This window comes from Alexandriicola marinus, assembly GCF_004000435.1.
GTDB lineage: Bacteria > Pseudomonadota > Alphaproteobacteria > Rhodobacterales > Rhodobacteraceae > Alexandriicola > Alexandriicola marinus.
The window spans coordinates 1-56,743 of sequence record NZ_RBVZ01000004.1 but is presented as its reverse complement, the minus strand read 5'-3'; the positions used below and the strand labels follow the sequence as shown (position 1 = coordinate 56,743).

The 56,743-nt window shown below is 64.3% G+C and carries 51 protein-coding genes (1 of these 51 cut by a window edge); 34 read left to right on the top strand and 17 right to left on the bottom strand.

Features of this window, described 5'->3' with window-relative positions; genetic code table 11:
* The 14 genes from kynU to EP376_RS14325 all read left to right on the top strand — a co-directional run.
* Positions 1-856, top strand: the 3' portion of a protein-coding gene (gene kynU / locus EP376_RS14390; protein WP_127656313.1) for a kynureninase. Its footprint begins 335 nt before the window's first position; only the last 856 of its 1,191 coding nucleotides appear in the window; the start codon falls outside the window, past its left edge; it ends in the stop codon at positions 854-856.
* Between the two features lie 108 nt (positions 857-964).
* Positions 965-1,621, top strand: coding sequence for a helix-turn-helix domain-containing protein (locus EP376_RS14385; RefSeq protein WP_127656459.1), 657 nt, complete (start codon positions 965-967; stop codon positions 1,619-1,621).
* Positions 1,618-3,183, top strand: a complete 1,566-nt coding sequence (locus tag EP376_RS14380) for an ABC transporter substrate-binding protein (RefSeq protein WP_127656312.1) — start codon at positions 1,618-1,620, stop codon at positions 3,181-3,183. Before EP376_RS14385 ends, EP376_RS14380 begins: the two co-directional genes overlap by 4 nt.
* A 64-nt stretch (positions 3,184-3,247) precedes the next feature.
* On the top strand, positions 3,248-4,276 hold the full coding sequence (locus tag EP376_RS14375; RefSeq protein ID WP_127656311.1) for an ABC transporter permease: 1,029 nt from the start codon (positions 3,248-3,250) through the stop codon (positions 4,274-4,276).
* Complete coding sequence (locus EP376_RS14370; protein WP_127656310.1) at positions 4,273-5,106, top strand: ABC transporter permease; 834 nt, start codon at positions 4,273-4,275, stop codon at positions 5,104-5,106. Before EP376_RS14375 ends, EP376_RS14370 begins: the two co-directional genes overlap by 4 nt.
* On the top strand, positions 5,103-5,975 hold the full coding sequence (locus EP376_RS14365) for an ABC transporter ATP-binding protein (protein ID WP_127656309.1): 873 nt from the start codon (positions 5,103-5,105) through the stop codon (positions 5,973-5,975). The genes EP376_RS14370 and EP376_RS14365 overlap by 4 nt, the downstream gene beginning before the upstream one ends.
* On the top strand, positions 5,972-6,769 hold the full coding sequence (locus tag EP376_RS14360) for an ABC transporter ATP-binding protein (RefSeq protein ID WP_127656308.1): 798 nt from the start codon (positions 5,972-5,974) through the stop codon (positions 6,767-6,769). Before EP376_RS14365 ends, EP376_RS14360 begins: the two co-directional genes overlap by 4 nt.
* On the top strand, positions 6,766-7,248 hold the full coding sequence (locus EP376_RS14355) for a GAF domain-containing protein (RefSeq protein WP_127656307.1): 483 nt from the start codon (positions 6,766-6,768) through the stop codon (positions 7,246-7,248). The genes EP376_RS14360 and EP376_RS14355 overlap by 4 nt, the downstream gene beginning before the upstream one ends.
* A 1-nt stretch (position 7,249) precedes the next feature.
* Positions 7,250-9,328 carry a hydantoinase/oxoprolinase family protein gene (locus tag EP376_RS14350; protein ID WP_127656306.1) on the top strand — a complete coding sequence of 693 codons (2,079 nt, stop codon included), beginning with the start codon at positions 7,250-7,252 and terminating at the stop codon, positions 9,326-9,328.
* Entirely contained in the window at positions 9,325-10,971 is a 1,647-nt protein-coding gene (locus tag EP376_RS14345; protein WP_127656305.1) for a hydantoinase B/oxoprolinase family protein, read from the top strand. Before EP376_RS14350 ends, EP376_RS14345 begins: the two co-directional genes overlap by 4 nt.
* A 3-nt stretch (positions 10,972-10,974) precedes the next feature.
* On the top strand, positions 10,975-11,778 hold the full coding sequence (locus tag EP376_RS14340; RefSeq protein ID WP_127656304.1) for an aspartate/glutamate racemase family protein: 804 nt from the start codon (positions 10,975-10,977) through the stop codon (positions 11,776-11,778).
* A gap of 1 nt (position 11,779) precedes the next feature.
* A complete protein-coding gene (locus tag EP376_RS14335) occupies positions 11,780-12,784 on the top strand; it encodes a zinc-binding dehydrogenase (protein WP_127656303.1) in 1,005 nt (334 codons plus the stop codon).
* A gap of 14 nt (positions 12,785-12,798) precedes the next feature.
* On the top strand, positions 12,799-13,896 hold the full coding sequence (locus EP376_RS14330) for a M24 family metallopeptidase (RefSeq protein ID WP_127656302.1): 1,098 nt from the start codon (positions 12,799-12,801) through the stop codon (positions 13,894-13,896).
* On the top strand, positions 13,889-15,445 hold the full coding sequence (locus tag EP376_RS14325; RefSeq protein WP_127656301.1) for a hydantoinase B/oxoprolinase family protein: 1,557 nt from the start codon (positions 13,889-13,891) through the stop codon (positions 15,443-15,445). The genes EP376_RS14330 and EP376_RS14325 overlap by 8 nt, the downstream gene beginning before the upstream one ends.
* Here the strand turns inward: EP376_RS14325 and EP376_RS14320 are convergent.
* A complete protein-coding gene (locus tag EP376_RS14320) occupies positions 15,442-15,843 on the bottom strand; it encodes a rhodanese-like domain-containing protein (protein ID WP_127656300.1) in 402 nt (133 codons plus the stop codon). The genes EP376_RS14325 and EP376_RS14320 overlap by 4 nt on opposite strands.
* Before the next feature lie 25 nt (positions 15,844-15,868).
* Entirely contained in the window at positions 15,869-17,095 is a 1,227-nt protein-coding gene (locus EP376_RS14315) for a urate hydroxylase PuuD (RefSeq protein WP_127656299.1), read from the bottom strand.
* Between the two features lie 98 nt (positions 17,096-17,193).
* Between EP376_RS14315 and EP376_RS14310 the strand changes: the two genes are divergently transcribed.
* Positions 17,194-18,126, top strand: a complete 933-nt coding sequence (locus tag EP376_RS14310; RefSeq protein ID WP_127656298.1) for a LysR family transcriptional regulator — start codon at positions 17,194-17,196, stop codon at positions 18,124-18,126.
* Here the strand turns inward: EP376_RS14310 and uraH are convergent.
* Positions 18,111-18,467 (bottom strand): hydroxyisourate hydrolase, encoded by a 357-nt coding sequence (gene uraH, locus EP376_RS14305; protein ID WP_127656297.1) that lies wholly within the window; start codon positions 18,465-18,467, stop codon positions 18,111-18,113. The two genes, EP376_RS14310 and uraH, sit on opposite strands and share 16 nt — an antisense overlap.
* Before the next feature lie 146 nt (positions 18,468-18,613).
* Here uraH and puuE point away from each other — a divergent pair, with 146 nt between their 5' ends.
* Positions 18,614-20,023 (top strand): allantoinase PuuE, encoded by a 1,410-nt coding sequence (gene puuE / locus EP376_RS14300; RefSeq protein ID WP_127656296.1) that lies wholly within the window; start codon positions 18,614-18,616, stop codon positions 20,021-20,023.
* Entirely contained in the window at positions 20,020-20,508 is a 489-nt protein-coding gene (locus EP376_RS14295; protein ID WP_127656295.1) for an ureidoglycolate lyase, read from the top strand. Before puuE ends, EP376_RS14295 begins: the two co-directional genes overlap by 4 nt.
* Here the strand turns inward: EP376_RS14295 and EP376_RS14290 are convergent.
* Both EP376_RS14290 and EP376_RS14285 read right to left on the bottom strand, forming a co-directional pair.
* Positions 20,505-21,329, bottom strand: a complete 825-nt coding sequence (locus EP376_RS14290; protein ID WP_127656294.1) for a bifunctional allantoicase/(S)-ureidoglycine aminohydrolase — start codon at positions 21,327-21,329, stop codon at positions 20,505-20,507. The two genes, EP376_RS14295 and EP376_RS14290, sit on opposite strands and share 4 nt — an antisense overlap.
* Before the next feature lie 125 nt (positions 21,330-21,454).
* Positions 21,455-22,375 (bottom strand): helix-turn-helix domain-containing protein, encoded by a 921-nt coding sequence (locus tag EP376_RS14285; RefSeq protein WP_127656293.1) that lies wholly within the window; start codon positions 22,373-22,375, stop codon positions 21,455-21,457.
* A gap of 156 nt (positions 22,376-22,531) precedes the next feature.
* On the opposite strand from EP376_RS14285, the gene EP376_RS14280 reads away from it, so the two are divergent.
* The 6 genes from EP376_RS14280 to melA (EP376_RS14255) all read left to right on the top strand — a co-directional run bounded on the left by EP376_RS14280 (position 22,532) and on the right by melA (EP376_RS14255) (position 31,424).
* On the top strand, positions 22,532-24,607 hold the full coding sequence (locus EP376_RS14280; RefSeq protein ID WP_127656292.1) for an ABC transporter substrate-binding protein: 2,076 nt from the start codon (positions 22,532-22,534) through the stop codon (positions 24,605-24,607).
* Positions 24,608-24,691: 84 nt separating this feature from the next.
* Positions 24,692-25,717 (top strand): ABC transporter permease, encoded by a 1,026-nt coding sequence (locus tag EP376_RS14275; RefSeq protein ID WP_127656291.1) that lies wholly within the window; start codon positions 24,692-24,694, stop codon positions 25,715-25,717.
* Complete coding sequence (locus EP376_RS14270; RefSeq protein WP_127656290.1) at positions 25,717-26,913, top strand: ABC transporter permease; 1,197 nt, start codon at positions 25,717-25,719, stop codon at positions 26,911-26,913. Before EP376_RS14275 ends, EP376_RS14270 begins: the two co-directional genes overlap by 1 nt.
* Before the next feature lie 10 nt (positions 26,914-26,923).
* Positions 26,924-28,540 (top strand): ABC transporter ATP-binding protein, encoded by a 1,617-nt coding sequence (locus tag EP376_RS14265; RefSeq protein WP_127656289.1) that lies wholly within the window; start codon positions 26,924-26,926, stop codon positions 28,538-28,540.
* The gene (gene melA, locus EP376_RS14260; protein WP_127656288.1) at positions 28,537-29,898 is read left to right on the top strand and encodes an alpha-glucosidase/alpha-galactosidase; all 1,362 of its coding nucleotides are present in this window, start codon (positions 28,537-28,539) and stop codon (positions 29,896-29,898) included. Before EP376_RS14265 ends, melA (EP376_RS14260) begins: the two co-directional genes overlap by 4 nt.
* A gap of 26 nt (positions 29,899-29,924) precedes the next feature.
* Positions 29,925-31,424, top strand: coding sequence for an alpha-glucosidase/alpha-galactosidase (melA, locus tag EP376_RS14255; RefSeq protein WP_127656287.1), 1,500 nt, complete (start codon positions 29,925-29,927; stop codon positions 31,422-31,424).
* A gap of 73 nt (positions 31,425-31,497) precedes the next feature.
* Here the strand turns inward: melA (EP376_RS14255) and EP376_RS14250 are convergent, their stop codons facing one another.
* Entirely contained in the window at positions 31,498-31,833 is a 336-nt protein-coding gene (locus tag EP376_RS14250) for a hypothetical protein (protein ID WP_127656286.1), read from the bottom strand.
* Between the two features lie 431 nt (positions 31,834-32,264).
* Between EP376_RS14250 and hpaE the strand changes: the two genes are divergently transcribed.
* The 5 genes from hpaE to EP376_RS14225 all read left to right on the top strand — a co-directional run bounded on the left by hpaE (position 32,265) and on the right by EP376_RS14225 (position 37,046).
* Positions 32,265-33,776, top strand: a complete 1,512-nt coding sequence (hpaE, locus tag EP376_RS14245) for a 5-carboxymethyl-2-hydroxymuconate semialdehyde dehydrogenase (RefSeq protein WP_127656285.1) — start codon at positions 32,265-32,267, stop codon at positions 33,774-33,776.
* Between the two features lie 12 nt (positions 33,777-33,788).
* Positions 33,789-34,769: a 3,4-dihydroxyphenylacetate 2,3-dioxygenase gene (gene hpaD / locus EP376_RS14240; RefSeq protein ID WP_127656284.1), complete on the top strand. Its 981-nt coding sequence runs from the start codon at positions 33,789-33,791 to the stop codon at positions 34,767-34,769.
* A gap of 16 nt (positions 34,770-34,785) precedes the next feature.
* Entirely contained in the window at positions 34,786-35,664 is an 879-nt protein-coding gene (locus tag EP376_RS14235) for a fumarylacetoacetate hydrolase family protein (RefSeq protein ID WP_127656283.1), read from the top strand.
* On the top strand, positions 35,658-36,458 hold the full coding sequence (hpaH, locus tag EP376_RS14230; protein WP_127656282.1) for a 2-oxo-hept-4-ene-1,7-dioate hydratase: 801 nt from the start codon (positions 35,658-35,660) through the stop codon (positions 36,456-36,458). The genes EP376_RS14235 and hpaH overlap by 7 nt, the downstream gene beginning before the upstream one ends.
* Before the next feature lie 165 nt (positions 36,459-36,623).
* Positions 36,624-37,046: a hypothetical protein gene (locus EP376_RS14225; RefSeq protein WP_127656281.1), complete on the top strand. Its 423-nt coding sequence runs from the start codon at positions 36,624-36,626 to the stop codon at positions 37,044-37,046.
* Here the strand turns inward: EP376_RS14225 and EP376_RS14220 are convergent.
* Both EP376_RS14220 and uxaC read right to left on the bottom strand, forming a co-directional pair.
* Positions 37,043-38,488: a mannitol dehydrogenase family protein gene (locus EP376_RS14220; protein ID WP_127656280.1), complete on the bottom strand. Its 1,446-nt coding sequence runs from the start codon at positions 38,486-38,488 to the stop codon at positions 37,043-37,045. The two genes, EP376_RS14225 and EP376_RS14220, sit on opposite strands and share 4 nt — an antisense overlap.
* A 17-nt stretch (positions 38,489-38,505) precedes the next feature.
* Complete coding sequence (gene uxaC / locus EP376_RS14215; protein ID WP_127656279.1) at positions 38,506-39,912, bottom strand: glucuronate isomerase; 1,407 nt, start codon at positions 39,910-39,912, stop codon at positions 38,506-38,508.
* A gap of 142 nt (positions 39,913-40,054) precedes the next feature.
* Here uxaC and EP376_RS14210 point away from each other — a divergent pair, with 142 nt between their 5' ends.
* Positions 40,055-40,948, top strand: a complete 894-nt coding sequence (locus tag EP376_RS14210; RefSeq protein WP_127656278.1) for a sugar kinase — start codon at positions 40,055-40,057, stop codon at positions 40,946-40,948.
* Between the two features lie 18 nt (positions 40,949-40,966).
* On the opposite strand, the gene EP376_RS14205 is transcribed toward EP376_RS14210, so the two are convergent.
* Entirely contained in the window at positions 40,967-41,443 is a 477-nt protein-coding gene (locus tag EP376_RS14205) for a MarR family winged helix-turn-helix transcriptional regulator (RefSeq protein WP_127656277.1), read from the bottom strand.
* A 232-nt stretch (positions 41,444-41,675) separates the two neighbouring features.
* Between EP376_RS14205 and ectA the strand changes: the two genes are divergently transcribed.
* From ectA to EP376_RS14185, 4 genes are read left to right on the top strand one after another with little or no spacing between them, the layout of a single operon-like run.
* Positions 41,676-42,206: a diaminobutyrate acetyltransferase gene (gene ectA, locus EP376_RS14200; RefSeq protein WP_127656276.1), complete on the top strand. Its 531-nt coding sequence runs from the start codon at positions 41,676-41,678 to the stop codon at positions 42,204-42,206.
* Positions 42,207-42,261: 55 nt separating this feature from the next.
* Positions 42,262-43,551, top strand: coding sequence for a diaminobutyrate--2-oxoglutarate transaminase (gene ectB, locus EP376_RS14195; RefSeq protein WP_127656275.1), 1,290 nt, complete (start codon positions 42,262-42,264; stop codon positions 43,549-43,551).
* A 4-nt stretch (positions 43,552-43,555) separates the two neighbouring features.
* On the top strand, positions 43,556-43,957 hold the full coding sequence (locus EP376_RS14190; protein ID WP_127656274.1) for an ectoine synthase: 402 nt from the start codon (positions 43,556-43,558) through the stop codon (positions 43,955-43,957).
* A 16-nt stretch (positions 43,958-43,973) separates the two neighbouring features.
* Positions 43,974-45,410: an aspartate kinase gene (locus EP376_RS14185; protein WP_127656273.1), complete on the top strand. Its 1,437-nt coding sequence runs from the start codon at positions 43,974-43,976 to the stop codon at positions 45,408-45,410.
* A 103-nt stretch (positions 45,411-45,513) separates the two neighbouring features.
* Here EP376_RS14185 and EP376_RS14180 read toward each other — a convergent pair whose 3' ends face one another.
* The 7 genes from EP376_RS14180 to EP376_RS14150 all read right to left on the bottom strand — a co-directional run bounded on the left by EP376_RS14180 (position 45,514) and on the right by EP376_RS14150 (position 54,301).
* On the bottom strand, positions 45,514-47,607 hold the full coding sequence (locus tag EP376_RS14180; protein ID WP_127656272.1) for a molybdopterin cofactor-binding domain-containing protein: 2,094 nt from the start codon (positions 47,605-47,607) through the stop codon (positions 45,514-45,516).
* Entirely contained in the window at positions 47,604-48,080 is a 477-nt protein-coding gene (locus tag EP376_RS14175) for a (2Fe-2S)-binding protein (protein ID WP_127656271.1), read from the bottom strand. Before EP376_RS14175 ends, EP376_RS14180 begins: the two co-directional genes overlap by 4 nt.
* Before the next feature lie 16 nt (positions 48,081-48,096).
* Positions 48,097-49,374, bottom strand: a complete 1,278-nt coding sequence (locus EP376_RS14170) for an ABC transporter ATP-binding protein (protein WP_203330942.1) — start codon at positions 49,372-49,374, stop codon at positions 48,097-48,099.
* Positions 49,371-50,618, bottom strand: coding sequence for an ABC transporter ATP-binding protein (locus EP376_RS14165; protein WP_127656270.1), 1,248 nt, complete (start codon positions 50,616-50,618; stop codon positions 49,371-49,373). The genes EP376_RS14170 and EP376_RS14165 overlap by 4 nt, the downstream gene beginning before the upstream one ends.
* Positions 50,615-51,526, bottom strand: a complete 912-nt coding sequence (locus tag EP376_RS14160) for an ABC transporter permease (RefSeq protein WP_127656269.1) — start codon at positions 51,524-51,526, stop codon at positions 50,615-50,617. The genes EP376_RS14165 and EP376_RS14160 overlap by 4 nt, the downstream gene beginning before the upstream one ends.
* A 3-nt stretch (positions 51,527-51,529) precedes the next feature.
* Positions 51,530-52,543 (bottom strand): ABC transporter permease, encoded by a 1,014-nt coding sequence (locus EP376_RS14155; RefSeq protein ID WP_127656268.1) that lies wholly within the window; start codon positions 52,541-52,543, stop codon positions 51,530-51,532.
* Between the two features lie 105 nt (positions 52,544-52,648).
* Positions 52,649-54,301, bottom strand: a complete 1,653-nt coding sequence (locus EP376_RS14150) for an ABC transporter substrate-binding protein (protein WP_164744940.1) — start codon at positions 54,299-54,301, stop codon at positions 52,649-52,651.
* A 264-nt stretch (positions 54,302-54,565) separates the two neighbouring features.
* Here EP376_RS14150 and EP376_RS14145 point away from each other — a divergent pair, with 264 nt between their 5' ends.
* Positions 54,566-55,522 (top strand): amidohydrolase family protein, encoded by a 957-nt coding sequence (locus EP376_RS14145; RefSeq protein ID WP_127656266.1) that lies wholly within the window; start codon positions 54,566-54,568, stop codon positions 55,520-55,522.
* On the opposite strand, the gene EP376_RS14140 is transcribed toward EP376_RS14145, so the two are convergent.
* Positions 55,490-56,548 carry a LacI family DNA-binding transcriptional regulator gene (locus EP376_RS14140; RefSeq protein ID WP_127656265.1) on the bottom strand — a complete coding sequence of 353 codons (1,059 nt, stop codon included), beginning with the start codon at positions 56,546-56,548 and terminating at the stop codon, positions 55,490-55,492. The genes EP376_RS14145 and EP376_RS14140 overlap by 33 nt on opposite strands.
* Positions 56,549-56,743: the final 195 nt, after the last annotated feature.

The following is a 56,743-nucleotide window of genomic DNA, read 5'->3' as shown; positions in this document are numbered from 1 at the left end:
CCCGTCGGATCTGTATATGGCACAGGGTCTGATCAGCACGATCGGCAAGGATCACGAATTGCGCCTGCCCACCCCCGAAGAGGTGATCGACGCGATCACCGACGAGGTGGCGGTGGTGATGCTGACCCATGTGGATTACCGCTCTGGTCGTATCCATGACATGGCGGCGATCACCCGCGCTGCCCATGCGGCGGGCGCGGTGATGATCTGGGATCTGGCGCATTCGGCGGGCGCGGTGCCGGTGGATATCGCGGGCTCCGGCGCGGAATTCGCGGTGGGCTGCACCTACAAATACCTCAATGGCGGGCCCGGCGCGCCCGCCTTTATCTATGCCCGGCCCGATATCGTGCTCGATGTGGAGCCTGCGCTGGCCGGCTGGCTGGGCCATGAGGCCCCCTTCGAGATGGACCCGGCCTACCGCCCCGCCATGTCGACCGAGCGTCTGCGCGTGGGCACGCCGCCGGTGGTGCAGCTTGCGATCCTCGACGCGGCGCTCGATGCATGGGAGGGGATCGACATGGCCGATCTGCGCGCGGCCTCCATCGCGCTGTCGGAACGCTTCATTGCCGAGGTTGAAGGGCGCTGTCCCGATCTGACGCTCGCCTCGCCTCGTGATCCGGAACGGCGCGGCAGTCAGGTCTCGTTTGCCTTCGATCATGGCTATGCCGCGATGCGCGCGCTGATCGATCGCGGTGTGATCGGCGATTTCCGGGCGCCCAACCTGATGCGGTTCGGTTTCACGCCGCTTTACCTCGATGAGGGCGATGTCGTGGCGGCGGTCGATATCCTCGAGGATATCCTGACAAGCGGGGTCTATCGCGAACCGGCCTATCAGACCAAATCGCGGGTTACCTGACCAATCCTTGAGCATCGGCCCGGGTCGGGCGACGGCTTGTGCCGGGTGACTTTAGTATTGCTAAAGAAATTGCTTGACGGAATCAGTTCCCGGCATCAATTTTTACCTATGTTAAAAAATGCTGCCCGTGTCGGTGACGAAACCGCCCCATCACTCGGTGAGGCCCTCAGGGCGCGCCGGAAGGAACTTGGTCTGACAATGCAGGCCGTAGCGGACGGGGCCGGCTTGTCCGTTGGCTTCATCTCTCAGGTTGAACGCGATCTGACGGCGCCCTCGCTCGGATCGCTTGTGTCGATTTCCGAAGTTCTTCAGACCTCCGTCAGCCAGTTCCTCGAACAACCTCGCGGCACCGAGGATCTGACCCGCGAAGCCGGGCGCCGGCAATATGCCGTCCCGGGCGCGAAACCCGTCTACGAACGGCTGTCGACCAAGTTCGAAGGCAGCCAGCTGCACTCCGTGATCGTGCACGAACCGCCGGGCCGCCGGTCGGAGCCGATCAGCCACCGCGGAGAAGAGATGTTCTACATTCTTGACGGTGAAATCACCGTCGAGATCGAAGGCAAGCGCGAGATCCTCTGCAAGGGGGACAGCTTCCATTTCGACAGCCATCGCGTTCATTCCACCTGGAACCATACCGATCGGACCGCATCGCTTCTTTGGTGCGGCACGATGGACATCTTCGGTGACGCGCCAGCCCCGATTCACAAAGACGACCCCGACAAAGGGGCACATATCAACTCAGCAGGAGAGGATACCAAGAAATGAAAAGGACACTGCTCGCTGCGGCGCTGCTTGCCGCGACAGCGCTGACGGCTCCGGCCTATGCGCAATCTGTCTTGCGTCTGGACGAGGTCGCCGTCGGCGAACTCGATCCGGCGAAGGCGTCGGATTACGCCGACTCGATCCTGATGTTCAACGTCTATGACACGCTCGTCATCCCGACGCAGGGCGGTCCGGGCCACGACCCCCATCTCGCCACAAGCTGGGAGGTCGATGGCGCGACCTATACCTTTACCCTGCGCGATGGCGTCACCTTCCAGAGCGGAAACCCCCTGACCGCCGCCGATGTCGTCTATTCCATCGAGCGGATGCAGGCGCTGGGGCAGGGTCTGTCCTATCTCTTTGGCGGGGTCACGGCCGAGGCGGTCGATGACATGACCGTCAGCTTCACGCTCGACGCGCCCTATGCTCCCTTCGTGGCCTCCCTCGTGCGTCTGCCGATCGTCGACAGCGTGCTGGTGCAGGAAAATGCCACGGCCGACGACGAATGGGGCGAAACCTTCCTGTCGGCCAACGGCGCGGGCACCGGCGCTTATTCGGTGACCTCGCACAACCCGCAGGAAGAAACCGTGATGGCCAAGAACGACGGCTATTTCCTCGAGATCAACGAGGCGGCGCCCGATCAGGTGCGGCTGCGTTACGGGCTCGAGGCGGCAACGGTCCGGACGCTGATCGCGCAGGGCGAGCACGACATTTCCAGCCAGTGGCTTCCGCCCGAGGTAATGCAGGCGTTGGCCAATGGCGGCGCGCAGCTCCTGACCGAAAGCGGGACGGGCGGCTTCTATGTCAAACTCAACACCACCAAGCCGCCGCTTGACGATGTGAATTGCCGGCTCGCGATCACCAACGCCTTCGATTACGGCACCGCGATCCAGATGCTGGCGATCACCGACGATGTCTCGGGCGGCAGCCCCTCCACCGGGGCGATCCCGGTCGGCATGTTCGGCTCCAACCCGCCGTCCGACGCGCTGGCGCGCGACATGGATGCGGCGCGGGCCTACCTTGCCGAATGCGGCACGGCGCCGGGCGATTTCAACCTCGAGATCAGCTGGATCGCCGAGGTTCCGCTGGAAGAGCGTCTGGCCCTTCTGATGCAGGCCAACTTCGCCGAACTGGGGATCAGTTCCTCGATCGAGACGCTGCCCTGGGCGCTCTTCACTGAGCGGGTCGCCAGCCCCGAGAACACGCCCCACATCAGCCAGATCTTCGTCAACGCGGTGACGGGCGATCCCGACACGCTACTGTACGGGATGTATCACTCCTCCACTCCGGGCACATGGCAGTCGCCGGAATACCTCAACGATCCGGAGGTCGATGCCGCCCTTGACGCAGGTCGTCAGGCCGCGACCGACGAGGCCCGCGAGGCCGCCTATTCGGCGCTGAACGACAGGCTGATGGAGATCGCGCCGACGATCTATGGCTTTGACCGTCAGTCGGTCTTTGCGGCCTCGGACCGTGTCAGCGTACCGGCATTGTCCGATCCGGCGATGGCCTTCGGCCTCGACGGGATGGGCTTTTCCTTCCGGCTGATGGAAATGACCGAGTAATCGGAAAGACAGGACCGGGCGGTTTCTCCGCCCGGCCCGCCCTGATCCAACCGGATACCAGATCATGTCACCCGTCCTGCGATTGCTGCTCAGACGGCTCGGGATTTCCTTTGTCGTCCTGATCGGCGTCTCGATGCTGATCTTCGCGATTGCCCGGATCATTCCGGGCGATCCGGCGCGTATTGCGCTGGGCCCCAACGCGACGGCCGAGCAGGTGGAGCGTATCCGGGCGGAGATGCATCTCGATGAGCCGATCCCGGTTCAATACGGGTTCTTCCTGCGCGATCTGGCGCGCGGCGATCTGGGCACCTCGCTTTATACCAACCGCCCCGTGACGACGGATATCGCGCAATTCCTGCCCGCGACGCTGGAACTGGTGTTCCTCGCGGGGCTCATCATGGTGGCCGTGGGGCTGCCCCTGGGCATTCTGGCCGCGCGGTATCGGGGCCGCTGGCCCGATCACCTCGTGCGGGTTCTGTCGCTGCTGACGGTCTCGGCGCCCAGTTTCGTCTGGGCCGTGATCCTCATGCTGATCTTTGCCTATTACCTGCCGTTCTTCCCGATCGCGGGCCGGATCAAGGACATCTACGAGATCGAGCGCGTCACCGGCTTCATGACGATCGACACGGCACTTGCCGGGAACTGGCCGGCATTCTGGAACGCGTGGCATCACCTTGTTCTGCCCGCCGTTGCGCTGTCGCTGTCGGGGATCGGGCAGGCCGCGCGTCTGACCCGCGCCAACATGGTCGAGACTTATGAGAAACCCTATATCGAGATGGCGCAGGCCTACGGGTTCTTCCCCAGCCGCATCGCGCGGACCTATGCGTTCAAGCCCTCGATCATCCCGTCGCTCACGATCATCGGCCTCGATTTCGCGGCGATGCTGGGCAATGCCTTCCTCGTTGAGGCGGTCTTTGCATGGCCGGGCCTGTCGCGATACGGCGTGGCGGTGATCCTGCGAAAGGATCTCAACGCGATCATGGGCACCGTCCTGATCATCGCGCTGACCTTCCTGATCGTGAACATCATCGTCGATCTGCTGATCGCGTTTCTCAACCCGCGCATCCGCCATTCGACGAGAGCCGCGTCATGATCCGGGCGTTCCGCATCCTCGCGGCCAATCCGCTGTCGCTGATCGGGTTCATCCTCGTGGTGCTGATCGTCTTTGCCGCCGTCTTTGCGCCGTGGATCGCGCCATACCCGACCCACAACGGCGCGGTGGTCGATTTCCTCAACAACAACCGCCCGCCCTCGGCGCAGAACTGGATGGGCACGGATCTCGTGGGGCGCGATATCTTCAGCCGGATCCTCTATGCTTACCAGATTTCGCTGGGCCTCGGGCTCGTGGTTCTTGCCATCGCGCCGCCGGTGGGCACGATCGTGGGGCTTCTGGCGGGGTATATGGGCGGCTGGGTCGAGACGATCCTGATGCGTCTGGTCGATGTGTTCCTGTCGATCCCGCCGCTGGTTCTGGCCATCGCCATGATGGGCGTGCTGGAACCGACGCTGACCAACGCGATGCTGGCCGTCACGGTGATGTGGTGGCCGTGGTATGCGCGGCTGGTCTATTCCATCGCGCGGAGCGAACGCGAAGAGGGCTATGTGCTGGCCGCCGAGGTGATCGGCGCCTCGAGCTTTCACATCGCGTTTCGCGAGATCCTGCCCAATTGCCTGCCCGCGATCCTGACCAAGATGACGCTCGACATGGGCTTCGTGATCATCATCGCATCGTCGCTGTCGTTCCTCGGGCTTGGCGTTCAGCCGCCGACGCCGGATCTTGGCTCCATGGTGGCTGAAGGTGCGCGCTATCTGCCCGACAGCTGGTGGCTGACCGTGTTCCCCGGCCTCGCGATCCTACTGGTCGTCTTCGGCTTCAACCTGCTGGGTGATGGCCTGCGTGAGATACTGGGGGTCGACGAATGAGCCCGGTTCTCGACATTCGCGACCTGCACCTGTCGTTCAAGGGCTATGGCGGCCTGTCCGAAGTGCTTCACGGCATTTCGCTGCGGATCGAACAGGGCCAGAAGGTGGCCCTCGTGGGCGAAAGCGGGTCCGGCAAGTCGGTGACCGCGCGGATCGTTCTGGGCCTCTTGCAGGAAACGCGGACGGCCCGGATCAGGGGCGCCGTCGAATTCGACGGGCGCGATATCGGGGCCATGTCGGCCCGTCAGCGCGCCGCGCTGCGCGGCACCGAGATGTCGATGATCTTTCAGGACCCGACCTCGTCTCTGAACCCGACCTTCACCATCGGGCGGCAGTTCCGCGAAGTTCTGGGCCGGCGCGATCCGGGCATCGGGCGCGCGGCATCGGATGCGCGCGCGACGCAGATGCTGGCCGAGGTGTCGATCCCCGATCCCGCGCGGGTGCTGGCGGCCTATCCGTTCCAGCTGTCGGGCGGGATGAACCAGCGGGTGATGATCGCGATGGCGCTGGCCAACAGGCCGAAGCTGCTGCTTGCGGACGAGCCGGGCACGGCGCTCGATGTCTCGGTTCAGGCGCAGACCCTGCACCTGATGCGCGAACTGGTCGATGATCACGGCACCTCTGTCCTGTTCATTTCGCACAATCTGGGCGTCGTGCGCGAATTCGCCGACAGGCTCTATGTCATCTACCGTGGGCGTATCGTCGAAGAGGGGCCCGCGGCCGCGATCTTTGCCGATCCGCGCCACGCCTATACCCGCGCTCTGATGGACGCGGTGCCGCGCATCACAGGGGGCGGCCTTCCGGACGTGCCCGAGGTGAGCGAGGACTTCCTCGCCCCCCTGATCCGGCACGAGGAGGACGCGGCATGAGCCTTCTGGAGGTGCAGAACGTCTCGAAGACGTTTCATACCGATCATGGGCCTGTTCATGCGGTGCGTGACGTGTCGCTGTCGGTGGCGCAGGGCGAATGCCTGGCCGTGGTGGGCGAAAGCGGTTCGGGCAAGACGACGCTGGCCAACATGATTCTCGGCATCCTTGCGCCGAGTTCCGGGCGGCTCCGTTTTGACGGGGCCGATCTGCCGTCCCGACGCCTGCCGGACCATCGCCGCGCGATCCAGCTGGTTCAGCAGAACCCGCTGTCGTCGCTCAACCCCAAGCGCACGATCGGGGCGTCGATCCGGCTGGGTCTCGATACCTACGGGATCGGGGATCGGTCCGGGCGCTGGCGCGTCGTCGAAGAGGCGCTCGATGCCGTCGGTCTGCCGCCGGCGATGCGCAAGCGCGCGCCGTCGTCGCTGTCGGGCGGGCAGAGGCAGCGCGTCGGCATTGCGCGGGCGCTGGCCTGCGACCCGCGTATTGTCGTGCTGGACGAACCCACATCGGCGCTTGATGTTCTGGTGCAGGCGCGGGTGCTGCGGCTCTTGAATGATCTGCGCGTCAGCCGGGGCCTTACCTATGTGTTCATTACCCATGACCTTGCCGTCGTGCGCAACGTGGCCGACCGGGTCGCCGTCTTCAAATCCGGGCAACTGGTCGAGACGGGCACGACCGAGGCCATCTTCACCAACCCGCGTGATCCCTACACCCGAAGCCTGATTTCGGCGGTCCCGGTGGTGGACGACGATGAGCTTTCACTCAGAAACAGCCTTGCGGAGGGCACATGAGAGATCTTGCACAGGCCATTGCCGGACAGAACCAGCCCGAGGCCGCCTACACGGCGCTCGAGGCGCTGGTCGATGACACGATCGGCATCATCCTGTTCACGCTGATGGAACTCGACCCGGAGCGCGGCGTGGCCAGGCGGACTTATTCAAACATGCCCGACGCCTATCCCGCGAGCGGCGAAAAACCGATGCCGCCGGGCAAATGGTCTGATACCGTGCAAGGCCGGCACGAGACATTCGTCGCGAATTCCATCGAAGAGATCGCCGAGGTCTTTGGCGATCACGAACTGATCCGGAGCCTTGGCTGCGAAAGCTGCCTGAACCTGCCCGTCTTTGCGGGCGGCAGGCTTCTGGGCACGCTCAATTGCCTGAACGTGGCGGGGCATTTCACGCCTGAACGCGTCGCCGCCGCCGAGACGCTCAAACTGCCGGGGGCCGCGGTGTTCCTGCTGGCGCAATCCCTGAAGAAGGAGGACTGACATGGCCGAAATCACACGCCGGGTCGCAACCGATGTGGGGGGAACCTTCACCGATCTCGTGGCCTTCGAGACCGCGGCCGATGGCACGATGCGCATCATCACCGCCAAGTCGGACACCACGCCACCGGATTTCGAAACGGGCGTTCTGAACGTGCTGGCAAAGGGTGGGATCGACCCGTCCGAGGTCGATTTCCTCGCCCACGGCACGACCGTCGTCATCAACGCCCTGACCGAACGCAAGGGCGTCAAGGTCGGCCTGATCACCACCGAGGGCTTCCGCGACACGCTGGAAATCGCCCGCGGCAACCGGCCCGATTTCTTCAACCTGCATTACGAGAAGCCCGAACCCTTCGTGCCGCGCCACCTGCGTGCCGAAGTGCCCGGTCGCATGACCTATATGGGCGAAGAGCGCGCAGCTCTCGACCTGTCCGGGGTGGCGGCGATCCTTGACGGGTTCCGCGCCGAAGGCGTGCAGGCGGTCGCGATCAGCCTGCTGCATTCCTATGCCAATACCGCCCACGAAGAGGCCCTGCTGGCCGAGGTGGCCCGGCTCTGGCCCGAGGTCTCGGTCGTCGCGAGCCATCAGATCACCCGAGAATGGCGCGAATACGAACGTTCGAACACCGCTGTTCTGTCCGCCTATGTGCAGCCGGTCGCCGCCCGCTACCTAGGCAAGCTGGATGACGGGCTCAAGGCGCAGGGCTTTACCAAGTCGCCCTATATCATGCAGTCGAATTGCGGGGTCGACAGCCTTGCCGCCACGTCGGCCGTGCCGATCACCATGGTCGAAAGCGGCCCTGCCTCGGGGTTCTGGGGCGCGGCCGAGCTGGGCAAGCTGATCGGGGAGCCCGATATCCTTGCCCTCGATATCGGCGGGACGACGGCGAAATGTTCGCTGGTCGAGGGCGGCGAGGTTCGGATCATGACCGACTACTGGATCGAGCGGAGCCGCAAATCGGCGGGCTACCCGATCATGGTGCCCGTCGTGGACCTGGTGGAAATCGGCAATGGCGGCGGCTCGATCGCCTGGGTCGATGATTTCGGCAAGCTGCATGTGGGCCCACAATCCGCGGGCGCCGTGCCCGGCCCGGCCGCCTATGGCAAGGGCGGAACAGAGGCAACCACCACCGATGCCAACCTCTGGCTTGGCCGGATCAACCGCGACTATTTCTGCGGCGGCGAGGTGGAGGCCGATATCGCATCCGCCGAAAAGGCCCTTTCGGCGGTGGGTGAGAAGCTGGGCGTCTCGACCGACGAGGCCGCCCGCGGGATCATCCGGATCGCCAACAACAACATGGTCAACGCGCTCAAGCTGGTGTCGCTGAACCGTGGCCACGACACCCGCGATTTCACGCTTCTGGCCTTTGGCGGCGGGGGTGCGATGCACGGTGTGGCGCTGGGCCAGGAATTGCAGGTCAAGAAGGTCGTGGTGCCTGCCGCGGCCTCGGTCTTTTCGGCCTGGGGCATGATGATGTCGGACCTGCGGCGCGATTACTTCGTCACCCAGCTGGCCGACCTGACCGAAGGAGCGGGCGCGCTGATCGAGGGCGTCTTTGCCGAGGCCGAGGCCAAGGCGCGGGCCACCTTTGCCGAGGAAGGCGTCGATCCGGGGCGTGTCACGTTCCTGCGCTATGGCAAGTTCCGCTACCAGAACCAGGAACACACGACCGAGGTTCTGATCGAAGGCGAGGTGACGGACGGCAAGCTTGACCGTATCGCCGAGGATTTCCACGCAGCCTATGAGCGGGAATACACCTATCGCCTCTCTGCGCCGGTCGAGATGGTGGGCATCCATCTTGTCGCCCGCGCCGAGGTCGGCAAGCTGACGATGAAGCCCGAAGAGCTGACCGACGCGCCGGCGTCGGACGCGCTCAAGGGGCAGCGAGATGTCGACTACGCGCTCGAGGGAACGCACGAGGCGGACATCTACGACGGGGAGAAACTCCTGCCCGGCATGTCCTTCACCGGGCCCGCGATCATCGAGGATTCGGGCTCGACGGTGGTGATCCACCCGGGCAACCGCGTGTCGATCGACGCCTATCGCAACATCCATATCGAAATCGGGGAGCAGCGGTCATGAGCCAGAACGATCCCATCACGCTGGAGATCATCCAGAATTCGCTTCAGGCCGCCGCCGACGAGATGTTCGCCGCAATGCGCAAGACGGCGATGTCGTCGATCATTTACGAGGTGCTCGACATGGGGACGGGCATCACCGATGCCGAAGGGCGGATCGCCTCTTCGGGCGCGGGTATCCCGGCCTTCATCGGCGTGCTCGACAAGTCGGTGCAGTTCATCCTGTCGAAACACGAGGATATCCGCCCCGGCGACGTCTTCATCACCAACGATCCGTGGTATGGCGGTGTCACCCACCTCAACGACCTTGTTCTGGCGATGCCGGTCTTCGTCGACGGGCGGCTGATCGCCTGGACGGCCAATATCGCCCATAACTCGGACGTGGGCGGCATGGCGCCGGGCTCACTTTCGGGCGAGGCCACCGAGATCTTCCAGGAAGGTCTGCGCCTGCCGGCGGTCAAGCTGATCCGCGAAGGCGAGACGGATCAGGCCGTGATGGACATCATCACCTGCAACAGCCGGATGCCCGATTTCCTTCTGGGCGACGTCTGGGCCGCGATCGCGAGCGTCCGGGTGGGCGCGCGGCGGCTCGAGGGTCTGGCCACGAAATACGGGGCCGATACCTTTATCCGGGCCATGCAAAGCTTCATGGAATTCGGGGAAAAGACAGCGCTGGCCGAGCTTGCCAACCTGCCCAAGGGCACGTTCGAGCTCGACGAGGAGCAGGACGACGGCCGGATCTTCAACGTCAAGATCACGATCACCGACACCGAATTCCTTGTCGACCTGCGCGACAATCCCGATCAGGACGTGGGCCCCACCAACACCAGCCGCGACGGCACGATGGTCTGCGCGCAGATGGTGTTCAAGGCGCTGACGGACCCCGACAGCCCGGCCAATGACGGCTCGTTCCGGCCGCTGAAGGTGCTGACGCGGGAAGGGTCGATCTTTCATGCGCAGGAGCCCGCGGCGATTGGGTTCTATTTCGAGACCGAGGTGCGCGTCTATGACCTGATCTGGCGCTGCCTCGCGCCGCATATCCCCGAACGGCTGCCCGCCGGGCATTTCAGTTCCATCTGTGGCACGTTCATCGGGGGCATCCATCCCGACACGGGCCGCCAATACACCATCATCGAGCCCCAGATCGGCGGCTGGGGCGCATGGGAGGGGCGCGACGGAAACCCCTGCATCTTCAGCGGCTTCCACGGGGAAACCTACAACACCCCCGCCGAAATCTCGGAGGCGCGAAACGGGCTGTTCGTCGACCGCATGGCACTGAATACCGAACCGGGCGGCGAGGGTCAGTTCTCGGGCGGGAGGGGGCTCGTCCTTGAATACCGCATCCGCACGCAAAACGGGTTTCTGACGGCGGGCTATACCAGATCGCGGATCAAGCCATGGGGGCTCGAAGGGGCCGAGGAAGGTTCCGGCAATTATGTCGAGGTGATCAAGAACGGAGAGACGGAACGCTACAGTTTCGTCTCGGGTCTGGGCCTGACGACCGATGACGTGATCCGCGTCGTCACCTCCTGCGGGGCCGGCTATGGCGACCCCAAAGCGCGCGACCCGGAGGCGGTGAAGCGTGACGTGAAGGACGGCATCCTGAGCGCCGAACGGGCGCGCGACATTCACGGCGTGGAGGTCTGAGACATGCGCGACCCGATCAAGATCATGTACCTCAGTCCCGTCGCCCATCGCGACGGCCATGACGATCTGTTTGCCGACATGGCACGCGATGTGAAACTGCCGGGCACGGAGGTGCATGTCACCTCGCTGCCCGACGAGATCGGGCTGTTCACCAATATAGAGTTTCGCAGCTACGAGGGCATGGTGACAGCCGGGATCATTCGCGCCGCGCGCGCGGCGGCGCGGGAAGGTTTCGACGCGCTGGCCATCGGATGTTTCTACGACACGGGCCTTCTCGAGGCGCGCGAGGTCTCGGGCGAGATGATCGTCACCGCGCCCTGTGTGGCGTCATGCGAGATCGCTGCAAGCCTGTCGAACCGGTTCGGCGTGATCGTGGGACGGCGCAAATGGGTCCACCAGATGCAATCGACCGTCCATGACCACGGCCACCGCGACAGGCTGGCTGGTTTCTATCACGTCGAACTTGGCGTGACCGAGTTTCAGGAGGATCACGACCGCACCGCCCATTGCCTGATGACGGCCGGGCGCAAGGCCGTGGAAGAAGATTACGCCGAATCCCTGATCCTTGGCTGTACGATGGAGGTGGGCTTTCACCACCACATGGAACAGGAACTGGGCGTGCCGGTGATCGATCCGTCGATCGCGGCGCTGAAACGGGCCGAATACGGTGCGCTGCTGAAGCGGGATTGTGGCTGGGTGCCCTCGCGGAAATGGTCATGCGAGGCGCCATCCGAGGAAGAGATCGCCAGCATCGGCACTTTTGACGACAGACCGGCCTTTGGTGGCCGCATCGTGGTGGAGGCCTGATATGCCGCGCGAATGGGTAATTCACGAATACAATGGCTGGCAGGGGCTCGACCTGATCGAGGCGCCGCTCCCCGAACCCCGCCCGGGGCAGGTGCGGCTGAAGATCGAGGCCTTCTCCCTCAACTGGGGCGACATGGACCTGATGCTTGATCGCTATTCCTTCAGCTTTCCGTCGTTTCCGGCGCGGATCGGGATGGAGGCCGCAGGCGTGGTCGACGCGCTGGGCGAGGGGGTGACAGGCATCGAGATCGGCGATCATGTCGGAACGCTGCCCTATTTCTATGACAATGACGGGACGAGCGCCGACTATGCCTGCGTCGATGCCCGATATCTGGCCCCGACGCCGCAAGGCCTGTCACCGGTCGAGGCCGCGTCGATCTGGATGCAGTTCATGACGGCCTATTTCCCGGTGATGGAACTGGCGAAGGCGGGCCCCGGCACGTCGATGCTGGTGACGGCAGCGACGGGAACGGCGGGCAATGCCGCGCTCAATATCGGCAGGCTGACGGGCGCCAACATGATCGGCACGACCCGCGATCCCGCCAACGTCGACTACCTGATCGAGAGCGGCGCGAGCCACGTGATCGTCACCAGCGAGGAGACCGACATCGCGGCCGAGATCCGCAGGCTCACCAACGGGCAGGGTGTCGATGCGGTCTTCGACCCGGTGGGCGCGGGGATGATCCACCGCTATTCGCCGGCGCTGGCGCGCGATGCCCAGATCTTTTTCTACGGGACGCTCGACGGGGTGTTCCCGACGCTGCCTTTCGTCGACATGTTCCAGGCCAATGCGACGTTCAAACCCTATTCGCTGTTCAACTATGTCGAAGACGATGCCGCCCGTGCGCGGGGGGTCGACTTCGTCACCAAGGCGCTGGCGAACGGGGTGTTGTCGCCCCGGATCGATCGCGTCTATCCGATGGAGGGCTATCGCGAGGCCTGGGCCTATCTGAGCCTACCCCGCGACAGCCATGGCAAGGTCGTGATCGAGACCGCAAAGCAATGACAGGAGGACCGGATATGACCAAATCCGATGCAAGGCTCGCCCGGCTGCGCGCCAAGATGGACGAAGAGGGCGTGGACCTCGTGGTTCTGGGCCCCGGCGCCCATCTGGGATGGTTGCTTGACGTGCATCCCCATGCCGACGAACGCCCCGTTCTGGCCATGGTGACAAAGGGTCACGCCGGGTTCCTGATGCCCGTGCTCGAGGCCGAAAGCGCCGGACGGCAGACCGATCTGCCGTTCTATGAATGGTCGGACGACGAGGGGCCGAAGGGCGCGCTCGACCGGCTTCTCGATGATTTCGGGGCGGGCAATGCGGGGTCATTCGTGGTGGATGAAACCATGCGCGCCGATCATGCGGCCCTTGTTCAGGACAGGCTTCTGAACGCGAAACGGCAATTCTGTGAAAGCACCGTCGGCGCGCTCAGGATGCGCAAAGATGCCGATGAATACGCCGCGCTCAAGCGCAACGCGCTTCAGGCCGACCGCGCGATGCAGGCCGCCTGGGCCGCCATGAAGCCCGGCATGACCGAAGAGGAAGTGGCCGCCGTGGCGCGCGCGCATTTCGTCTCCGAGGGTGCAAAGCCGTTGTTCTCCATCGTGGGCGCGGGCCCGAACGGCGCGATGCCGCATCACCACACAGGCACGACGGTCCTGAAAGAGGGCGATGTCGTCGTGATGGATATCGGCGGCGGATCAGAGGGCTATTCCTCGGATATCACGCGCATGGCCGTGATGGGGGAGGCGCCGGAGGGGTTCGACGAGGTCCATGCCATCGTCAACCGCGCGGTCGAGGCCGCGATCGAGGTCGCGCGCCCCGGGGTCAAGGCGCATGTCCTTGACGATGCCGCCCGTGGCGTCATCGCGGAGGCGGGCTACGGAGAGAATTTCCTGCATCGTCTGGGCCATGGCCTGGGCACCGAAGTGCACGAGCCGCCATGGATCAGCGCCTCGTCCGAGACGGTTCTCGACGAGGGCATGGTCTTTTCGATCGAGCCGGGCATCTACCTGTCGGGCCGGTTCGGCCTCAGGCTCGAAGAGATCGTGATCCTGCGGGCCGACGGGCCGGAAATCCTGTCGGAATTGCCAAGGGACGCCAAGCGGATCGATGTCTGATCCCTTTACGACCGACGTGATCCAGGCCGCGCTGGACAGTGCCGCCGAGGAGATGTTCGAGGTTCTTCGCAAGACGGCGATGAGCCCGATCATCTACGAGGTGCTCGACGTGGGCACCGGGATCACGGATGCCAACGGCGCGCTGGTCAGCTCAGGCGCGGGGATACCGTCCTTCGTGGGCGTGCTGGACAAATCGGTCACGGCCATCGTCGCACGCTATGGCGAGGATGTCGCAGAGGGTGATCTCTTCGTCACGAACGATCCCAACTACGGCGGCGTCACCCATCTGAGCGATATCGTGCTGGCCGAGCCCGTCTTTCACGAGGGCCGTCGCGTGGCCTGGGTCGCCTCCATCGCCCATTGGGGGGATGTCGGCGGCAAGACACCGGGTTCCATGCCCGTTGACGTGACCGAGATCGTGGCCGAAGGGCTGCGCCTGCCGATGGTCAAGCTGTTCTCCAAGGGGCAGGCCAACGAAGCCGTCTTCGACATCATCCGCACCAATTCGCGGTTGCCCGATTTCGTGACCGGTGATCTGTGGTCACAAGTTTCGGCCGGGCGGCGGGCGGCGGCGCTGATCCGGGGGCTGTGCGCGCGCTACGGCGCCGACGCGCTCGAGGCCGCGATTGTCGAGGCCCGCAAGGTGGGCGAGGCGCGGGCGCGGGCCGGGCTGGCCGAACTGCCCGAGGGGCGGTTTTCGATCGAGGCGCGGCAGGATGACGGCGCGGTCTGGCAAGCGGGGATCGAGATCACGAAGGACCGGTTCCGTGTCGATCTGCGCGACGCGCCGATTCAGGCGACCGGCCCCTATAACACGGGTCGTGACGGCGCGCTGATCGCGTGCCAGATCCTGTTCAAGGCGCTGACCGATCCCGAACGCTTTGCCAATGCCGGCAGTTTCGCACCGCTCGAGGTGCTGACGACGCCGGGCACGATCTTTCATGCGGGCCCCGATGCGCCGCATGGCTATTATTTCGAGACCCGGCTGAAGCTGGTCGACATGCTGTGGCATTGTCTGGCTGACGCGATGCCCGGGCGGCTCCCCGCCGGGAGTTTCGCCTCTGTCTTCGGCACGGTGATTGCGGGCAAACATCCGGATACCGGGCGGCGCTACACGATGGTGGAGCCGCAAATGGGCGGCTGGGGCGCCACGGCCCGCAGGCCGGGCCTCGATGCGATGTATTCCACGAACCATGGCGATACGTTCAACTGCCCCGTGGAGATCGCAGAGGCGCGCTATGGGTTCGACGTTCTGGAAAAGACGCTGACAGACCGGCCCGAACGACCGGGCGAGATGCCGGGCGGGCGCGGCGTGCGCATCCGCTACGGATTGCGCGGGCCCGCGACGCTGTCGGTGGGGCTCTCGCACGGGGTGGAGCCTGTCTGGTCTCTTGGCGGGGCAGGGCCCGGCGGCCTGAACAGCCTGGTGGTCGAGCGCGCGGGCGGCGGAAACGACGGCTTCCGCTATGCCAGCGGCGTCCCGCTGGAGGCGGGTGACGTCGTCGTGATCGAGAGCGCCCATGGCGGCGCGGTCAAGCTCCGCGCCTAGTCGTCCTTTGCGCCCTCGACCGGGCCGCCGGCCTTGAGCCAGTCGGAAAAGCCGTCCTTGAGATGCGCGGCGTCAAAGCCCATGTCCTGAAGCGTGGCCACGGTCAGGGCCGAGCGCCAGCCGCTTGCGCAGTGAAGGACGTAGGCTTTCCCGTCCTGACCGAAGACCTCCTTGAAATAGGGGCTGTCGGGATCGACCCAGAATTCGATCATGCCGCGCGGCGCGTGGATCGAGCCGGGGATATAACCCGTGCGCTGGCGTTCGCGCACGTCGCGGATGTCGACGATCACGGTGTCGGGGTCATCGAGCCGCGCGATCAGGTCAGCGGTCTCGACCTCCGCGATGCGGACGCGAGCTTCGGCGACCATCTGGGCCGATGTCTTCTTCAGCTTGGCCATGATGTCTCACTCCCCGTGGTCTGCTCTAGCTGCCGGTCGCCGCGCGATACCATTCGACGATGTCGGCGCGGGCCTGCGGGTCCATCTGGATGGCGTTGGGCGGCGGCATGGCATGGCTTACGCCGGCCTGAAGATAGACCAGCTTGGCGTGGCGCGCGATATCGGATTCCGTCTCGAGCACGATACCCTTGGGCGGCCATTGCATGTTGCCCCAGACGGGTTCGCGTGCGTGGCACATCGAACAATTGCCGATGACCGTGTCATAGGCCGCGTCGAAACCGGCGGCATTGGCGAATTGCGCCTCGATCGCGGTCAGAGGCCGGGCTTCGGCCTCGTCGTAGCTGTCCATCCCGGGCTGGGTCGAGAGCCACGCGATCACGAGGAACAGGGCGGCGGTGACGGCCCATGTCCAGTGGGGACGGCCCTTGCGGGCATGCATCGAGTTGAAGAAATGCCGGATCGTGACCCCCATCATGAAAACGAGGCTCGCGATGATCCAGGCATATTCGGTGCCGAAGGCCAGCGGGTAGTGGTTCGACAGCATCAGGAAGATGACCGGAAGCGTCAGGTAGTTGTTATGGGTCGAGCGCAGCTTGGCGATCTTGCCGTATTTCGGGTCTGGCGTGCGGCCCGCCTTGAGATCGGCTACCACGACCTTCTGGTTGGGAATGATGATGAAAAAGACGTTGGCCGACATGATCGTCGCGGTGAAGGCGCCAAGGTGCAGAAGCGCCGCGCGCCCGGTGAAGACCTGGTTCAGCCCCCAGCTCATCGCCACGATGATCGCGAAGAGCGCGACCATCATCGAGGTTGGATAGTCGCCCAGTTTCGATTTGCACAGGGCATCATATAGAAGCCAGCCCACCGCGATCGTTGCCGCCGATATCGCGATGCCCTGCCACAGCGCCAGATCGGCCTTTGTCGGGTCCAGCAGGAACAACTCGCCGCCCACCCAATAGACGATCATCAAGAGCGCCGCACCCGACAGCCATGTCGAATAGGCCTCCCATTTGAACCACGTCAGATGCTCGGGCAGCGCGTCGGGCGCCACGAGGTATTTCTGGATGTGATAGAAGCCGCCGCCATGGACCTGCCATTCCTCGCCATCCGCAGGGCCCGGGATGTCGCGCTTCAGGCCCAGATCGAGCGCGATGAAATAGAAGGACGAGCCTATCCACGCCACGGCGGTGATCACGTGAAGCCACCGCACGGCAAAGGCTGTCCAGTCCCACAAGATGGCCAGATCATACATCGTCGCACTCCATTTCCCGGTCGATATCCAGCCTAGGCCGGCTGTGATTGTTCTGCTATTGCGCAGGAATACCAAGCAGCATCAAAAAAGACCGAATAATGTCCTATCTCGACACCATCCGGACCTTCGTCCGCGTCTACGAGCTTGGCAGCATGTCGGCGGCGGGTCGAGATCTGCGGATTTCTCCGGCGGTGACATCGTCGCGGATTTCGCAACTTGAGGAGCGATTGGGCGTGCGCCTGTTCCAGCGCACAACGCGTAACCTGTCTCCGACCGAACAGGGCAAGGCCTTCTACGGCGGTGCCTGCGGTATCCTCGAGGCGGTGGAGGCCGCCGAGGCCGAGGTCGTCAACCTGACCGACAATCCGAGGGGCGCTGTCCATGTGGCGGCACCGCTGGGCGTGGGCCGGCGGCTGATCGCGCCGCATGTGCCTGCCTTTCTCGAGCGTTACCCCGAGGTGACGGTGCGGCTGCGCCTGTCGGACCGGAAGGTCGATATGACGGGAGAGGGGCTCGATCTGGCGTTCTTTCTGGGGCAACCCGAGGACAGCACGCTGCGGATGCGCAAGATTGCGGATGTCGAACGGGTCCTGTGCGCGGCCCCAGAGTATATCGCGGCGCGCGGCTGCCCTGCCTCGGGCGACGATCTGATCGCGCAGGGGCACGATTGCCTGAACCTGCGCTTTCCCGGCGCCACCGAATTTCAGTGGCGGCTGCGCACGCCGGATGGCGTGCGGCGGTTCCGGGTCTCGGGGCGCTACGAATCCGATGACGGTGATGTGCTGACCGACTGGGCGCTGGGCGGCCACGGGATCGCGCTGAAACCCGTCTTCGAAGTGGCCGATCATCTGGCGGCGGGGCGGCTGGTGGCGGTGGCCACGCAGACGCCGCCCGATCCGATCCAGATGGCCTGCCTCTTTACCCACCGCAAAGGGCAGGATCCCAAGACACGCCTGTTCATGGATTTCATGATCGAGCGGATCGCCCGTGTCGTGCGCGAGGCCACCCCGGCCGTTCAGCTTCCGCGATAGGTGGAATAGCCGTAGGGCGACAGCAGAAGCGGCACGTGGTAATGCGCCTCCGGGTCGTTCATGCCGAACCGGATCGGCACTTCGTCAAGGAACAGCGGCTCGGCCGAGACCTGACCCGTTGCGCGCAGATAGGCGCCGGCCCGGAAGATCAGCTCGTAGGTTCCGGTCTCGAACTCCGCCTGCGGCAGGATCGGGCTGTCGGTGCGGCCATCCGCATTCGTCACCCGCTCCGCGATCTTGCGGTGACTGTTGCCAGACACACGATAGAGCAGGATCTCGATCCCTGCGGCAGGGCAGCCCCGCGCGGTATCAAGGACATGTGTCGTGAGATAACCCGGCATCTGATGCCTCCCAATGATCGAAAAACAGGCTGGCACGGCCGCGCGGCGAAGGCAAATGACCGGGCCTTGATGCAGCTTGTGGAATAATTTGAAAAACATCACGATTTGTTCGAATTATCCAGTGGATGCTTTCTGAAAGGGCCCGCATGACACGTTATCCCAGAGACATGACCGGATACGGCGCGACACCGCCCGAGGCCCATTGGCCCGATGGCGCGAAGATCGCGGTTCAGATCGTCGTCAATTACGAAGAGGGCGGGGAAAACAATATCCTGCACGGCGATCCGGCCTCCGAGGCGTTTCTGTCAGAGATCGTGGGCGCGGCGGCATGGCCCGGGCAGCGCCACTGGAACATGGAGACGATCTATGAATACGGCGCGCGCGCCGGGTTCTGGCGGCTCCATCGCCTTCTGGCCGATGTGCCGGTGACGGTCTTTGCGGTGGCCACCGCGCTTGCGCGCGCGCCCGAACAGGTGGCCGCGATGAAGGACGCGGGCTGGGACATCGCGAGCCACGGCCTGAAATGGATCGAATTCAAGGACATGCCCGAAGAGGAGGAACGCGCCCAGATCGCCGAGGCGATCCGCCTTCATACCGAGGTGGTGGGCACGCGCCCGCGCGGGTTCTACCAGGGGCGGGCCAGCATGAATTCGGTGCGTCTGGGGGCGGAACTGGGCTTTGACTGGCTGGCCGATTCCTATGCCGACGATCTGCCCTATTGGGAACGGATCGATGGGCGCGATCACCTGATCGTGCCCTATACGCTTGATTGCAACGACATGCGCTTTGCCACGCCGCAGGGCTTCAATTCGGGCGAACAATTCTATGAATACATGCGCGCCACCTTTGCCGAGCTGTATCGCGAGGGCGAGGAGGGTCGGCCCAGGATGATGTCGATCGGCCTGCATTGCAGGTTGGCGGGCCGCCCCGGCCGGATCGAGGCGCTGCGCCGGTTCCTCGACTTCGCCCAGGGGCACGAGGGGGTCTGGTTCGCCACCCGCAGCCAGATCGCCGATCACTGGGCCGCGACCCATCCGCCAATGGCAAAGCCGCGCCCGTCCGAGATGACGAAAGCGGAGTTCGTCTCGGAATTCGGCGGTATCTTCGAACATTCGCCGTGGATCGCGGAGGCGGCGCATGGCCTTGAGCTGGGTCCGACCCACGACACCGCTCGCGGGGTGCATTCGGCCTTGGCACGGGTCTTCCGAACCGCCCCCGATGACAAGCGGCTCGATGTGCTCAGGGCGCATCCCGATCTGGCGGGCAAGCTGGCGCAGGCGCGGCGATTGACGCCCGAATCTGCCAATGAACAATCCTCTGCCGGGCTCGATGCGCTGACCGATGCCGAACGCGCGGCCTTCGAAGATGCCAACGCGCGTTATACGGCCAAGTTCGGCTTTCCCTTCATCATCGCCGTGCGCGACAACACCAAGGACAGCATTCTTGCCGCGTTCGAAAGACGGATCGGCAATGACCGCGAGACCGAGATCGCCGAGGCCTGCCGACAGGTCGAACGCATCGCGGAGTTGCGCCTGATCGACAAGCTGGGCGCATGAATCGGCTGATCATCGCGGCCCCGCTTGACGCAGAGGGCTTTGCGCCTTTTGGCGACGTGCTCGATGCCTCGGGCGCGCCGGACAAGATCATCAATCAGGGGCTTTGCGGGCGCTACCACGACAGGGCGCAGCTTGATTTCGGCGCCGGCCGGGCCGGGATCAGCCTCTTTCAGGCCGAGGCCCGGGCGATGCCGCTGACGCTCGAGATGATGGAGCGTCATCCCTTGGGCAGTCAGGCGTTCCTGCCGATGAGCCTTGATCCGTTCCTAGTGATCGTGGCTCCCGACAAGGGTGGACGGCCCGGCGTGCCGCAGGCCTTTGTCACGGCGCCCGGGCAGGGGATCAACTTTCATCGCGGCACATGGCACGGGGTTCTGACCCCTCTTCATCCGCCGGGGCTGTTCGCCGTGATCGACCGGATCGGCGAGGGCGACAACCTCGAGGAACATTGGTTCGACGAGGCCTGGACCGTCACCCTGCCTTAACGCAGCCTGAGCGGCATGTGCCGGTTCACGTCCTTGTATAGAAGATAGCGGAACCGCCCCGGCCCGCCCGCATAGCAGGCCTGCGGGCAAAACGCGCGCAGCCACATGTAATCGCCCGCCTCGACCTCGACCCAATCCTGATTGAGCCGGTAGACGGCCTTGCCCTCCAGAACGTAGAGCCCGTGCTCCATCACATGGGTTTCGGCAAAGGGAATAACGGCACCGGGTTCGAAGGTGACGATGGTCACATGCATGTCGTGGCGCATATCGGCCGGGTCGACAAAGCGCGTCGTCGCCCATTTGCCCTCCGTGCCGGGCATGACCGAGGGCGCGACATCGGCCTCGTTCGTGACGAATGCCTCCGGCGTGTCGATGCCGTCCACCGGCTCATAGGCCTTGCGGATCCAGTGAAAGACGACCGGCGCATCGTGGGTATTCCACAGCGACCAGAGCTGCCCCGCGGGCAGATAGACATAGCTGCCCGGTTCCAACGGATGCGCGGTGTCGCCGATGGTGATCCGGGCATTGCCGGACACCACGAAAAAGACGGCCTCGGCCTCGGGGTTGGTCTCGGGCCGGTCCGATCCGCCGCCGGGCGACACTTCCATGATGTATTGCGAAAAGGTCTCGGCAAAACCGGACAGGGGCCGCGCGATGATCCAGGCGCGGGTCCTGTCCCAGAACGGCAGGGCGGAGGTCACGATATCCTGCATCGTGCCCTTGGGGATCACCGCGTAAGCCTCGGTGAACATGGCGCGATCCGTCAGCAGCTGATCCTGCGGCGGGTGGCCGCCTCCGGGCGCGTAATAGCGGTCATTCATTCGAGGTCTCCCTGTGATCGGGGGCAGGATGCGGCGCCATGGCCCGGTGAGCCAGACCGCAAACCGGCGCAGGACCTTTCGGGGTTTTTGGATAATGAACCGCCATCCCGGCGCAAAGGCCGGCGCTAGCCATTGGTCGAATACATCCGGCGCATCTGGTGCGGGCTCATGTCATAGGCGGCTTTGAAATGTTCGTAGAATTGCGTCATGGATGAAAACCCGGACGCTTCGGCGACATGGCTAATGGGATCCGAACCATCGATCAGGATCGCGCGGGCCCGCAGAAGCCGCATGCGTATGATGAACCGTTTCATAGGAATGTGAAGTGTTTTCGCAAACAGCGAGGAGGCGTAATTGGGATGAAGCCGGGCCACGGTCGCGACCTCTGCGGTGGTCAGGGGCTCTTCGAGGTTCTCCAGAATATAGCGGATCATCGCGACAAGCTGGCTGATCTGGCGACTGTTCGAGCGGTGAGTGTCCGACGACATCCGATCTGGCAGGGAGAGAAACTCCAGCCCGTCGAGCTGGCTGCGCCTGAGAGCCGCGTTCAGCTCTGTATGCAGGATCTCACGGCGTTCGGGGTTGCCGGATCTGTCATCCTCAAGCCATTGATAAAACGTCTCTTTGGATAGCGAGCTTTCCGGAAGCATGACCACGGCGCCACCCAGAAGCGCCACCTGAAGCTGGCTGACATGGGGCATGAAGAGGAAGGTGTCGACCGGCATGTAGAGATTGGTGAGGGACATCCCGCCGTGATACGGGTCCTCGAACCGGATCAATCTGTGCGGCACACCGGCCCAGAACGCGACGATCCGTTCGTCGGGCACGACCACCTCCCTGCCATCGTAATCATAGCGCATGGCGTTTCCGGTGAGCAGGTTGAACACCACATGTCCATGCCAATGCGGCGCCTCCATCGTGTCGGGCGCGAATTGTTTCATCCCGAATCGGCCATAGGCGATATCGGGCGCATAGAAGTCCCGCTCGGCCGGAGGGGTGGTATCGGGGCCGGGGGCGAGGGTCGGAGAATCGGCAGCTGTTTTCATGGGAATCTTTGAAACCCGGACAAATTATTTGGAATCCGACATTGCCCGATGCACCGCCCCCTGCGCAAGCTTGAGGTGTGGCGCGCCGTTGAGGAGTCGGTTCGCCGCGCAAAAACAAACCGACTTGGCCAGAAGTGGCCATAGGGAGGACTTCAAATGAAGATACTTTCACGCGCCGCGTTGCCGGCGCTAATGCTTGGCGTTTCTGCCACTGCGCTGACCGCGCAGATGGTCGAGCCGACAACGCCACCGCCCGCGCCGGAATTCTCGGCGCAGGGGGAGCCGGTCTTCGTCAACCGTTCCGACATGTTCGAATACCGCGCGCTCGAATCCTACAACGAGCCGGAATTCGTCTCTGCCTTCGTCGAGGCCGGCATGCTGCCCCCGGTTGCCGAGCGTCTGCCGGCCGAGCCGATGGTCTACAAGGCCGGCAACATGCCCGACGGGATCGGCGATTACGGCGGCACCCTGCGCCACGTGATCGGTGGACGGCCCGAGGGCTGGAACTACTGGGGCGGCCAGTCGCAGGGCTGGGGCGGCATCGACATCGGCATGACCGAATGTCTGACGCGCACCGGCCCGCTCTTCACGATCAATCCCGAAGACCTCGAGCCGATGCCGAACCTCGCCAAGTCGTGGGAATGGTCGGATGACGGCATGATGCTGACGGTGAACCTCATCGAGGGCGCCCACTGGTCCGACGGAGACCCCTTCGACACCGAGGATATCGATTTCTACTGGAACGATATCGTCATGAACGGCGAAGTCACCCCGCTCAACGGTGCGACCCAGACGACCTATGGCGAAGGGACGACCCTCGAGATCGTGGATGACTACACCTTCACGATGACCTTCACGACGGCGTTCCCGGAATCGGTGCTCTACAACTTTGCCTACGGCAACTTCTGCCCCGGGCCGAGCCACGTTCTCAAGCCGGTCCACCCGAGCTATTCCGACAACACGATGGAACAGTTCATCAACGCCTTCCCGCCCGAAGACATGGGCTTCCCGGTGATGGGCGCGTGGGTTCCGGTCGAGTATCGTGCCGACGACATCATCGTTCTGCGGCGCAACCCCTATTACTGGAAGGTGGACGAAGAGGGGAACCAGCTGCCCTATCTCGACGAGGTGCACTATCGCCTGTCGACCTGGGCGGATCGTGACGTTCAGGCGGTTGCCGGAACGGGCGATTTCTCGAACCTCGAACAGCCTGAAAACTACGTCGAATCCCTGCGCCGTTCGGCCGAGGACGATGCCCCGGCACGTCTGGCCTTTGGTCCGCGGACGATCGGCTACACGCTCTATCCGAACCTCTCGGGCAATGGCTGGGGCGAACCGGACGAGCGGGCACAGGCCGTGCGCGAATTGAACCGCAACGCCGATTTCCGCAAGGGCATCACCCAGGCCATGGATCGCGTGCGCCTTGGTGAATCGCTCGTGAAAGGGCCGTTCACCGTTCAGTATCCGGGCGGTCTTTATGCCGGGACGTCCTACTACGACGAGGCGTCGACCGTCTTCTATCCCTACAGCCTCGAGTCTGCGCGTGCGCATTTCGAAGCGGCGGGCCTTGCCGACACCGATGGTGACGGCTTCTACAACTGGCCCGAGGGGATGATGGATGGCGGCAACGTCCAGATCACCATCCTCGCCAACACCGACTATCAGACCGACCGCAACCTCGCGGAAGGTGTGGTGGCGATGCTGGAAGAGGCGGGCATCCAGGCCGCTCTGAACCTGCTGACCGGCAATGACCGGGACGCGGCGCAGAACTCCGGCCGGTATGACTGGATGGTGCTGCGCAACGGCACGTCGCTGATCACCGTGGTCCAGAACACCACGGAACTGGCGCCCGTGGGTGCGCAGACCTCGCTCAACCACCGTGCCAATGCGGATGGCGAGCTGGATCTGCTGCCGTGGGAGCAAGAAATGGTCGATGTGGTCAATGCCTTCATCGGCAGCCGCGATGCGGCCGAGCGGTCCGAGCTGATGAGCCAGTATCAGCGGCTCTACACCGAGAACCTCTACGGTGTGGGTCTGACCGCCTATCCGGGCGCGCTGATCATCAACAAGCGCTTTGCCAACATCCCGGCAGGGGCACCGATCTTCATGTACAACTGGGCGGAGGACAACATAATCCGCGAACGCGTGTACGTGCCGGCCGATGCCCAAGCGGACCACGAGCTGCACCCGAACACGCTTCCGGGTGACGATGGTCCGGTGACCGCCGGCTAAGGGAGTTCCTCCCTGGACGGGGCGGGGACATGTGTCCCGCCCCGGCCTTTCCCCGACCTTTCCTTTCCACCCGAGGATTGACCGATGCTTCGTTTTCTTGTCATCCGGTTGCTTCAGGCCATTCCCGTGCTGATCGTGATGAGCATCATCACCTTCGCGATCATCAACGCACCGCCGGGCGATTACGCGGATTTCATCCGATCCAACATGATCACCCAGGGCAATGCGACCATCGCCGCCGCCGATGCCGCGGCCGAGCGGTACCGCGAAGAAAACGGCCTGAACGATCCCATCGTGGTGCAATACATTCGCTGGGTGACGGGCATCGTGACCCGCGGCGATTTCGGACATTCCTTCTATTACAACAAGCCCGTGGCCGACGTGGTCGGCGAGCGGCTCCCGCGGACGATCATGCTGGCGCTGGTCTGCCATTTCTTCGCCTCGCTCCTGGGGATCACATTCGGAATTCTGGCGGCGACCCGGCAATACAGCTGGACCGACACCGTCCTGTCGTTCATCTCGTTCCTTGGCATGACGATCCCGCGCTTCCTTCTGGCGCTGATCATTCTCTATGTGCTGGCGTTCAAGCTGAACGTGCAGGAACTGGGCAGCTTCTATTCCTCCAGATACGGGGGACAGCCCTATTGGCTCGGGCCGTTCGATTTCAACTGGGCGAAGCTCTGGAACCTGATTGAACATGTCTGGCCCGTCGTCTTTATCGCGACGATCGGGGGGCTGGCCTACAACATGCGCGTGATGCGGGGAAACCTTCTGGACACGCTGAACGCGCAATACGTAGAAACCGCCCGCGCCAAGGGGCTGAGCGAGCGGCGGGTGATCATGGGGCACGCGGTGCCCAACGCGCTCCATCCGCTCGTGGCCTATCAGGGGGTGATCATGCCCTACATGCTGACCGGCGAGATCGAGGTGGCGATCGTCTTCAGCCTTGCCACCGTCGGCCCTGCCATCGTGGGCTCGATGGGGATCGGCGATGTCTACGTGACCGCGACGCTGCTGCTGGTTCTGGGGGCCACGCTGATCATCGGCAACATCATCGCCGACATGCTGCTTGCGGTGCTTGATCCGCGCATCCGGGTGGGGAACGACTGATGACCGACCAGATCAACCCGCTTCCCTCCGATGAACATCAGCCCGACGAGCTGCGCGAGATCGAGGAACTGGCAGAACAGGAAGAGGCCGATCTTCGCGTCACGACGATCAGTGGCGAGGGCGAGAATTACTGGACACTTGTCTGGCGCCGGTTCCGCCGCTCGATCCCCGGCATGATGGGCCTCATCCTCGTGATGATCCTGCTGATCGTGGCGCTGTTTGCGCAATTCTTTGCGCCGATGAACCCCAAGGAGCCGAACATCGCCTTCGCCCCGCCCGACAAGATCAGCTGGTATGTGCCGGGTGACGGGCCCGAGGCCGGCTGGCGGTTGTTCCCGGTGGCCTTTCCCATCGTCGAATCCGACGAGCTTGACCCGGTGACCTTCCAGCCCCTGAACGGGCCCGATTACGACAATCCGCGCAGGATCGTGTTCTTTGCCAAGGGCTGGGAATACAAGATGCTCGGAATGACCTTCGACCGCCATTTCATCGGCGCCGAAGACGGATCGCCGCTGCATCTTCTGGGCACCGACAAGCTGGGCCGCGACATTCTGAGCCGCGGTATCATCGGGTCGAAAATCTCTCTGGCCATCGCGCTGACCTCGATCACGCTGATCACGATCATCGGCACGCTGGTGGGTATCACTTCGGGCTATATCGGCGGCCGGTTCGACATGTGGTTCCAGCGGTTCGTCGAGATCATCCTCGCCTTTCCGCAACTGCCCTTCTACCTCGCGCTTGCGACGCTGATCCCGGTGACCGCGCCCTCGACCCTGTTCCTGACATTCGTCGTGCTGGTCATCGTGGGCCTTGGCTGGGCACAGCTCAGCCGGGAGGTGAGGTCCAAGACGCTCGCGCTTCGCCGGATCGATTATGTGCGCGCGGCGCTGGCAGTGGGGGCGGGCGACTGGCGGATCATCACGCGGCACATCCTGCCCAACGTTCTCAGCCACGTGATCGTGGCGATCACGCTGGGGATCCCGACGATCGTGCTTCTGGAGAGCTTTCTCGGCTTCCTCGGCTTTGCAGTGAAGCCGCCGCTGATGTCATGGGGTCTTATGTTGCAGGATGCGGGCACGTTCAGCGTGATCGGATCCTATCCCTGGATCCTGTCGCCGGTGGGCTTTGTCCTTCTGACCGTCTTTGCATTCAACGCGCTGGGCGATGGCCTGCGCGACGCGGTCGATCCCTATTGAGGCGCTGGCAATGAACGAGATGTCCCCGATCATCGATGCCCACAAGGTGGGTGTGACCTTCAAGGTCGACGGCGGCACCGTCGAGGCCGTTCGCGATGTGTCCTTTGTCCTGTATCCCGGTCAGACGACGGCGCTTGTGGGCGAATCCGGGTCGGGCAAGTCGGTGACGGCGCGCGCCGTCATGCGGCTCTTGTCGAAACGCGCGACCGTCGCCGAGGCCACGCGGATCGACTACAAGGGCAAGGATATGGCCCGCCTCTCCGAGGCCGAGATGCGCAAGCTGCGCGGCGATCGGATCGCGATGATCTTTCAGGAGCCGATGTCGTCGCTGAACCCGATCTACCGGATCGGGGTGCAGCTGTCCGAGACACTGATCCTGCACCAGAAACTGTCGAAAAAGCAGGCGTGGCAGCGTTCGATCGAACTTCTGGACGAGGTGCGCATCCCCGAACCCGACGCGCGGGTGAACCAATATCCCCACCAGTTGTCTGGCGGGCAGCGGCAACGGGTCATGATCGCGATGGCGCTGGCCAACCGGCCCGATGTCCTGATCGCGGACGAGCCCACGACCGCGCTCGATGTCACGGTGCAGGCCGAAATCCTGCATCTGATCGACGACCTGAAACGGAAATACGGGATGGGCGTGATCCTGATCACCCACGACCTGACGGTCGTCCGGCAATTCGCCGACCGGGTCTACGTGATGCAGCACGGCGAGGTCCGCGAACACGGCCCGACCGAAGAGATCTTTGCCAACCCCACCAATCCCTACACCAAGCGGCTGATCGCGGCCGAACCCACGGGCGTCGCCAACCCGATCGAGGAAGGCGGCGATCCGGTCCTGTCGGGCGAGGGCGTGCGGGTTGAATTCTCGCTCCGCAAGGGTGGCTTCTTCAAGGGCACGACATCGAAGCTGATCGCCGTCGACGGTCTTGATCTCGATCTGCGCAAGGGGGAAACCCTTGGTCTTGTGGGCGAATCCGGTTCGGGCAAGACGACGTTCGGACAGGCGCTCCTGCGGCTGATCGATATGAACGACGGCCGGGTGAAGTTCTTTGGCGATGCGATCGAGGCCTTTAACCGGCGCCAGATGAAACCGCTGCGAAGCCGGATGCAGATCGTCTTTCAGGACCCCTTTTCCTCGCTCAATCCGCGCATGTCGGTGCGCCAGATCATCGAAGAGGGTCTTGTCGTCAACGGGATCGGGCGCAACCGCGCCGATCGCTATGAACGGGTCAAGCAGGCGCTGCGCGAAGCGGGCCTGCCCGACACGATCACCAATCGGTTTCCGCACGAATTCTCGGGCGGCCAGCGTCAGCGCCTTGCCATCGCGCGGGCCATCGCGCTGGAGCCCGAATTCATACTCCTCGATGAGCCGACCTCGGCTCTGGATCTGTCCGTTCAGGCGCAGATCATCGCGCTCTTGCGCAAACTCCAGCGAGAAAAGGGGCTCTCCTACCTGTTCATCAGCCACGATCTGAAAGTTGTTCGCACTTTGTGCCACCGCGTGATGGTGATGCAGTACGGAAAGATCGTCGAACAGGGCCCCGTGAACCAGGTTCTCGTGAACCCGAAATCCGACTACACCAAGCGGCTTGTCCGCGCAGCATTCGAGATTGCAACATGACAACGATCACCTTCATCGGTGCTGGCAGCACCGTCTTTACCAAGAACATCGCCGGCGACGTCCTGCAGCGGAAATCCGTCCGGGACGCAACGATCCGGCTGATGGATATCAATCCCCAGCGGCTCGAGGAATCCGAGATCGTCGTCGGAAAGATGGCCCAGACCCTTGGCGGCCATGCCAAGGTCGAAACCTATACCGATCAGCGCCGCGCGCTCGATGGCGCCGATTTCGTGGTCTGCTGTTTTCAGGTCGGCGGCTATGATCCCTGCACGATCACCGATTTCGAGGTGCCCAAGAAATTCGGCCTGCGCCAGACCATCGCCGATACCCTTGGCATCGGCGGGATCATGCGCGGCATCCGGACCGTGCCCCACCTGTGGTCGATCTGTCAGGACATGATGGAGGTCTGCCCCGACGCCATCATGATGCAATATGTCAACCCGATGGCGATCAACACATGGGCCATCGGCGCCAAGTTCCCCGAGATCCGTCAGGTGGGCCTGTGCCATTCGGTGCAGGGCACGGCGGCCGAACTGGCCCGCGACCTCGATCTGGCCTCCTCCGACCTTCGTTACACGGCGGCGGGCATCAACCACATGGCGTTCTACCTCAATTTCGAACACCGCCAGCCGGACGGCACCTATCGCGATCTCTATCCCGACCTGCGGCGCGGCTATCTGGCGGGCGAGATCCCCAAGCCCAGCACATGGAACCCGCGCTGCCCCAACAAGGTGCGCTACGAGATGCTGATGAAGCTGGGATATTTCGTGACCGAAAGCTCCGAGCATTTCGCGGAATACGTGCCCTATTTCATCAAGCGCGACCGCCCCGACCTGATCGAGAAGTTCGGCATTCCGCTGGATGAATATCCCAAGCGCTGCATCGAGCAGATCGAACGCTGGGATGTGCAGGCCCAGCAATACCGCGAGGCCAACGAGGTCATCGTGGAGCCCAGCCACGAATATGCCTCCGACATCGTGAATTCCGTCGTCACGGGGGAGCCTTCGGTGATCTACGGAAATGTGCGCAACACCGGTCTGATCCCGCAGCTGCCCGATGGCTGCGCCGTCGAGGTGCCGACGCTTGTCGATGACAACGGCCTGCACCCCACGGTCGTGCGGAATATCCCGCCGCAGCTGATCGCGCTGATGCGCACCAACATCAACGTGCAGGATCTGACGGTTCAGGCGCTCCTGACCGAGAACCCGGAACATATCTACCACGCCGCGATGATGGACCCGCATACGGCGGCCGAGCTGGACCTCGACCAGATCTGGGATCTGACCCATGACCTTCTGGCCGCGCATGGCGACTGGTTGCCCGAATGGGCCCGCCCCGAAACCCGAAAAAGCGCGTAGAGGCGCTTCAAACGAAAGTCACGACCATGAGCTTCAAGATTTGCATCATTGGTGCCGGCAGTGTCGGGTTCACCAAGAAACTCTGCTCCGACATCCTCAAGGTGCCGGAATTCACCGGCATCGAGATCGCGCTGACCGATATCAATGCCCACAACCTCGACATGATCCGCCAGATCATCGAACGCATGGTCGAGGTGAACGGCCTTCCCGCCAAGGTCACCGCCACGACCGATCGGCGCGAGGCGCTTAAGGGCGCGCGCTACGTCATGAATTGCGTCCGGATCGGTGGGCTCGAGGCGTTCGAGACCGATATCTCGATCCCGCTGAAATACGGCGTCGATCAGTGCGTCGGTGACACGATCTGTGCGGGCGGCATCATGTATGGCCAGCGCGGGATCGCGGCCATGCTGGAGTTCTGTCGCGATATCAACGAACTGGCCGAAGAGAACGCCCTGCTTCTGAACTATGCCAACCCCATGGTCATGATGACATGGGCCGCGATCGATCATGGCAATGTCCGCACGGTCGGACTTTGCCACGGGGTCCAGAACGGGCATCGCCAGATCGCGACGGCGCTGGGGGCCAAGGGGCCGGAAGAGGTCGATATCATCTGTTCCGGCATCAACCACCAGACATGGTATCTCGATATCCGCTACAAGGGCCGAAGGATCGACCGCGACGAACTGGTCGCCGCGCTGGAGGCTCATCCCGTCTTCTCCGTGCAGGAAAAGGTGCGGATCGACGTGCTCAAGAGGTTCGGCGTCTATTCGACGGAATCGAACGGACACCTTTCGGAATACCTGCCGTGGTATCGCAAGCGTCCTGACGAGATCACCAACTGGATCAGCCTTGATGAGTGGATCCACGGCGAGACCGGCGGCTATCTGCGCTATTGCACCGAGAACCGGAACTGGTTCGAAGAGGATTTCCCGAAATTCCTCGAAGAGGCGAATGCGCCGCTGGACGGCCCGCGCACCGATGAACATGCCAGCTGGATTCTCGAGGCGCTTGAGACGGGACGTGTCTATCGCGGGCATTTCAACGTCAAGAACAATGGCGTGATCCGGAACCTGCCCGACGATTGCATCATCGAATCCCCCGGCTTCGTCGATCGCTTCGGCATCAACATGGTCGAGGGGATCGAACTGCCTCTTGCCGCCGCCGCGACCTGTCAGGCCTCGGTCGATGTTCAGCGGATGGCCGTGCGCGCCGCGATGACGGGCGATGTCGATCTGCTGAAGCAGGCGGTGCTGCATGACCCGCTCGTGGGCGCGGTCTGCACCCCCGACGAGGTATGGCAGATGGTCGACGAGATGCTGGTCGCGCAGGCCGAGTGGCTGCCGCAATATGCCGATGCGATCCCGGCCGCGAAGGAGCGTCTGAAAGACCCCAAGGTCAAGACCCGCGACTGGGCCGGGGCCGCGCGTCTGGGCGTGCGCTCGGTCGATGAACTGCGCGCGGCGCGGGCCGAAAAGGATAAGTCCGCCGATGAAGGCCATGGCCTTGGTACCAAGGTCATGGGCTGAGTGGTCTGAGTGGCAGAACAAAAAGGCCCGCCGGACTGGCGGGCCTTGTCTTGGGAGGGGGTGGTGGCGGTGATCAGCGCTCGATATCGATCACCTGGCTGTCGACGATCTGGCCGTTGACCTTCAAAACCGCGAGAACATCCCAGCGCGGCGCCACCTGTACGCTGACACGGACGTCCTGATTGGCGCCACTGTTGACCATGGTCGAGCCCAGAAGTTCGCGCTGCTGACCGGCGCGGTAGTTGTAGATTTCAACCACCCCGTCGCCGGCGGCCCGGACAGTGCCCAGATCGAGCGTGTTGGCGGAATCAAGATCGGTCAGGACGCTGAAGTAGTTGACGTTCGCAGAGGCGATCGTGGCGGTGAAGGCGGCGATGACGGCGGCGGCGGTAAAAAGCTTGATGGACATGTTATGGTTCCTTTGGGTTTGGTTGTCTGCGGGTCTGTCCCGCTGTTGGTGAGCCAGACTTGTGGCAGGCAGCGTGGTTCGGAAAGCCCTTGAAACATCACGAAAAATCGAACTGTCAGTGATCTTGGGCAGGGCTTGACACGGCGCGGATCCGCTTCTCACCAGTAAAACCGACATGCAGTCGATGGTCGGCGGGCTCCGGAGTGCTCGCGTTCGGGGGATGGCGGTGCGGTATCACAAGATTTTTTCTTCCCGTGAGGCACGCGGCCGTGATCCCGAACCGCCGTATCGTCGTGTTGTCGCACCCGATATGCGGCGGCAGCCCCCGGAACCGGGTGATCCGGGAATTGACAGACCGGCATTAATTTAACATGTTAAATTTTATCCGGACCGGAAATGTGGCTTTCCGGACCATTCCAGGGGAGGCGTCGATGGGTCAGACCGAAGAGAATATCGCTCGTGCCGAGGGCTATCTCGCCAGGTTCCGCCAGACTGGCGTGATGAACCATGTGGGCGGGCAGTCCGTCGCCGCCGCTTCGGGCGAGACGTTCGAGATCATCTCCCCCGTCGATCTGGCCCCGCTGGCGCGCGTCGCGCTGGGCGGGCGCGAGGATATCGACGCCGCCGCCCGCGCCGCGAAGGCGGCGTTTCCCGGCTGGGCGGCCACGCCGGGCGCGGAGCGTCGGGCGATCCTGATCCGCGTGGCCGAGGCGATCGAGGCCCGGGCCGAGGAAATCGCCTTCACCGAATGCATGGATACCGGTCAGGCCCTGCGCTTCATGTCGAAGGCCGCGATCCGGGGGGCGGCCAATTTCCGCTATTATGCCGATCAGGCGCCCTATGCCGAAGACGGGCAGGTGACGCGGACGCCCACGCAGATGAACACCACGTCGCGCCGGCCCATTGGCCCTGTCGGCGTCATCACACCGTGGAACACGCCCTTCATGCTGTCGACATGGAAGATCGCGCCGGCGCTTGCTGCTGGCTGCACCGTCGTTCTTAAGCCCGCCGAGTTCAGCCCCATTACCGCCAAGCTTTTGGTCGAGATCGCCGAAGATGCGGGGCTTCCACCCGGTGTCCTGAACGTGGTCAACGGCTTTGGCGAGGAGGCGGGCCGCGCGCTGACGGAGCATCCCGCCATCAAGGCCATCGCCTTCGTAGGCGAAAGCCGGACCGGCTCGATGATCATGGCGCAGGGGGCGGCCACGCTGAAACGGGTGCATTTCGAACTGGGGGGCAAGAACCCGGTCATCGTCTTTGACGATGCCGATCTGGATCGCGCGGTCGATGCGGCGGTCTTCATGATCTATTCGCTCAATGGTGAACGCTGCACATCGTCCTCGCGGCTTCTGGTGCAGGAGAGCATCCATGACGAGGTCACCGCCCGTGTGGCCGAGGCGGCCCGCCGGATCAAGGTGGGCCATCCGCTTGATCCCGACACGGTCGTGGGGCCGCTGATTCACCCCGAACACGAGGCCAAGGTCCTGTCCTATTTCGCGCGCGCCCGCGAGGAAGGCGCCACCATCGCCGCCGGAGGAGAAAAGGTGGGCGAGACCGGGTGCTATGTCGCGCCCACCTTGTTCACCGGGGCCACGAACGACATGACCATCGCGCAGGAAGAGATCTTCGGCCCCGTCCTGACCGCCATTCCGTTCAGGGACGAAGAGGATGCGCTGCGCATCGCCAATGACGTGCCCTATGGCCTGGCGGCCTATCTCTGGACGAATGATCTGAACCGCGCGATGCGGATGACAGACGCGCTGGAGGCGGGCATGATGTGGGTGAATTCAGAGAATATTCGCCACCTGCCCACGCCCTTCGGCGGCGTGAAGGCATCGGGCATCGGCCGCGACGGCGGGCACTGGTCGTTTGATTTCTACATGGAGACGGTGAACGTGAGTTTCCCCCGACAGTCTCACAGGATCCCGAAACTCGGCGCCTGAGGAGAGCCCGACATGCCCATTCCCGAACCGACACTCTATCCGCCCTTTAACATCGTCCGGCTGAGCCATGTGGCGCTGGGCGTGACCGATCTTGCCGCCAGCCGGGCCTTCTACGTCGACACGCTGGGCCTTCAGGTCACCGACGAGGATGACGCGGCGATCTACCTGCGCGCCATGGAGGAAAGGGGCCATCACTGCCTGATCCTGCGCAAGGATGCGCAGGCCCATGCGGGCGCGCTGTCCTTCAAGGTCTATGACGATGCGCAGCTTGACCTCGCCCACGACTGGTTCGCCGGGCAGGGCCATGACGTGGGCTGGGTCGACCGGCCATATCAGGGCCGGACGCTGGCCACGACCGACTGCTTTGGCATGCCGATCGAGCTCTATTTCCGGATGGAGCGGCTGGCCCCGATCCACCAGAGATACGCGCTCTATCACGGGGTCAAACCGCTCCGCATCGACCATTTCAACTGTTTCGCCAGCGACGTGGACAAGGCCGTGGCCTTTTACGGCCAGATGGGGTTTCGGGTCACCGAATATACCGAGGACGAGGACAGCGGAAAGCTCTGGGCCGCATGGATGCACCGCAAGGGCGGTGTGCATGACATGGCGTTCACCAACGGTCTCGGGCCGCGGCTTCATCACACCGCGTTCTGGGTGCCGACGCCTCTCAATATCATCGACCTGTGCGACCTGATGTCGACGACGGGCTACCTCGCCAACATGGAACGGGGGCCGGGCCGGCACGGCATTTCCAACGCCTTCTTCCTTTACGTCCGCGATCCCGACGGGCACCGGATCGAGATCTATTGCTCGGACTACCAGACCGTCGATCCCGATCTCGAACCGATCCGCTGGGACCTGAAGGATCCGCAGCGCCAGACGCTTTGGGGCGCACCCGCGCCGCGGTCGTGGTTCGAGGAAGGCTCGCTTTTCGATGGGGTGACGCCGGTGCCTTCGGGGCTTGGCGCCTCACCTATCATCGCACCCTGAGACAGGAGGCCCACCCATGACCGCCATTCCCGCCCGTATCGCGGCATTCCAAGCGGCAGGTGAAGACAGGCTTGGCCTTGTCACCGATGAAGGCGTGATCGACCTCGACCCGGTCACGGGCGGAAGGTTCGCAGACCTCAAGGCGATCATCGAGGCCGGCGCGCTCGAGGCCGTGATCGCCGAAGCGCAGGGCTGGCGGCCGGACTTCGCGCTGGACGAGGTGCGCTGGCGCATCCCATTGTCGAACCCCGAAAAGATCATCTGCGTCGGTGTGAATTTCCCCGACCGCAATGCCGAATACAAGGATGGGCAGGAGGCGCCGGGCAAGCCGTCGCTGTTCATTCGCTTCCCGAGGTCGTTCGTCGGTCACGGCGAAAACCTTGTGCGCCCGCCCGAAAGCCCGCAGCTGGACTACGAGGGCGAGATCGCCATCGTCATCGGCGCGGGCGGGCGGCGCATCCCGCGCGAGGCCGCCTATGATCACATCGCAGCCCTGACGCTGTGCAACGAGGGCACGATCCGCGACTGGGTGCGGCATGCGAAATTCAACGTGACGCAAGGCAAGAACTGGGACCGTTCCGGCGCGATGGGGCCATGGCTCGTGCCGTTCCGTGATCCGGCGCAGCTGGATGATGTGCGGCTTGAGACGCGCGTGAACGGCGAGGTCCGGCAGGAGGATCGGACGGGCCGGATGCTCTATGATTTCCGCTACATCGTGAATTACGTCTCGACCTTCACGACGCTGGTGCCCGGCGACATCATCGTCTGCGGCACGCCCACAGGTGCCGGCGCGCGTTTCGATCCGCCGATCTGGCTGACGCCCGGCGACGTGGTCGAGGTCGAGGCCGAAGGCATCGGCATCCTGCGCAATGGTGTGGAAGACGAGCCATGCTGAGCGACGCGGAGGTGGCGCAGGCCGCCGACGATTTGCTGCAGGCGGAAAAGGCGCGCCGCCAGATCGGGCTCTTGTCGCTGCGTCATCCGGGGATGACGCTCGATGATGCCTATCGCATCCAGTCGGCGCAGATGGTCCGCAAGCTCGAGGCGGGCCGCAGGATCATTGGCTGGAAGATCGGGCTGACCTCGAAGGTCATGCAGGATGCGTTGGGCATCGACACGCCCGACAGCGGCGTTCTCTACGACGATATGGCCTTTGCGAGCGGGGCCACCGTGCCCGACGGCCGCTTCATCCAGCCCCGGGTCGAGGCCGAGATCGCCTTTGTCATGAAAGCCCCGCTCGAGGGCGAGGTCAGCCGCGCCGAGGTGATCGCCGCCACGGACTACGTCGTCCCCTCGCTCGAAATCCTCGACACGCGGATCCTGCGGGCCGATCCAGAAACGGGAAAGGCGCGGATCATCGTCGATACCGTGTCGGACAATGCCGCCAATGCCGGCATCGTTCTGGGCCCCGAGCGTCACGCGCCCGAGGCGTTCGATCTGCGCTGGACGGGCGCGATCCTGCACAGGAATGGCGAGGTGGTGGCCACCGGTCTGGGGGCCGCCGTCCTGAACGATCCGGTGACGGGGCTGGTCTGGCTGGCTCGGCGCATGGGTCAATATGGCCAACGGATCGAGGCGGGGCAGGTCGTCCTGTCGGGGTCGTTCATCGCGCCCATCGAATGCCCGCCGGGGACCGGGATCGAGGCTTATTTCGGCCCGTTCGGCGGGGTCTCGGTCGCCTTCGCCTGACCCTGTTCCGGCGGCGATCCGCCAGCTGAATGGACGGGGCTTGAAATACCTGACAATTTAAGTCATGATTTTTGGCAAGTGATCCGCGCAGTTCATCGTCGCATTGGATATCGCAATGACCCGTTCCGAAGTTGCCCTGTCTGCCCCATCTGTCAGAGTCTTGGCATGAGCCGTCACGAAGACATCCGTGACGGTTTGGCCCTGATGTCGCCGGGGGAGGTCGATCCGCTGGATGCCTCGGTGATCCAGTGTCTGCGCGCCGCGCATGTGGCCGCGCGTGACAAGGCCCCGGCGCCGCCCTGTGGCCTTGGACAGGGCTTTGCCGCGCTTCATGCGCTTCTTGACGAACATGCCATCCGTCCGCTGGAGTTTCTGTCGCCGCGCGCGACCGGGACAAGCCCGGACGAGGCCTGTCTGGCCCGGTTCGTCCGTGCCGCGGCCGAGGGCGACCGGGAGGCCGCACTTCTGAATGCCTTCGAGCTGTTGCGCCCCGACATTGCCTTTCTCAGTGTTCCACTGGCCTGCGACCTTGGTCTGGGGCTGCGGCGCTCGGCGCTGCGCAGGGGGCGCGCGCCCCGGCTGCACTAGCCTGTCCGGTCGAGATAGGCCGCGACAGCCCCCGCCGCACCAAGGTTCATCAATGTCTCATAGGCCGAGGTCACGGCGCCCCGAAAGCGGGGATCGGCGGGCAGGTCCGTGCCGAACACCTCGTCAAAAGCCAGAAGCGCCGCGACCTTGTCCGCTGGCGTCGCCGCGCGGTCCGATGCGGCGCGAAGCCGGTCTGCGATCGGGTCGCGCACATCGATGGGCTGGCCCGCCTCATCCACGCCGCCGACATAGCGCATCCAGGCGGCCACGACGAGGCACAGGCCCGGGGCCTCGCGCCCCGAGGTGAGCGTGTCGCGGAGCGTGCCGAGGATGCGCTGGGGCAGTTTGCGGCTCCCGTCCATGGCGATCTGCCATGTCCGGTGGCGCAGCGACCTATCGCGATAGCGGGCCATGAGCGCGCGGCAATAAGTGGGCAGATCCTCGCCCTCGGGCTGCGGCACGGTCGGCAGGATTTCCTCGGCCCAGAGCGTGTCGCACAAGGCCGCGAAATCGGCATCGGCGACCGCATCCGCGATGGTCTCGTGCCCGGCGAGGTAGCCCAGATAGGCCAGCGTCGAATGGGTGCCGTTCAGGCAGCGCAGCTTCATCGTCTCATGCGCCTCGACATCGCGGACGAATTGCGCGCCGGCCTTGTCCCAGTCCGGGCGGCCGGCCACGAAATCATCCTCAATCACCCATTGGCGGAACGCCTCGTGAAACACGCAGGCCGCGTCGTGATAGCCCTCGGTCTCTTCGAGCCTGTCGATATCGCCTTGGGTGGTCGCGGGTGTGATGCGGTCGACCATCGTGGACGGGAAGGTGACGTGCCCGTCGATCCATCGGGCCAGCTCCGGATCGCGCGCGCGCGCGAAATCGAGGATGACACCACGGGCCAACCGCCCGTTCGAGGGCAGGTTATCGCAGGACAGGACGGTGAAGGGGCCCGTTTCGGCCGCGCGGCGACGGGCCAGCGCCTCGACGATCAGCCCGGGGGCCGAGGCGGGCAGGGCGCTGCCCTCCAGATCGCGGGCGATATCGAGATTGGCCAGATCGAGCCTGCCGGTCGCGGGGTTATGGCAATAGCCCTTTTCCGTCATGGTCATCGACACGATGGCGATTTCGGGATCGGCCATGGCGTTCAGCACTGCTTCGGGGTCTTCGGGCGCAACCAGCACCTCGGTGATCGCGCCGATCACCTGTGACTGCCAGCCCTCCTCGCGCAAGGTGACAGAGGTATAGACGCCGCCCTGCGGGGCAAGCTGATCGCGCGCCGCCGTGCTGCGCAGGCTGATCGCGACAATGCCCCAGTCGTCACCCGTGGCCGCCATCGCCTCGTGGGTATAGACGGCGTTGAAGGCGCGAAAGAAGGCGCCGGGCCCGATATGAGCGATCCGGGGGGCGGGCGCGGGGCCCGTGCGGCTGAGGCGCGGTGCGGTCGGCATGTGATCTCTCTTGCGGTTCAGAGCCGGTAGGCGGCCTTGGCCAGACCATAGCTCAGGTCATGGGCCAGTTCGACGGCCTCATCCCGGCCAAGCCGCCCGGTCCCCACCAAATTCGCGAGATAGGCGCAATCGGCGCGGCGGGCCACGTCGTGGCGCGCGGGGATCGAACAGAAGGCGCGGGTGTCGTCGTTGAAGCCCACGGTATTGTAGAAACCGCAGGTTTCGGTCGTGGTCTCGCGGAACCTCCGGATGCCCTCGTAGCTGTCGAAGAACCACCACGGCGGACCCAGCTTCAGCGCAGGATAGGCGCCGGCAAGCGGGGCCAGTTCACGGCCATAGACCGTTTCGTCCAGCGTGAAGACGATGATCGTCAGGTCCGGGTTCAGACCCACCGCATCGAGCAGCGGTTTCAGCGCGCCCACGTAATCGGTGCGGATGGGGATGTCGAAGCCCTTGTCCCGGCCGAAATCGCGCAGAACGGAGGCCGAGTGATTGCGATGTGATCCGGGGTGGATCTGCAGGACAAGCCCGTCATCAAGGCTCATCTTCGCCATCTCGGTCAGCATCTGGCCCCGGAAGGCGTCGGCCTCATCGGGGGTAAAGGCCCCGCTCAGGACGCGCCGGAACAGGGCCTCGGCTTCGGATGTGGCAAGGTTCGCGGTGCGGGCGGTCGCATGTCCGTGATCCGACGCGGTGGCGCCGAAGGTCTTGAAGACGGCCCGGCGCTTGCGGTGGGCGGCAAGATAGCCGTCCCAGCTTTCTGTGTCTTCGCCGGTCATCTCTCCCAGCGTCCGCAGATTGTCGCGAAAGCCGGGCGTTTCGGGATCGACGACCGTGTCGGGCCGGTAGGTCGTGACAACCCGGCCCGGCCAGCCGCTGTCGCGGATCATCCTGTGCCAGCGCAGATCGTCGAGCGCGCCTTCGGTCGTGGCGAGCGCCTCGATCCCGAAGCGGTCGAAAAGCGCGCGGGGGCGGAACCCCGGCTGGGCAAGACAGGCGTCGATGTGATCGTAACAGAGATCCGCCGTGGCCGCATTGAGCGGTGTATCGAGGCCGAAGACATGTTCGAAGGAATGGTTCAGCCAGAGCGCCGACGGTGTGCCACGAAACAGGTAAAAGTTCTCGGCAAAGCGGCGCCAGATGCGCCGGGGATCATCCTCGACCGGGCCGCCATCCTGCCGCGCGATCCCCAGATCGGCCATCGGCACGCCCTGGCTGACCAGCATCCGGAACACATAGTGATCGGGCACGACGAAGAGCCGGGCAGGGTCGGGAAAGCGGTCGTTTTCCGCGAACCAGCGCGGATCGCAATGCCCGTGCGGGCTGATGATGGGCAAGCCTGCGACGCTGTCGTAAAGTTCGCGGGCGAGCGTGCGCAGACTGGCCTCGACAGGGAACAGGCGGTCGGGATCGGTGAGGCTCATCAGGCGCGCTCCGTTCGGATCGGACAGAGGTTTGATACGCGGCGGCCTGTCTTGTGTCAAAAGTTAAGCTATTCTAGATTATCGGGAATTTTCATGCGCGACGGGTCGCGCGCCATGCGTGCAGCTATGCGAAGGACGGCGAATGACAAGGCGGTTTCTGTCGATCGGGGAATGCATGGTCGAGATGGCACCCCGCGAGGACGGCGCCTTTGGCATGGGCTTTGCGGGCGACGCCTTCAACACGGCCTGGTACATGCGCCGATGCGCCGGCGATGAGATCGAGGTGGGGTTCCTGTCGGCGATCGGCGATGACGACGTGTCGCGCCGGATGGAGGATTTCATGCAGGCTGCCGGGGTGCGGCCCTATCTGGCCGTCCTGCCGGGGCGGTCGGTGGGGCTGTACCTGATATCGCTCAGGGACGGGGAGCGGAGCTTTTCCTACTGGCGCAGCGCATCGGCGGCGCGCGATCTGGCCGATCATCTGGACGAGGTGACACGGCTTGGCCCCGGCGATGTCGCGTTCTTTTCGGGCATCACCCTTGCGATCCTGTCCGGGGCGGGGCGCGACCGGTTGCTGGACGCGATGTGTCAGGCGCGCGCGGCCGGTGTGCGGATCGCCTTCGATCCCAATCTCAGGCCCCGTCTCTGGCCGGATGGTGCCACCATGTGCGCTGCCGTCATGGAGGGGGCTACCGTGGCAGATATCGTTCTGCCGTCGTTCGAGGATGAGGCGAGCTGGTTCGACGATGCCGACACCGCCGCGACCGCCCGGCGCTATCTCGACGCAGGAGCCGGGCTTGTCGTGGTCAAGGACGGGGCGAACCCGGTCCTGCTGGCCGAGCCGGGCAACGTTCGCGAGGTGCCTGTGCGGCCCGCCCCCCGGATCGTCGACACGACAGCGGCGGGTGACAGCTTCAACGCAGGCGTTCTGAGCGGCCTCATGAACGGGGAGGCGCCCGACGTGGCGGCCCGTGCCGGGGCAGCCCTTGCCGCTCGTGTCATCGGGGCGCGCGGCGCGCTGGTCGATCCGGACTGACAGGCCCCGGGCGGGCCCTCAGCCCGCGCCGCGAAAATCGCCGGAATCCAGCACCGGCGAGGCGTCGAGTTCTTCGGCGTCGAGCATCGCGGCCACCCGTTCGAGCGAGGCCACGATCATCGCCTGTTCCCAATCTTCGAGCGCCTCGAACTTGCGGACATAGCGCTGCTGAAGCGGGTCGGGCGCATCGGTGATCGTGCGGCGGCCCTGTTCGGTGATCAGGATGTTGGTCTGGCGCCGGTCAGTCTGGGATTTCTCGCGCACCACCATCCCCGAGCGCACCAGCTTGTCCACCAGCGACGTCACCGTGGCCTGCGAGACGCGCATTCGCTGGGAGATCGCGGTCGCAGTGCACTGGCCGGTTTCGCCCACGACCTGCAGCACGCGGAACTGGACCGCGGTCATGCCCGCCGTCTGGGCAAGCTCCCGTCCGAAAAGCTCGGTCGCCCGCAGGATCCGGCGAAGGGCGATGAGGCTGACATCGGTTCTGTCCATGGGCTCTCCGTGTTGCGCGATTAGCAAAAATACGATGGAAACAGGGGGTTGGCAATTATGAAGATACTGTTAACAACTGAGTTTATCTAAGTTTCTATTGTGAAGTTTTCCTTCGGTTTTCAGCGTTTATATGGCTATATAAGCGGATCGGGGAAGAAAATTACTTTGTAGGTTGAAAAATTGGATCGCGCTTGATACTTAGCCTCACGAAGTAATAAGGAGGCATAGTCCAATGAAGCATGTCCGCGATCTCTTCAAGACACCCACGCCCGTTCTGCGCGTTCCCGAACGCAAGGACGGCGCCGATATCTGGGAGCTGGTCCGCGCATGCAAGCCGCTGGACGAGAACTCCATGTACTGCAACCTTCTGCAATGCGACCACTTCCGCGACACCTGTGTCGTGGCCGAGCTGGATGGCAAGGTCGTGGGCTGGGTCTCTGCCTATGTGCTGCCCTATGACCCGCAGACGCTCTTTGTCTGGCAGGTTGCCGTCTCGTCCGATGCCCGCGGATGCGGGCTTGGCTCGCTGATGCTGAACCACCTGATCGGGCGCGATGCCTGTGAAGACGTGACCCGGCTCCAGACGACGATCACCTCGGACAACCAGGCGTCCTGGTCGCTGTTCCGTCGCTTTGCCAGCCAGCGCGACGCCAATGTGGATGTGCAGGCCTATTTCACACAGGCGCTTCATTTCCGTGAACGCCACGAGACCGAACACATGATGACGATCCAACTGGAGGAGCAGCTTCGCAAAGCTGCCTGATATGGCGGGGACCCCGCCGTAGCCCTTCCAACTCCCGAAAATCAGAGGATTTCCCATGTCGACTGACAAGTCAGCCGAAACCACCATCTTTGCCCGCCGCGAATCCGAGGCCCGCAGCTATTGCCGCGGCTTCGACACCGTATTCACCCATGCCTCCGGCTCCGAGATGACCGACGAGGCGGGGCGGAGATATATCGATTTTCTTGCGGGGTGCTCGTCCCTGAACTACGGGCACAATGATCCCGACATGAAGCAGGCGTTGATCGATCATCTCAGCCGCGATGGCCTTGCCCACGCGCTTGACCTGCACACCGATACCAAGGCCGCCTTTCTCGAAGCGTTCGAGACGCATATCCTCGCGCGGCGGGGCATGGATCACAAGGTGATGTTCACCGGGCCCACCGGCGCCAATGCCGTCGAGGCGGCGATGAAGATCGCGCGCAAGGTCACCGGACGCACCAACGTGATCGCCTTTACCAACGGATTCCACGGGGTGACATCCGGCGCGCTTGCCGCGACCGGCAACAGCTATCACCGTGGCGGCGCAGGCATGCCGCTGCAAGGCGTGACGCGCGTGCCGTTCGACGGCTACATGGGTGGTGACATGGACACCGCCGAATACCTTGAAACGGTGCTGTCCGATCCGTCGAGCGGGGTCGACGCCCCCGCCGCAATCATGCTCGAGACGGTGCAGGGCGAGGGCGGCCTGACGGCCGCAAGCGCCCCGTGGGTCAAGCGCGTGGCCGAGATCGCCAAGGCGCATGGCGCGCTTCTGATCATCGACGACATCCAGGCGGGCTGCGGCCGGACGGGCACGTTCTTCTCGTTCGAGGATATGGGCGTCATGCCCGATATCGTGACGATGGCCAAATCGGTCTCGGGCTTTGGTCTGCCGATGGCGCTGATGCTGGTCCGGCCCGAACATGACATCTTCGGCCCGGCCGAGCACAACGGCACGTTCCGCGGCAATACCCATGCCTTCGTGACGGCCCGGGTCGCGATCGAGAAGTTCTGGTCCGACGATGCCTTTGCCAAGGAGATCGCCCACAAGGCCGAGATCCTGATGCATGCACTATCGAATGTGGCCGAGATGGTGCCCGGTGCCCGGCTCAAGGGCCGCGGCATGATGCAGGGCGTCGACGTCGGGTCCGGCGATCTGGCGGGCGACATCTGCACCCGCGCCTTCGCCCATGGCCTCGTGATCGAGACGTCGGGGCCGAATGACGAGGTGGTCAAGGTTCTGGCCCCGCTGACAACGCCCGAGGCGCAGTTCCGCAAGGGGCTCGATATCCTGCTAAGCGCGGCGCGCGAGGCGACAGGCAACAACCGGATGGCGGCGGAGTAACATCATGATTGTCAGAGATTTCAACGAGATCGTCGAAAAAGAACGGGACCGCGTCGTGTCGGATGCGCAATGGTCGTCGGTCAGGATGCTTCTGGCCAGCGACGGGATGGGGTTCTCGTTCCACATCACCTTTCTCGAGGCCGGCTCCGAACACACGTTCGAATACAAGAACCACCTTGAGAGCGTCTATTGCATGCAGGGCAAGGGTTCGATCACCGACCTCGCCACCGGCGAGACGCACCAGATCAAGCCCGGTGTCATGTATGCGCTGAACGAGCATGACAGGCATATCCTGCGCGCCGAGGAAGAGCTGATCATGGCCTGCGTCTTCAACCCGCCGGTCACCGGAACAGAGGTTCACCGCGAAGATGGCTCCTACGCGCTTGTCGACGAGGCTTCGGCCTGAAGAGGAGGATGATACCGTGACACGCACCGGACATACGGTCGAAAAGATCGGCGGCACCTCGATGAGCCGCCTGCGCGAATTGCGCGACACGCTCCTGATCGGGGAGCGGGAGGGGGATGCGCTTTATAACCGCATCTTCGTGGTCTCTGCCTTCGGCGGGATCACGGACCTTCTTCTCGAGCACAAGAAGTCGGGCCAGCCGGGCGTCTATGGGCTGTTTGCCAATGATGACAACGATCATGGCTGGCTTGACGCGCTGAGCAAGGTCGCGACCGCGATGTCCGACATCCATGCGACCGTTCTGGAAAGCGATGGCGACCGGCAGATGGCCGACGAATTCGTCCGCGACCGGATCGAGGGCGCGCGGTCCTGCCTGTTCGATCTGCAGCGGCTGTGTTCCTACGGACATTTCCGGCTCGCCGATCACATGGGCGTCACGCGAGAGCTGTTGTCGGGCCTGGGCGAGGCGCATTCCGCCTTTGTCGCGACGCTGCTGTTGCAACGGTCGGGCGTGAACGCGCGCTTTGTCGATCTGAGCGGCTGGCGGGACGACACGGTCTGCAACCTGCGCGAACGTATCGGTCACTGGCTCGACTCCATAGACCTGAGCGCCGAATTGCCCATCGTGACCGGATATGCCCAATGCAGCGAAGGGCTTATGAAGGAATATGACCGGGGCTATTCCGAGGTGACCTTCGCCAATATCTCGGCCCATACCGGCGCGGAGGAGGCGATCATCCACAAGGAATTCCACCTGTCTTCCGCCGATCCCAAGCTTGTCGGCCCGGATGCCGTGCGCAAGCTTGGCCACACGAATTATGACGTGGCCGATCAGCTGTCGAACATGGGGATGGAGGCGATCCATCCGAACGCGGCCAAGATTCTGCGCCGTTCGGCCATCCCGCTGAGGGTGACGAATGCGTTCGATCCCGGCGATCCGGGCACGTTGATCGACGATCAGCCGGCCGAGACACCGGGGGTCGAGATTGTGACAGGGTTGGACGTGGTCGCGCTTGAAGTGTTCGAACAGGACATGGTGGGCGTAAAGGGTTATGACGCCACGATCCTCGATGTGCTCAAGCGGCACAATGTGTGGATCGTCTCGAAAAGCTCGAACGCCAATACGATCACCCATTACGTTCACGCTTCGCTCAAGACCGTGAAACGGGTCGTGAACGATCTCGAGACCGCCTTTCCTTCGGCAGAGGTCGGTGCCCGTTCAATCGCGATCGTCTCGGCGATCGGGCGGGATCTTTGCGGGGTGAAGCCACTTAGCCGGGGCCTCAGGGCGCTGGAAGAGGCCGGGATAGACGTGATCGCGGCGCATCAGACCTCGCGCAACGTCGACGTGCAATTTGCCGTGCCGCGCGATGCATCCGACAGCGCGGTGGCGCGGCTTCACGAGGCGCTGATCGGCAAGGAAGAAACGAACCTCAAGGTCGTCGCCGCCTGACGCTTTGGTCGGAACCGGTTCAGGCGGCAAGAATTATGGCCGGTCCCGGATAACGGGATCGGCCATTTGATGTTCTCGGTGCGCGTCGCCCGACGGCGATCGATTATGCCTCCGACACAGCCGCGATGATCCTTTCGCGCGTGATCGGCAGGTCGCGGATCGGCACGCCGATCATCCGTTGCACCGCGTTGCCCACCGCGGCAGAGGCGGGCCCTGCCACGGCCTCGGCGCAGCCATAGGGCGGGTCTTCGGGGCGGTGGATCAGGGCGGTTTCGATCTGCGGCACTTCGGAGAACCTCAGGATCGGATAATCCTCCCAGCTTTCCGCGGCCACGCGGGCGCCGTCGAGGGGGACCGCTTCCTTCAATGTCCAGCTCAGCGCCTGAATGATGCCGCCCTCGATCTGGTTGCGGGCACCATCGGGGTGGATCACCTCACCGGTATCGACGGCGGCGCGCACGCGGGTGACACGGATATCGTCGCCGAGTTCGATCTCGGCCAGCACGCCGGCCCAAGCCGCCACGTTCTTGTAGCGCGCAAGCCCGATGCCCCATGACCGGTCGGGTTCTTCGGTTCCGATGATATCGGCCCCGATCTCGCGCAGCTTTTCCAGAACGGTGCGGGCGCGGGTGTCCTCAAGGCTTGCAAGACGGCCATCGAACGGATCGAGGCCTTCGGCCATCAATGCCGCCTCGACGCCGGTTTCGATTGCAAAGACGTTGAGCTGGCCGCCAAGCGCGCGCAACGCCGAGGTGCGCCACGGCAGGTCATCGACCAGCTTGCGCTCCACCAGTGCGGGGGCGGCATAGATCGGGCGGGCGTTCCGCGCGGCCCCGTTGCCGCGGTTCGCGGGCAGGTCGGGGGCGGGCGGGAAGGGCGTGCCTCCCTCGATCATGGCGCCGGCGCGCAGATAGACATGCCCGGCGGTTCCCGGCCGGGTCGAATGCGGCGGGCTCGTGACACTGACGCGGGCCGCCGACAGGTGGCCATCCTCCATCCACAGGCGCACGCGGGTCGCCATGGCGGCACCCAACGGCGCGGTGCGGAATTCCGTCGCGCGCGACCAGACAAGCCGGACGGGGTGGCCCGGCACGGCCCGGGCCAGAAGTGCGGCATCCAGCGCCACGTCATCGGCGCCGTTATGCCCATAGCAGCCCGGCCCCGGCGTGTGGATCACGCGGATCGCGTCTTGCGGCAGGTCGAGCACGCGCGCCATCGCATCGCGAAGCGGATAGACGCCCTGGCTGTGCGACCAGACGGTCAGGCCATCGTCGCCCCATTGGGCCATGGCGGCGGACGGGCCCATCGGCGCATGGCTCAGGAACGGACGACGGCAGGTGATGTCGATCACGGGTTCGGAGCTGGGCAGGCCCGCCTCCGGCACCTCGAGCTGTTCCATCTCGGCCGTGCTGGCCTCCAGCAGGGAATGCGGGTCAGACGGCACAATGGGCAGGCCCTCCCACTCGAGCCGCGCCTCGAACCACGCGGCCGCGCTGTCGGCGGCGGCGGAGGTTTCGGCCACCAGCCCGAGGAAGTTGCCATCCCGAACGGCGGCCACAACGCCGGGCCGTGCCTCGAGAGGGGCGAGATCGAGTGCGTCGGGCAGTCGCGCGGCCATCGAGGGCGGGGCGAATACCCGACCATGGAGCAGCCCCTCGGGCGACAGATCATGGACGAAAGGCGCGCCGGTCAGGCGCGCGCGCAGATCATGGCGCGACGTGTCGTCGGCATCGAGTGGCTGGCCCAGCGGGGCCGCATGATCGACGACGGGCACATCCAGATCGACCCGGGTCGCGAGCACGGGCAGGGTCAGCCCGGTATCGACCCCGGCCTCCAGCACCGCGCCGTCGATCACGGCGAGCCGACCGGCCTCGGTATTCAGCTGTCGCCCGGCCTCGGCCAGACACAGAACCCGCGCTGCCGAGGTGGCCGCGCGCAGGGCCGCGCCGCCCTGCGTCATCGACAGGCTGCCGGCGGTGACGCCTTCGTTGGGGCTGGCGCCGGTATCGGGGCCGGTGATCGTCAGCCGCTCGACCGGCAGGCCCAGTTCCCATGCCGCGATCCGCAACATCGCGGCCTGCACGCCCTGACCAAGTTCGGCCCGGCCCGTGCGCACGGCAAAGCCGTCCCCGTCGGGGCGCACCCAGTCCGAGACGAGCGGTGCGGTTTCCAGCCCCGGGGGCAGTTTCGCGCTCATGTCGCAACTCCCATCTCGCGGGCGGCATCCATGATGGCATCGAGGATGCGCGCATGGGCGCCACAGCGGCACAGATTGCCGTCGAGTTCTTGCGCCACGCGGGCGCGGTCGACGGGTTCGCCACGATCCAGCAGGGCGCGGGCCCGCATCAGGATGCCGGGCAGGCAATAGCCGCATTGCCCCGCCTGATGATCGAGAAAGGCCGTCAGCAGGGGGTGATCGCCGTCGGGACCGGCCAGCCCTTCGGCGGTGCGGACCTCCTGTCCGGCCACGTCGGCCAGGGGCAGGGTGCAGGAAAATCGTGCCGTTCCGTCGACGATGACGGTGCAGGCGCCGCAGCCCTCGGAACCGCAGCCAAATCGCGTGGACTTGAGGCCCAGATCCTCGCGCAGCGCGGACAGAAGGGGAAGGCCGGGATCGGCCGTCACCTCGACCGCCTTGCCGTTGACTGTGAATGCGACCGTGTCGGCCATGTCGTCTGCCTTTCCTTTACTGCCCACCGCGCCCCAGAACGCAGGCCGCCTGATGGCCTTCGCCCCGGTCGGTGAGGCTGACCTCTTCGGTCTCTCGGAACCGGATGTTGACGGTCTTGCCGTTCAGATCAAGGGTCTCTGTCGCCGTCCGCATCGCCAGCGGCACGCGGTCGGATCCGAGTGCGGCGTGAAGCGCCGCGGCCGCGGTCTCGTCGGCGAATGTCAGGCCGGCCTCGAGATCGGTCTTGCGGGCCACGCCCTGAAGGCTCTGGAACAGAGTCTCGTCAGCTTCGAGCAGGCGGACGATGTCATCGACCTCCCACCCGCAATCGGGCGTCGCCACGGGGCAGCGCGTATGAAACCGGCAGCCCTTTGGCGGGCGCGCCGGGTCGGGGACCACCCCTTCGAGCGTTGCGATCGGCACCGAGGGGTCGTCGTCCAGATCGGGCTTCGCGGCGAGCAGAGCCTTTGTGTAGGGGTGCGCCGCATTGCCGAAAATCGTTTCGGTCGGGCCCTGTTCGACCACGCGGCCCAGATACATCGTCACCGTGCGGTCGGCCATGTGGCGCACGACCGACAGATCATGTGTCACGAAAAGATAGGCGAGGTGGCGATGCTTTTGCAGATCCCACAGCAGGTTGAGGATCTGCGCCTGAACCGACACGTCCAGCGCCGAGGTCGGCTCGTCCAGCACGATCAGTTCGGGATCGAGCGCAAGTGCCCGCGCGATCGAGATGCGCTGCCGCTGCCCGCCGGAAAACTGGTGCGGATAGCGATAGAGATGCTGCCGCCCAAGGCCCACCTGTTCGAGCAGTTCGACGACCCGTTCCGTCAGCTCCGACCCCGAGGCCTCGTTATAGACGCGCAGAGGCCGGCCAATGCAGTCGATCACCAGTTCGCGCGGGTTCAGAGAGGCGAAATTGTCCTGAAACACCATTTGAGTATTGCGCCGGTAGGTCCGGTATCTGTCGCGCGGCATGGCATCGATCCGGTCTTCCTGACCCAGCGGACCGCCCCGGCCCGTGTCAAAGAGGATCTCGCCGGAGGTGGGCGTGGTCAGCCCCGCCACGCATTGCGAGAGGGTCGTCTTGCCACAGCCCGACTCGCCCACGAGGCCCACCGTCTCGCCGCGCCGGATATCGAAGCTTACGCCATCGACGGCGCGGACATGCCCCACGGTCGATTGCAGGATGCCTTCGCGGATCGGGAAATGCTTGCACAGGTTGCGCACCGACAGGAGGGTGTCACCCGCCTTGCGCTGCGCAGACTTCTCGGACAGGCGTTGCTGCATCATGTTGTGGACGCCTCGCTGGTTGCCGGGGCGGCCGTCTGCCCCGTTTTTTCAAGGAAACAGACCGACTGGTGGCCCGGGGCCACTTCCCGCGCAACCGGATTGGCCCGGGTGCATTCGGCCATGACATGGGCGCAGCGGTCTGCAAAGCGGCAGCCCGGCGGCGGATCGACCAGCTCCGGCACGCTGCCGGGGATCGAGGCAAGATGCCCGCGGCCGGTGCCGGCGCGGGGCACGGCGGCAATCAGGCCCTGTGTGTACGGATGGCGCGGATCGGCAAAGACCTGGGCCACGGTGCCGATCTCGGCGATGCGGCCCGCATACATCACCGCCACACGGTCGCAGACCCTGCGCACGAGGCTCAGGTCGTGCGAGATGTACAGGACACTCGTCCGCCGCTTGCGTTGCAGCGTCTTGATCAGGTCGAGGATGCGGGCCTGGATCGTCACGTCGAGCGCGGTGGTGGGCTCGTCCGCGATGATCAGGTCCGGATCGCAGGCCAGCGCCTGTGCAATCATCACCCGCTGACGCATGCCCCCCGACAATTCGTGCGGATAGGCGCGCATCACGCGGGCCGGGTTGGGGATCTGTGTCTCGGCCAATGCGGCCGCCACATGGGCATCGAGTGCCGCATCGAGTTTCGCGGCCGCCGACGACAGCGGCGGCAGCCCCTTGAGCCGCCGGTCGAGCCAGCGGTCCTCTTCGCGGGCCATGCGGCGCAGGGCATTGGCCTGCCAGCCGGTTTCCTCGGGCGAGACGCCGGCCTCGGCCAGAAGCGCCTCGCTCCGGTGTTGCAGGAACACTTCGGCCAGCTGCGCGCCGATGGTCAGCGTGGGGTTCAGCGCCTTGCCGGGATCCTGAAAGATCATGGCGATCCGGGCGCCCCGAATGGCGCGCATCGGCTTTGGCGGCAGGGTCAGCAGATCGACGGTTTCGGTGCCCGTCCTGCCGCAGGCCTCGCAGCCTTCGCCCGCGCAATCGGGGCAGGGGGCTCCGCCACGGGGGCGGAACAGGACCCGTCCGCCCGCGATCTTGGCCGGCGGGCGCGGGATCAGGTTCAGAAAGGCGCGGCCGGTGACGGATTTGCCGCAGCCCGTCTCGCCGACAAGGCCCAGCATCTCGCCATCGCGGATCTGGAAGCCGACCCCGTCGACGGCGTGAACGTTGCCACGCTTGCTGTCGAATTGCACCCTCAGGTCACGCACTTCGGCGATGACCGGGGCTTTTGGCATGTCGTGAGCGGTCATCTCTTGCCCTCCGTTCTGGGATCGAGCGCGTCGCGCAGCCCGTCGCCCACAAGGTTGAAGGCCAGCGCCCAGAGAAAGATCATCAGCCCCGGAAAAGTCGAGGCCCACCAGCGGCCCGACGCGATGCCGGCCTGACCTTCTGAGACCAGAACGCCCCATTCGGCGATGCCCGATTCCGACAGCCCGATGAAGCTGAGCGTGGCGCCGACGAGGACGATGTTGCCCATGTCGAGCGTGGCCTGAACCGCGATCGGGGTCGAAGCATTGGGCAGGATATCCCGGCGGAAGATGTTGAACCGGCTGTCGCCCATCACGCGGGCGGCCTGCACGTAGTCGGATTGCCGGATCAGGATGATCTGCGCGCGCATGATCCGGGCGTATTTCACCCAGAACACGATACAGAGCGACAGGATGATATTGGTGAAGCTCGGGCCGAGGATCGCGGCCACGGCCAGCGCGAAGATCAGTTCCGGGATCGACAGGAAGATGTCGACGACCCGCATCAGCGCCTCGTCGATCCAGCCGCCGACGATGCCCGCGATCGATCCGATGACCACCCCGATCACCACGGTGACCGACACGACGATCAGCGACATCTGGAGCGACGACCGGCTGCCCCAGACCACGCCGTAGAGCACGTCGCCCCCCTGGTTGGTGGTGCCCAAGGGGTGCCCCGGCGTGCCCGGCGGCATCCGGGTCGCGCCCCAGTCGCGCGGCATCTGGTAGGGATCGGGAATATTGGGCGGCATCAGATAGGGCGCAAAGATCGCCATGCCCAGAAGCAGGATGATGATGATCATGCCGAGCGCGGTGGTCGGGTTTGTCATCAGCGAACGGAGCACTTCGCCCTGACGGCGCAGTCGGACTTTGGCGGCGCTTTCGGAAAGGATCGGGTCTGTCATGGCCATGGATCAGTCTCCCAGTCGGACGCGGGGGTCCAGCTTGGCGTAGATGATGTCGACGATGAGGTTGGCGAAGAGGAACAGGACCGAGGTGAACAGCACATAGGTCATGATCGTCGCCTGATCGCCGCGCACGACGGCATCCGCCATCCAGCGGCCAAGGCCCGGCCAGCGGTAGATGATCTCGGCCGCGATGGCGCCCTGCATCAGAAAGGCGATGGTCAGGCCGATCACCGTGATCGTCGGCACAAGCGCGTTGCGCCGTGCGTGCCGTTTCAGAACCAGCCGTTCCGGCAGGCCCTTGGCGCGGGCTGCGTCGACGTAATCCTGTTGAAGCTCCTCGACCAGCGCCGAGCGCATCATCCGGGTGATGATCGCCACCGCGCCGAAGCCCAGCGTGATCGAGGGCAGGAACAGGTGCCACAGTGCATCGAGGAAGGCCTGAACATTGCCTGCAAGGATCGCGTCCAGTGTATAGAAGCCCGTCGGATGCGGGATCGAGGCCCAGAGATCGGCCGTCGACCGGCCCACGGGGAACCAGCCGAGGTTGGCCCAGAACACGATCAGAAGCACGATCCCGAACCAGAACAGCGGCAGCGACGCACCCGACACGGCAACGACCCGCGTCAGGTGATCCTGCCAGCGGTTGCGCCGCGTGCCCGCAAAGACCCCGAGCCAGAGCCCCAGCCAGACCGCGACGATGGCCGAAAAGACCGACAATTCCATGGTGGCCGCGAATTTCGGCCAGAAGACCTCGGACACCGGGGCGGAGGCCACGCCGGAATAGCCAAAATCACCCGACAGCGCGCCCTTGAGCCAATACCAGTACTGAACGACCAGCGGTTCGTTCAGGTGGAACCGTTCTTCGAGGGCGGCGACTTCATCCGCGTTCATCTCGTGGCTGAGATAGACGCCGATTGGCGATCCGCCGATCCGGGTCAGTGCAAAGACGACGATCGAGACGCCGAAAATCAGGACGGGCAGGATCATGAGCCGCCGAACGATATAGTCGCGTAGCTGCATAACACCTCCGGTGTGGAGCAGGGTGAAGGATCAGATCGTGGTGTATGTCGTCGTAATGACCGGCCCGTCGGGGCCGGTCATTCGGTCGCCTTTGTCGGGCGGCGTTCAGCCGTCGGACTTGTCGAGGATTGCGAAGTTGATCGACGGGCGCGGCCAGAGCGGCTGAAGCACCATGCCGTCGATATCCTCGCGATAGGCCGTGACCGCCCCTTCCTGCGCGCCGATTATCCACATCGGATCGTCATAGAGCAGGGCCTGAACCTCGCCCACGAGATCGGCGCGGACATCGCGATCCAGCTCGACCGCGATCCGGTCGATCAGGTCGGCGATCTGGTCGGGGTTTTCATAGGCGTTGCGGAAGCCATGGATCTCGCCCCATTCGCCATCGGGATGGGCATAGGTCGTGAGGTAATCGATCGGGTCGGCCGCAGGATCGCCGTTCTTGGCCCACATCGCATAGTTGACCGTTTCCGAGGCGATCGCCTCGTCAAATACGGCCTCGGCCACGCCAAGCACGTTGATCCGCATGTTGGGGTTCAGCCGTTCGATGCTGTCCTTGAGGATCAGGCACTGAATTTCGAACAGCGATCCGGATTCGACGACCACAGTCGCGGTGAAACCCGCGTCCCAGACGCCGGCTTCGCGGAACAGGCGTTCGGCCTCTTCGAGGTTCTGCTCGGCATAGACGGGTGCGTCGGGATCATAGCCGAAGACGCCGATCGGCACGTAATGCGGGTTGATGTCGCCGAACCCGGCCAGCGCGCCCTGCAGGAAGGCGGTGTAGTCGAAGGCATGGTTGAACGCCTTGCGGATGCGCACATCGGCAAAGAAATCCTCCGGGATCGTGTCACCCTCGGGAAGCGCGCCTTCGGGCACGTTCATGTTGAAGCCGATATGCAGCGGCTCGAGCAGGAGCCCTTCGGAGTAGATTTCCACCCCTTCGGCACCTTCGAGGTCGGCCACATAGGACGGATCGGTCTCGATCGTGTCGAATTCACCGGCCCGCAGACCAAGCACGCGGACATCGGGGTCGAGGCCGAATTCAAGCCGCACATCGTCATTGGCGGGCGTGCCCCAATAGTCGGGATTGACGCGCAGCGTCATGTTCTCGGTCCGGTTCCAGCTTTCGAACGTGTAGGGGCCGGTGCCGATCATGTTGCCGGCCAGAAGGCCGTTCGATTCGCCGTCACCCTCCGCACCGGCGGCCTCGACGGCCTCCTGGCTGACGACCGAGGCGGTCATCGTCAGAACGGCGGAGTAAAGGAAACTCGCGTCGATGCCGTTGAGCGTGACCTGAAACGTGTAGTCGTCGATCACGCGGGTTTCGGCTACGCGCTCGGACAGGATCTCATAGCCCGATCCCGGCAATTCGAGGTCGATGACCCGATCCCACGAGAATTTCACATCATGGGCGGTGAAGGGCGATCCGTCGTGGAACGCGATCCCTTCGCGCAGCGGGAAGGTGTAGGTCAGCCCGTCTTCCGAGATCAGGCCGTTCTCGACACTGGGCACTTCGGTCGCCAGCGCCGGGATCAGCTCGGACGATCCCGCCCCCACGGTCAGAAGCCGGTCATAGACGTGGAAGATGACCGATTCGCCGCCTTCGCCCGGTTCGACTTCGGCCGGGTCGAGCGTCGCGGGTTCCTCGTCCGCACCATGCACGATCGTTTCCTGTGCAAGGGCCGCAGTCGACATCGCGCCCGTCATGAGCGCGGCAACGATCGCCACCCTTGAAGTAACCGTGAATCTTTTTGTCATTGTCATCCTCCCGTTGGTGTGTCGGAGCCCGAGGATACAAAGCAGCGTTTCCCGGACCCACATGCCTGCCGTCTGCGTCCCCGATCCAGTGGCTGCGAAACGGCATGCAACAGCGCGCCAGCTGAGCCAGTCTCATCTTGTTGGCGGATGATTTGCGGCTCTCGGCAAACGTTTGCATAGACAGGCTGCTACAAGACAGGATATCTGTCAAGACAGCAACGGCCTCCTCAGGCAGCAGTCAAAAATGGCATAAGGAACAATGGGATGGACGACAAACCTACAGTGATCGCGGTCGAAGAGCACTTCATGGAATCATCGCTTGCGCAGTATCTCGGCAAGGCGGCGTCACCACCGGCTTTCGTGTCGGACCGGCTTTACGATTTCGAAGAGCTTCGGATCGCCGAAATGGATGCCGCGGGTGTCGACATGCAGGTCCTGTCGCACCAGTCGCCGGGCAGTCAGCGGCTGCCCGATGACATCGCCGTAGAGGCCTGCCTCAACGTCAACGATGCGCTGGCCGCGGTGATCGCCCGGCATCCGGACAGGTTCGCGGGGTTTGCCATGCTGCCCACCAACCTGCCCGCGCAGGCGGCCGACGAACTGACCCGCGCGGTCGAGGAGAAGGGTCTGAAAGGCGCGCTGATTCACGGGATGAACCATGGCGAATTCTTCGATCTGCCGCGATACTGGCCGATCTTTGCCCGGGCCGAGGCGCTGGGTGTGCCGGTCTATGTGCATCCCGGATTGCCCGACAAGACGGTGACGGAACGCTATTATGCGCCCTATGATGCCAGCCATTCGATGATGACCAAGGCCGCTTGGGGTTTTGGCGTCGAGACCGGGACACAGGCCGTTCGGCTGATCCTGTCGGGGCTGTTCGAGAAACATCCCGACCTCAAGATCCTGCTGGGTCATCTGGGCGAGGCGATCCCGTTCTGGCTTGACCGGATCGACGAGTCCTTTGCGCGGCCGGGCAATCCGCCCTCGCATTTCGCAGACGTGTTCCGCCGCAACTTCTGGATCACGACAAGCGGCTTCTTTTCCGATCCCGCGCTGCGCTGCTGCCTTGAGCAGGTCTCGCATGACCGGATCCTCTTCGCGGTGGATTATCCCTATGCCAGCTCGAAGGACGGGGTCGACTGGCTGTCGAAGATGGACATCGATGACGGCCTGAAGGCGCAGATCTTCTCAGGCAACGCCCGCACGCTGCTCGGGCTCTGAGTGCGCGGCCCGGGGCGCGGCGACGCTGCCCCGGAACACCGCTTCGACCGGCAGGATGATCCGGGTCTCGCCTTTGCTTTCGGGTTCTTCGATCAGGCGGATCACCAGTTCCGCGCTCCGCCGGCCCGCCGTCTGCTTGTCGACGCGGACGGTCGTCAGGCCCGGCGGGATCAGCCGCAGGAAATCGTAGTCGTTGAAGCCGGTGACCGAGACATCCTCGGGGCAGGACAGGCCCATTTCGCGGATCGCCTCGAAGGCGCCAAGGGCGAGCCGGTCGTTGGCGGCGAGGATCGCGGTGGGCGGCCGGGCCAGCGACAAGAGCGCCTCTGCGCAGCGTCGGCCCTCTTCTTCGTTGAGCCGGGTGGCCCGTGCGATATGGTATTCGGGCACCTCGAGGCCAAAGCTGGACGCCGCGGCCCGGAATGCCGCCAGCCGGTCGATCCCGGTCGACAATTGTTCGGGGCCCGCGATATGGGCGATCTCCCGGTGCCCGGCCTCCACCAGATGCGCCACCATCCGCGCGATCCCGTCCGCGTCGTCATTGACGATGGCCGGGATGTCCGGGTCTTCGAGCGCCCGGTTCACCGTCACGAGCGGAACGCCCGCGCGCCGGATTTCGTCAAGGACCGGATCGTCGCGTTCGACGGCGGCATGGATGATCCCGTCGACCCCACGCTCCAGCAGAACGCCGACCTGTCCCTGTTCGCGGTCGCGGCGGCTGTCGGTATTGACGATGATCGAGACATAGCCCAGCGGCTCGATCACCTTTTCGATGCCGCGCACGATGGGCGGAAACAGCGGGTTGGTGATATCGGGGATCACGACGCCGATCGTCTTGGTCCGCTTCGTGCGCAGCCCGGCGGCCAGACGGTTGGGCCGGTATCCCATGCGCACCGCCGCCTCGTTCACCTTCTGCACCACCTGGTCGGTCAGCGCCGATCGTGCACGCGGGTCAAGCGCCCGGCTCACGGTTGACACGTGAAAGCCCGTTTCACGGGCGATGTCCTTCAAGGTCACAGACGGCACGTCGGTCGTCTCCTGTCTTGTCAGGGGGCCTCTGGCGGGCCCCGGTCCGGGCTTTGCATCATGCTTTGCCGCAAGATAGCCGGGCCGCGCGGCTTCGACAAATGCTGACGGGATTGTGCACGATTTTCCCGGACTGTGTGTCTCAGATGATCAGTCCTCTCGGTTCTTTGATCACCGTTGCATAATGTTTGCAGA

Bases quoted from the DNA above. Each gene is read 5' to 3' on its own strand.
- melA (WP_127656287.1), top strand. From the start codon at position 29,925: ATGAGCTTCAAGATTTGCATCATTGGTGCCGGCAGTGTCGGGTTCACC.
- EP376_RS14295 (WP_127656295.1), top strand. From the start codon at position 20,020: ATGAATCGGCTGATCATCGCGGCCCCGCTTGACGCAGAGGGCTTTGCG.
- puuE (WP_127656296.1), top strand. From the start codon at position 18,614: ATGACACGTTATCCCAGAGACATGACCGGATACGGCGCGACACCGCCC.
- EP376_RS14325 (WP_127656301.1), top strand. From the start codon at position 13,889: ATGTCTGATCCCTTTACGACCGACGTGATCCAGGCCGCGCTGGACAGT.
- EP376_RS14385 (WP_127656459.1), top strand. From the start codon at position 965: ATGTTAAAAAATGCTGCCCGTGTCGGTGACGAAACCGCCCCATCACTC.
- EP376_RS14170 (WP_203330942.1), bottom strand. From the start codon at position 49,374: ATGATGCAGCAACGCCTGTCCGAGAAGTCTGCGCAGCGCAAGGCGGGT.
- hpaD (WP_127656284.1), top strand. From the start codon at position 33,789: ATGCCCATTCCCGAACCGACACTCTATCCGCCCTTTAACATCGTCCGG.
- EP376_RS14285 (WP_127656293.1), bottom strand. From the start codon at position 22,375: ATGAAAACAGCTGCCGATTCTCCGACCCTCGCCCCCGGCCCCGATACC.
- EP376_RS14235 (WP_127656283.1), top strand. From the start codon at position 34,786: ATGACCGCCATTCCCGCCCGTATCGCGGCATTCCAAGCGGCAGGTGAA.
- EP376_RS14175 (WP_127656271.1), bottom strand. From the start codon at position 48,080: ATGGCCGACACGGTCGCATTCACAGTCAACGGCAAGGCGGTCGAGGTG.
- EP376_RS14345 (WP_127656305.1), top strand. From the start codon at position 9,325: ATGAGCCAGAACGATCCCATCACGCTGGAGATCATCCAGAATTCGCTT.
- ectA (WP_127656276.1), top strand. From the start codon at position 41,676: ATGAAGCATGTCCGCGATCTCTTCAAGACACCCACGCCCGTTCTGCGC.
- EP376_RS14180 (WP_127656272.1), bottom strand. From the start codon at position 47,607: ATGAGCGCGAAACTGCCCCCGGGGCTGGAAACCGCACCGCTCGTCTCG.
- EP376_RS14320 (WP_127656300.1), bottom strand. From the start codon at position 15,843: ATGGCCAAGCTGAAGAAGACATCGGCCCAGATGGTCGCCGAAGCTCGC.
- EP376_RS14220 (WP_127656280.1), bottom strand. From the start codon at position 38,488: ATGCCGACCGCACCGCGCCTCAGCCGCACGGGCCCCGCGCCCGCCCCC.
- EP376_RS14190 (WP_127656274.1), top strand. From the start codon at position 43,556: ATGATTGTCAGAGATTTCAACGAGATCGTCGAAAAAGAACGGGACCGC.
- EP376_RS14210 (WP_127656278.1), top strand. From the start codon at position 40,055: ATGACAAGGCGGTTTCTGTCGATCGGGGAATGCATGGTCGAGATGGCA.
- EP376_RS14360 (WP_127656308.1), top strand. From the start codon at position 5,972: ATGAGCCTTCTGGAGGTGCAGAACGTCTCGAAGACGTTTCATACCGAT.
- EP376_RS14340 (WP_127656304.1), top strand. From the start codon at position 10,975: ATGCGCGACCCGATCAAGATCATGTACCTCAGTCCCGTCGCCCATCGC.
- EP376_RS14150 (WP_164744940.1), bottom strand. From the start codon at position 54,301: ATGACAAAAAGATTCACGGTTACTTCAAGGGTGGCGATCGTTGCCGCG.
- melA (WP_127656288.1), top strand. From the start codon at position 28,537: ATGACAACGATCACCTTCATCGGTGCTGGCAGCACCGTCTTTACCAAG.
- EP376_RS14205 (WP_127656277.1), bottom strand. From the start codon at position 41,443: ATGGACAGAACCGATGTCAGCCTCATCGCCCTTCGCCGGATCCTGCGG.
- hpaE (WP_127656285.1), top strand. From the start codon at position 32,265: ATGGGTCAGACCGAAGAGAATATCGCTCGTGCCGAGGGCTATCTCGCC.
- uxaC (WP_127656279.1), bottom strand. From the start codon at position 39,912: ATGAGCCTCACCGATCCCGACCGCCTGTTCCCTGTCGAGGCCAGTCTG.
- EP376_RS14330 (WP_127656302.1), top strand. From the start codon at position 12,799: ATGACCAAATCCGATGCAAGGCTCGCCCGGCTGCGCGCCAAGATGGAC.
- EP376_RS14275 (WP_127656291.1), top strand. From the start codon at position 24,692: ATGCTTCGTTTTCTTGTCATCCGGTTGCTTCAGGCCATTCCCGTGCTG.
- EP376_RS14310 (WP_127656298.1), top strand. From the start codon at position 17,194: ATGTCCTATCTCGACACCATCCGGACCTTCGTCCGCGTCTACGAGCTT.
- ectB (WP_127656275.1), top strand. From the start codon at position 42,262: ATGTCGACTGACAAGTCAGCCGAAACCACCATCTTTGCCCGCCGCGAA.
- EP376_RS14375 (WP_127656311.1), top strand. From the start codon at position 3,248: ATGTCACCCGTCCTGCGATTGCTGCTCAGACGGCTCGGGATTTCCTTT.
- EP376_RS14350 (WP_127656306.1), top strand. From the start codon at position 7,250: ATGGCCGAAATCACACGCCGGGTCGCAACCGATGTGGGGGGAACCTTC.
- EP376_RS14270 (WP_127656290.1), top strand. From the start codon at position 25,717: ATGACCGACCAGATCAACCCGCTTCCCTCCGATGAACATCAGCCCGAC.
- EP376_RS14315 (WP_127656299.1), bottom strand. From the start codon at position 17,095: ATGTATGATCTGGCCATCTTGTGGGACTGGACAGCCTTTGCCGTGCGG.
- EP376_RS14165 (WP_127656270.1), bottom strand. From the start codon at position 50,618: ATGACCGCTCACGACATGCCAAAAGCCCCGGTCATCGCCGAAGTGCGT.
- EP376_RS14335 (WP_127656303.1), top strand. From the start codon at position 11,780: ATGCCGCGCGAATGGGTAATTCACGAATACAATGGCTGGCAGGGGCTC.
- EP376_RS14290 (WP_127656294.1), bottom strand. From the start codon at position 21,329: ATGAATGACCGCTATTACGCGCCCGGAGGCGGCCACCCGCCGCAGGAT.
- EP376_RS14250 (WP_127656286.1), bottom strand. From the start codon at position 31,833: ATGTCCATCAAGCTTTTTACCGCCGCCGCCGTCATCGCCGCCTTCACC.
- uraH (WP_127656297.1), bottom strand. From the start codon at position 18,467: ATGCCGGGTTATCTCACGACACATGTCCTTGATACCGCGCGGGGCTGC.
- EP376_RS14225 (WP_127656281.1), top strand. From the start codon at position 36,624: ATGAGCCGTCACGAAGACATCCGTGACGGTTTGGCCCTGATGTCGCCG.
- EP376_RS14370 (WP_127656310.1), top strand. From the start codon at position 4,273: ATGATCCGGGCGTTCCGCATCCTCGCGGCCAATCCGCTGTCGCTGATC.
- EP376_RS14160 (WP_127656269.1), bottom strand. From the start codon at position 51,526: ATGGCCATGACAGACCCGATCCTTTCCGAAAGCGCCGCCAAAGTCCGA.
- EP376_RS14265 (WP_127656289.1), top strand. From the start codon at position 26,924: ATGAACGAGATGTCCCCGATCATCGATGCCCACAAGGTGGGTGTGACC.
- hpaH (WP_127656282.1), top strand. From the start codon at position 35,658: ATGCTGAGCGACGCGGAGGTGGCGCAGGCCGCCGACGATTTGCTGCAG.
- EP376_RS14155 (WP_127656268.1), bottom strand. From the start codon at position 52,543: ATGCAGCTACGCGACTATATCGTTCGGCGGCTCATGATCCTGCCCGTC.
- EP376_RS14380 (WP_127656312.1), top strand. From the start codon at position 1,618: ATGAAAAGGACACTGCTCGCTGCGGCGCTGCTTGCCGCGACAGCGCTG.
- EP376_RS14355 (WP_127656307.1), top strand. From the start codon at position 6,766: ATGAGAGATCTTGCACAGGCCATTGCCGGACAGAACCAGCCCGAGGCC.
- EP376_RS14365 (WP_127656309.1), top strand. From the start codon at position 5,103: ATGAGCCCGGTTCTCGACATTCGCGACCTGCACCTGTCGTTCAAGGGC.
- EP376_RS14145 (WP_127656266.1), top strand. From the start codon at position 54,566: ATGGACGACAAACCTACAGTGATCGCGGTCGAAGAGCACTTCATGGAA.
- EP376_RS14280 (WP_127656292.1), top strand. From the start codon at position 22,532: ATGAAGATACTTTCACGCGCCGCGTTGCCGGCGCTAATGCTTGGCGTT.